Annotated in this window: 53 protein-coding genes, 2 tRNA genes and 1 pseudogene (2 of these 56 cut by a window edge); 24 read left to right on the plus strand and 32 right to left on the minus strand. The window is 67.4% G+C overall.

The window, feature by feature from the left end; translation table 11 throughout:
• From AC3A5T_RS15865 to AC3A5T_RS15875, 3 genes are all read right to left on the minus strand, one after another.
• Nucleotides 1–782 carry the 5' portion of an MBL fold metallo-hydrolase gene (locus tag AC3A5T_RS15865; RefSeq protein WP_487629371.1) on the minus strand. Its footprint begins 154 nt before the window's first position, so the window shows 782 of its 936 coding nt (coding positions 1–782); the start codon lies at nt 780–782; its stop codon lies beyond the left edge, outside the window.
• A 77-nt stretch (nt 783–859) separates the two neighbouring features.
• Nucleotides 860–1,171: a hypothetical protein gene (locus tag AC3A5T_RS15870; protein WP_487629372.1), complete on the minus strand. Its 312-nt coding sequence runs from the start codon at nt 1,169–1,171 to the stop codon at nt 860–862.
• Entirely contained in the window at nt 1,168–2,487 is a 1,320-nt protein-coding gene (locus tag AC3A5T_RS15875; protein WP_487629373.1) for a tryptophan--tRNA ligase, read from the minus strand. Before AC3A5T_RS15875 ends, AC3A5T_RS15870 begins: the two co-directional genes overlap by 4 nt.
• 118 nt (nt 2,488–2,605) lie before the next feature.
• On the opposite strand from AC3A5T_RS15875, the gene AC3A5T_RS15880 reads away from it, so the two are divergent.
• The gene (locus AC3A5T_RS15880; protein ID WP_487629374.1) at nt 2,606–3,436 is read left to right on the plus strand and encodes a hypothetical protein; all 831 of its coding nucleotides are present in this window, start codon (nt 2,606–2,608) and stop codon (nt 3,434–3,436) included.
• A 101-nt stretch (nt 3,437–3,537) separates the two neighbouring features.
• Here AC3A5T_RS15880 and AC3A5T_RS15885 read toward each other — a convergent pair whose 3' ends face one another.
• The 7 genes from AC3A5T_RS15885 to birA all read right to left on the minus strand — a co-directional run bounded on the left by AC3A5T_RS15885 (nt 3,538) and on the right by birA (nt 7,940).
• Entirely contained in the window at nt 3,538–3,741 is a 204-nt protein-coding gene (locus AC3A5T_RS15885) for a CsbD family protein (protein WP_487629375.1), read from the minus strand.
• A gap of 216 nt (nt 3,742–3,957) precedes the next feature.
• Nucleotides 3,958–4,116: an entericidin A/B family lipoprotein gene (locus AC3A5T_RS15890; protein WP_232115549.1), complete on the minus strand. Its 159-nt coding sequence runs from the start codon at nt 4,114–4,116 to the stop codon at nt 3,958–3,960.
• Nucleotides 4,117–4,272: 156 nt separating this feature from the next.
• Nucleotides 4,273–5,196 carry an arginase gene (gene rocF / locus AC3A5T_RS15895; RefSeq protein WP_487629376.1) on the minus strand — a complete coding sequence of 308 codons (924 nt, stop codon included), beginning with the start codon at nt 5,194–5,196 and terminating at the stop codon, nt 4,273–4,275.
• A 120-nt stretch (nt 5,197–5,316) separates the two neighbouring features.
• Nucleotides 5,317–5,392: transfer RNA gene (locus AC3A5T_RS15900), tRNA-Thr, on the minus strand.
• 41 nt (nt 5,393–5,433) lie between these two features.
• On the minus strand, nt 5,434–6,153 hold the full coding sequence (locus tag AC3A5T_RS15905; RefSeq protein ID WP_487629377.1) for an SPOR domain-containing protein: 720 nt from the start codon (nt 6,151–6,153) through the stop codon (nt 5,434–5,436).
• A gap of 9 nt (nt 6,154–6,162) precedes the next feature.
• A complete protein-coding gene (locus tag AC3A5T_RS15910; protein WP_487629378.1) occupies nt 6,163–6,915 on the minus strand; it encodes a type III pantothenate kinase in 753 nt (250 codons plus the stop codon).
• Nucleotides 6,912–7,940 carry a bifunctional biotin--[acetyl-CoA-carboxylase] ligase/biotin operon repressor BirA gene (gene birA / locus AC3A5T_RS15915; protein ID WP_487629379.1) on the minus strand — a complete coding sequence of 343 codons (1,029 nt, stop codon included), beginning with the start codon at nt 7,938–7,940 and terminating at the stop codon, nt 6,912–6,914. Before birA ends, AC3A5T_RS15910 begins: the two co-directional genes overlap by 4 nt.
• Nucleotides 7,941–8,061: 121 nt before the next feature.
• On the opposite strand from birA, the gene AC3A5T_RS15920 reads away from it, so the two are divergent.
• Together AC3A5T_RS15920 and AC3A5T_RS15925 are read left to right on the plus strand one after the other, a co-directional pair.
• Nucleotides 8,062–8,337 carry a hypothetical protein gene (locus tag AC3A5T_RS15920; RefSeq protein ID WP_487629380.1) on the plus strand — a complete coding sequence of 92 codons (276 nt, stop codon included), beginning with the start codon at nt 8,062–8,064 and terminating at the stop codon, nt 8,335–8,337.
• 97 nt (nt 8,338–8,434) lie between these two features.
• The gene (locus AC3A5T_RS15925) at nt 8,435–9,115 is read left to right on the plus strand and encodes a M90 family metallopeptidase (RefSeq protein WP_487629424.1); all 681 of its coding nucleotides are present in this window, start codon (nt 8,435–8,437) and stop codon (nt 9,113–9,115) included.
• A 74-nt stretch (nt 9,116–9,189) separates the two neighbouring features.
• On the opposite strand, the gene AC3A5T_RS15930 is transcribed toward AC3A5T_RS15925, so the two are convergent.
• The 4 genes from AC3A5T_RS15930 to dusA all read right to left on the minus strand — a co-directional run bounded on the left by AC3A5T_RS15930 (nt 9,190) and on the right by dusA (nt 12,985).
• Nucleotides 9,190–10,605 (minus strand): ATP-binding protein, encoded by a 1,416-nt coding sequence (locus tag AC3A5T_RS15930; RefSeq protein WP_487629381.1) that lies wholly within the window; start codon nt 10,603–10,605, stop codon nt 9,190–9,192.
• A gap of 89 nt (nt 10,606–10,694) precedes the next feature.
• Nucleotides 10,695–11,381: a response regulator transcription factor gene (locus AC3A5T_RS15935; protein ID WP_232138017.1), complete on the minus strand. Its 687-nt coding sequence runs from the start codon at nt 11,379–11,381 to the stop codon at nt 10,695–10,697.
• Nucleotides 11,382–11,437: 56 nt separating this feature from the next.
• Nucleotides 11,438–11,803 (minus strand): hypothetical protein, encoded by a 366-nt coding sequence (locus tag AC3A5T_RS15940; protein WP_332078188.1) that lies wholly within the window; start codon nt 11,801–11,803, stop codon nt 11,438–11,440.
• Between the two features lie 153 nt (nt 11,804–11,956).
• Nucleotides 11,957–12,985, minus strand: coding sequence for a tRNA dihydrouridine(20/20a) synthase DusA (gene dusA / locus AC3A5T_RS15945; RefSeq protein WP_487629382.1), 1,029 nt, complete (start codon nt 12,983–12,985; stop codon nt 11,957–11,959).
• A 173-nt stretch (nt 12,986–13,158) separates the two neighbouring features.
• Between dusA and AC3A5T_RS15950 the strand changes: the two genes are divergently transcribed.
• Complete coding sequence (locus AC3A5T_RS15950; RefSeq protein ID WP_487629383.1) at nt 13,159–13,569, plus strand: hypothetical protein; 411 nt, start codon at nt 13,159–13,161, stop codon at nt 13,567–13,569.
• A 6-nt stretch (nt 13,570–13,575) separates the two neighbouring features.
• Here the strand turns inward: AC3A5T_RS15950 and AC3A5T_RS15955 are convergent, their stop codons facing one another.
• Entirely contained in the window at nt 13,576–14,010 is a 435-nt protein-coding gene (locus AC3A5T_RS15955; protein WP_487629384.1) for a hypothetical protein, read from the minus strand.
• Entirely contained in the window at nt 14,007–14,978 is a 972-nt protein-coding gene (locus AC3A5T_RS15960) for a hypothetical protein (RefSeq protein ID WP_487629385.1), read from the minus strand. Before AC3A5T_RS15960 ends, AC3A5T_RS15955 begins: the two co-directional genes overlap by 4 nt.
• 286 nt (nt 14,979–15,264) lie before the next feature.
• On the opposite strand from AC3A5T_RS15960, the gene prmA reads away from it, so the two are divergent.
• The 5 genes from prmA to AC3A5T_RS15985 all read left to right on the plus strand — a co-directional run bounded on the left by prmA (nt 15,265) and on the right by AC3A5T_RS15985 (nt 20,381).
• Nucleotides 15,265–16,185 (plus strand): 50S ribosomal protein L11 methyltransferase, encoded by a 921-nt coding sequence (prmA, locus tag AC3A5T_RS15965; protein ID WP_487629386.1) that lies wholly within the window; start codon nt 15,265–15,267, stop codon nt 16,183–16,185.
• A 42-nt stretch (nt 16,186–16,227) separates the two neighbouring features.
• On the plus strand, nt 16,228–17,172 hold the full coding sequence (locus tag AC3A5T_RS15970; protein ID WP_487629387.1) for a DUF3426 domain-containing protein: 945 nt from the start codon (nt 16,228–16,230) through the stop codon (nt 17,170–17,172).
• A 117-nt stretch (nt 17,173–17,289) separates the two neighbouring features.
• The gene (gene fis / locus AC3A5T_RS15975) at nt 17,290–17,559 is read left to right on the plus strand and encodes a DNA-binding transcriptional regulator Fis (protein WP_232150486.1); all 270 of its coding nucleotides are present in this window, start codon (nt 17,290–17,292) and stop codon (nt 17,557–17,559) included.
• Between the two features lie 212 nt (nt 17,560–17,771).
• Nucleotides 17,772–19,397 (plus strand): bifunctional phosphoribosylaminoimidazolecarboxamide formyltransferase/IMP cyclohydrolase, encoded by a 1,626-nt coding sequence (gene purH, locus AC3A5T_RS15980; protein WP_487629388.1) that lies wholly within the window; start codon nt 17,772–17,774, stop codon nt 19,395–19,397.
• 90 nt (nt 19,398–19,487) lie between these two features.
• Entirely contained in the window at nt 19,488–20,381 is an 894-nt protein-coding gene (locus AC3A5T_RS15985; RefSeq protein WP_487629389.1) for a hypothetical protein, read from the plus strand.
• A 90-nt stretch (nt 20,382–20,471) separates the two neighbouring features.
• On the opposite strand, the gene AC3A5T_RS15990 is transcribed toward AC3A5T_RS15985, so the two are convergent.
• Nucleotides 20,472–21,947 (minus strand): alanine/glycine:cation symporter family protein, encoded by a 1,476-nt coding sequence (locus AC3A5T_RS15990; protein ID WP_487629390.1) that lies wholly within the window; start codon nt 21,945–21,947, stop codon nt 20,472–20,474.
• 154 nt (nt 21,948–22,101) lie between these two features.
• Between AC3A5T_RS15990 and purD the strand changes: the two genes are divergently transcribed.
• From purD to AC3A5T_RS16015, 5 genes are all read left to right on the plus strand, one after another.
• On the plus strand, nt 22,102–23,400 hold the full coding sequence (gene purD / locus AC3A5T_RS15995) for a phosphoribosylamine--glycine ligase (protein WP_487629391.1): 1,299 nt from the start codon (nt 22,102–22,104) through the stop codon (nt 23,398–23,400).
• A 55-nt stretch (nt 23,401–23,455) separates the two neighbouring features.
• On the plus strand, nt 23,456–23,926 hold the full coding sequence (locus AC3A5T_RS16000; protein ID WP_487629425.1) for an acyl-CoA thioesterase: 471 nt from the start codon (nt 23,456–23,458) through the stop codon (nt 23,924–23,926).
• A gap of 59 nt (nt 23,927–23,985) precedes the next feature.
• The gene (locus AC3A5T_RS16005) at nt 23,986–25,950 is read left to right on the plus strand and encodes an MFS transporter (RefSeq protein ID WP_487629392.1); all 1,965 of its coding nucleotides are present in this window, start codon (nt 23,986–23,988) and stop codon (nt 25,948–25,950) included.
• A 112-nt stretch (nt 25,951–26,062) separates the two neighbouring features.
• A complete protein-coding gene (locus AC3A5T_RS16010; protein ID WP_332078177.1) occupies nt 26,063–26,458 on the plus strand; it encodes a CD225/dispanin family protein in 396 nt (131 codons plus the stop codon).
• On the plus strand, nt 26,458–26,895 hold the full coding sequence (locus AC3A5T_RS16015) for a DUF2752 domain-containing protein (protein ID WP_487629393.1): 438 nt from the start codon (nt 26,458–26,460) through the stop codon (nt 26,893–26,895). Before AC3A5T_RS16010 ends, AC3A5T_RS16015 begins: the two co-directional genes overlap by 1 nt.
• Before the next feature lie 9 nt (nt 26,896–26,904).
• Here AC3A5T_RS16015 and nudC read toward each other — a convergent pair whose 3' ends face one another.
• The 3 genes from nudC to AC3A5T_RS16030 are packed head-to-tail and all read right to left on the minus strand — an operon-like array spanning nt 26,905 to nt 28,955.
• Nucleotides 26,905–27,792 (minus strand): NAD(+) diphosphatase, encoded by an 888-nt coding sequence (gene nudC / locus AC3A5T_RS16020; RefSeq protein WP_487629394.1) that lies wholly within the window; start codon nt 27,790–27,792, stop codon nt 26,905–26,907.
• Nucleotides 27,793–27,846: 54 nt separating this feature from the next.
• Nucleotides 27,847–28,221 (minus strand): iron-sulfur cluster insertion protein ErpA, encoded by a 375-nt coding sequence (gene erpA / locus AC3A5T_RS16025; protein ID WP_332078174.1) that lies wholly within the window; start codon nt 28,219–28,221, stop codon nt 27,847–27,849.
• Between the two features lie 32 nt (nt 28,222–28,253).
• Nucleotides 28,254–28,955, minus strand: a complete 702-nt coding sequence (locus AC3A5T_RS16030) for a DUF6776 family protein (protein ID WP_332078173.1) — start codon at nt 28,953–28,955, stop codon at nt 28,254–28,256.
• A gap of 121 nt (nt 28,956–29,076) precedes the next feature.
• Between AC3A5T_RS16030 and AC3A5T_RS16035 the strand changes: the two genes are divergently transcribed.
• The 3 genes from AC3A5T_RS16035 to AC3A5T_RS16045 all read left to right on the plus strand — a co-directional run bounded on the left by AC3A5T_RS16035 (nt 29,077) and on the right by AC3A5T_RS16045 (nt 34,123).
• Nucleotides 29,077–29,658, plus strand: coding sequence for a DUF4126 domain-containing protein (locus AC3A5T_RS16035; protein ID WP_487629395.1), 582 nt, complete (start codon nt 29,077–29,079; stop codon nt 29,656–29,658).
• Nucleotides 29,659–29,764: 106 nt separating this feature from the next.
• Complete coding sequence (locus AC3A5T_RS16040) at nt 29,765–31,579, plus strand: EAL domain-containing protein (protein WP_487629396.1); 1,815 nt, start codon at nt 29,765–29,767, stop codon at nt 31,577–31,579.
• A 12-nt stretch (nt 31,580–31,591) separates the two neighbouring features.
• Nucleotides 31,592–34,123: an ATP-binding protein gene (locus AC3A5T_RS16045; RefSeq protein ID WP_487629397.1), complete on the plus strand. Its 2,532-nt coding sequence runs from the start codon at nt 31,592–31,594 to the stop codon at nt 34,121–34,123.
• A gap of 42 nt (nt 34,124–34,165) precedes the next feature.
• Here AC3A5T_RS16045 and bfr read toward each other — a convergent pair whose 3' ends face one another.
• From bfr to AC3A5T_RS16060, 3 genes are all read right to left on the minus strand, one after another.
• Entirely contained in the window at nt 34,166–34,639 is a 474-nt protein-coding gene (gene bfr / locus AC3A5T_RS16050; protein ID WP_332078169.1) for a bacterioferritin, read from the minus strand.
• A 116-nt stretch (nt 34,640–34,755) separates the two neighbouring features.
• Nucleotides 34,756–34,968: a (2Fe-2S)-binding protein gene (locus tag AC3A5T_RS16055; RefSeq protein WP_232138046.1), complete on the minus strand. Its 213-nt coding sequence runs from the start codon at nt 34,966–34,968 to the stop codon at nt 34,756–34,758.
• A gap of 72 nt (nt 34,969–35,040) precedes the next feature.
• Entirely contained in the window at nt 35,041–35,640 is a 600-nt protein-coding gene (locus AC3A5T_RS16060) for an RNA pyrophosphohydrolase (RefSeq protein ID WP_487629398.1), read from the minus strand.
• A gap of 1,308 nt (nt 35,641–36,948) precedes the next feature.
• Here AC3A5T_RS16060 and AC3A5T_RS16065 point away from each other — a divergent pair.
• From AC3A5T_RS16065 to AC3A5T_RS16080, 4 genes are all read left to right on the plus strand, one after another.
• Complete coding sequence (locus AC3A5T_RS16065; RefSeq protein ID WP_487629399.1) at nt 36,949–37,248, plus strand: hypothetical protein; 300 nt, start codon at nt 36,949–36,951, stop codon at nt 37,246–37,248.
• A gap of 2,297 nt (nt 37,249–39,545) precedes the next feature.
• Nucleotides 39,546–40,226 carry a recombinase family protein gene (locus AC3A5T_RS16070; protein ID WP_487629400.1) on the plus strand — a complete coding sequence of 227 codons (681 nt, stop codon included), beginning with the start codon at nt 39,546–39,548 and terminating at the stop codon, nt 40,224–40,226.
• A 133-nt stretch (nt 40,227–40,359) separates the two neighbouring features.
• On the plus strand, nt 40,360–42,399 hold the full coding sequence (locus AC3A5T_RS16075) for an ATP-binding protein (RefSeq protein WP_487629401.1): 2,040 nt from the start codon (nt 40,360–40,362) through the stop codon (nt 42,397–42,399).
• Complete coding sequence (locus AC3A5T_RS16080; protein WP_487629402.1) at nt 42,392–43,111, plus strand: hypothetical protein; 720 nt, start codon at nt 42,392–42,394, stop codon at nt 43,109–43,111. The genes AC3A5T_RS16075 and AC3A5T_RS16080 overlap by 8 nt, the downstream gene beginning before the upstream one ends.
• Nucleotides 43,112–43,130: 19 nt before the next feature.
• Here the strand turns inward: AC3A5T_RS16080 and AC3A5T_RS16085 are convergent, their stop codons facing one another.
• The 3 genes and pseudogenes from AC3A5T_RS16085 to AC3A5T_RS16095 form a co-directional block, all read right to left on the minus strand.
• Nucleotides 43,131–44,525 (minus strand): site-specific integrase, encoded by a 1,395-nt coding sequence (locus AC3A5T_RS16085; RefSeq protein WP_487629426.1) that lies wholly within the window; start codon nt 44,523–44,525, stop codon nt 43,131–43,133.
• 63 nt (nt 44,526–44,588) lie between these two features.
• A pseudogene (locus tag AC3A5T_RS16090) lies at nt 44,589–44,717 on the minus strand (DUF6538 domain-containing protein); the annotation flags it as partial.
• Between the two features lie 83 nt (nt 44,718–44,800).
• Nucleotides 44,801–44,877: transfer RNA gene (locus tag AC3A5T_RS16095), tRNA-Met, on the minus strand.
• Nucleotides 44,878–45,013: 136 nt separating this feature from the next.
• On the opposite strand from AC3A5T_RS16095, the gene AC3A5T_RS16100 reads away from it, so the two are divergent.
• Nucleotides 45,014–46,270, plus strand: coding sequence for a serine hydrolase domain-containing protein (locus tag AC3A5T_RS16100; protein ID WP_487629403.1), 1,257 nt, complete (start codon nt 45,014–45,016; stop codon nt 46,268–46,270).
• A 99-nt stretch (nt 46,271–46,369) separates the two neighbouring features.
• Here the strand turns inward: AC3A5T_RS16100 and AC3A5T_RS16105 are convergent, their stop codons facing one another.
• The 5 genes from AC3A5T_RS16105 to AC3A5T_RS16125 all read right to left on the minus strand — a co-directional run bounded on the left by AC3A5T_RS16105 (nt 46,370) and on the right by AC3A5T_RS16125 (nt 53,215).
• Nucleotides 46,370–48,502, minus strand: a complete 2,133-nt coding sequence (locus AC3A5T_RS16105; protein WP_487629404.1) for a S9 family peptidase — start codon at nt 48,500–48,502, stop codon at nt 46,370–46,372.
• Nucleotides 48,503–48,641: 139 nt separating this feature from the next.
• Nucleotides 48,642–50,750 (minus strand): prolyl oligopeptidase family serine peptidase, encoded by a 2,109-nt coding sequence (locus tag AC3A5T_RS16110; RefSeq protein ID WP_487629405.1) that lies wholly within the window; start codon nt 50,748–50,750, stop codon nt 48,642–48,644.
• Nucleotides 50,751–50,861: 111 nt separating this feature from the next.
• Nucleotides 50,862–51,224 (minus strand): hypothetical protein, encoded by a 363-nt coding sequence (locus AC3A5T_RS16115; protein ID WP_487629406.1) that lies wholly within the window; start codon nt 51,222–51,224, stop codon nt 50,862–50,864.
• Between the two features lie 190 nt (nt 51,225–51,414).
• Nucleotides 51,415–52,236 (minus strand): patatin-like phospholipase family protein, encoded by an 822-nt coding sequence (locus AC3A5T_RS16120; protein ID WP_487629407.1) that lies wholly within the window; start codon nt 52,234–52,236, stop codon nt 51,415–51,417.
• 10 nt (nt 52,237–52,246) lie between these two features.
• Nucleotides 52,247–53,215, minus strand: a complete 969-nt coding sequence (locus AC3A5T_RS16125; RefSeq protein ID WP_487629408.1) for a helix-turn-helix transcriptional regulator — start codon at nt 53,213–53,215, stop codon at nt 52,247–52,249.
• Nucleotides 53,216–53,346: 131 nt separating this feature from the next.
• On the opposite strand from AC3A5T_RS16125, the gene AC3A5T_RS16130 reads away from it, so the two are divergent.
• Nucleotides 53,347–53,934, plus strand: a complete 588-nt coding sequence (locus AC3A5T_RS16130) for a hypothetical protein (protein WP_487629409.1) — start codon at nt 53,347–53,349, stop codon at nt 53,932–53,934.
• A gap of 3 nt (nt 53,935–53,937) precedes the next feature.
• On the opposite strand, the gene AC3A5T_RS16135 is transcribed toward AC3A5T_RS16130, so the two are convergent.
• Entirely contained in the window at nt 53,938–55,323 is a 1,386-nt protein-coding gene (locus AC3A5T_RS16135) for an FAD/NAD(P)-binding protein (protein ID WP_487629410.1), read from the minus strand.
• 167 nt (nt 55,324–55,490) lie between these two features.
• Between AC3A5T_RS16135 and AC3A5T_RS16140 the strand changes: the two genes are divergently transcribed.
• Nucleotides 55,491–55,925, plus strand: partial view of an SLC13 family permease gene (locus AC3A5T_RS16140; RefSeq protein ID WP_487629411.1) — the beginning only. 1,320 nt of this gene lie beyond the right edge of the window; only the first 435 of its 1,755 coding nucleotides appear in the window; it begins with the start codon at nt 55,491–55,493; its stop codon lies beyond the right edge, outside the window.

The following is a 55,925-nucleotide window of genomic DNA, read 5'->3' on the forward strand; positions in this document are numbered from 1 at the left end:
ATCCGCGCGTGGCGATCGGCATGTCCGTCCGCATCGCGCGCGATCGCGACCATCGCATCGATCTGCGTGTGCAGATCGGCGGCGAGCCGCACGCATTCGGTGACTTCGCCGTAATGCGCGATGCGGATCGAGACCGGCGATTTCGCAATCAATTTGTCGATCGAGGCGTGCATCTGCGCCGGATCGAACTGCACCGGCGAGGTCGTCGGCAGGACGAAGGCACCGTTCGCGGTATCGAGTTCGCGATACGACAGGCCGAACGTGTCGCCGGCGAACCAGCTGCGCGTCGCGGCGTCCCAGACGCTGTAGTGATGCAGTGCGTGGCCGGGCGTGTCGATGCACAGCAGCGGGCGCCCGGCGAGTTCGACGACGTGACCATCGTCGGCGATGACCACGCGGTCCTCGGCGACCGGCAGCATGCCGGCGTGGTCGCGTTCGAACATTTCATCGCCATAGACGGCTCTCGCGCCGGCGATGAGTTTCGTGGGATCGATCATGTGCGGCGCGCCGCGCGGATGGACGACGAGCTGCGCGTTCGGCAACGCGCGGATCAGCGGACCGGCAGCGCCGGCGTGATCGAGATGCACGTGGGTGACCATCAGCCAGTCGACCGCATCGCGCGGCACGCCGGCGGCGTCGATCGCATCGAGCACGGTCTGCGCGCAGGTCGCGGTGCCGCAGTCGATCAGTGCCGCGCGGCCCTGTGATTGCACCAGATAGGCCGCGCACAGCCCGGGGCGCACGTAGCCGGTGTCGATGATCGTGATCGCGTGATCGTGCATCGGACGTTCCCGTTGGACAGAACCGACAGTCTAGGCCGCGCGGCGCCCGCGCCCGATACGGCCTTGGTCGAAGCCGCTCAGCCGCGGCGGCGCAAGACGCGCCTACGTACTGCGAATGCAGTGCCGAGCACCGCGAGAAACACGCCGTAGCCCAGCGCCGTCGCCAGGATCTGCGCCCACATCGAACCGTGGCCGCGGTCGGCGACCGCGTGCGCCCAGTGGATCGACATCAGGAATGCGACGACGGACGCCGCGAGACTGACGAGATCGAACACCACGCGTCGCGCGCCGCGCGGCTGGCGCGGGTACACCCAGAACAGCACGCCCAGAATCAGGAACCACGGCAGGAACAGCAGCAGCGCGAGATTCTGGGCGACGGTCGGGTTCACGAGGCGGCCTTCTCGGCATCGGCGGCGGCCAGCGCATCGAACGCGGCCTGCACGGTGGCCGCATCGACGCCGTCACCGAAGGTGGCCGGTGCGTCGGCGAGCGCGAGTTCACCGCGGCGCAGGCGCGCGATGGTCTGGCCCGCATCGCGCGGCGCGTCGAAGGCCGCGCTCTGCAGCAGCACACGCTCGCCGTCGACGAGCTTGAAATAGAACTTGCCGTCGGCTTCGCGGTACTGCTTGAACGCAGGCGGCGCCGCCCTGACGGCCCCAGGCGCATCGGACGGAATCGACGCCGCGCTGCCGAGGTTGCGCAGGCCGACCGCGTCGCGCAGCTCGCGCAGCAGCGGAATCGCGTAGCGCTCGCGCAGGCGCTGACCGCCATCGCGCAGGATGTCCTCGATGTCACCCGGCTTCGCGATCAGGGCCTCGTAGCGTTCGCGCATCGGTGCGATCTCGCGCTCGACGACATCGAACAGCTGCTGTTTCGCATCGCCCCAGCCGATGCCGTCGGCGAATGCCGCCGAGAAACCCGCGGTTTCGTCCGGCGTCGCGAACGCCTGGTAGAGCTGGAACAGCGCCGAGCCCTCGGTCGACTTCGCCTCGCCCGGCATCTTCGAATCGGTGAGGATCGAGAACACCAGCTTCTTCAGCTGCGCCTGCGGCACGAACAGCGGAATGGTGTTGTCGTAGCTCTTGCTCATCTTGCGGCCGTCGAGACCCGGCAGCGTCGCCACGTTGTCGTCGATCGCCGCTTCCGGCAGGTTGAACCAGTCGCGGCCGTAGACGTGGTTGAAGCGCTGGGCGAAATCGCGCGCCATCTCGATGTGCTGGATCTGGTCGCGGCCCACCGGCACGCGGTCGGCATTGAAGATCAGGATGTCGGCAGCCATCAGCACCGGATACATGAAGAGGCCGGCCGTCACCGCCGCATCGTCGTCTTCGCCGTCGGCGCGATTCTTGTCGACTGCCGCCTTGTAGGCGTGCGCGCGGTTGAGGATGCCCTTGCCGGCCACGCAGGTCAGCAGCCACATCAGTTCCGTGGTTTCCGGCACGTCGCTCTGGCGGTAGAACCACACCTTCGACGGATCCAGCCCCGCCGCGAGCCACGTCGCCGCGATCTCCAGCGTCGAGCGCTGGGTGCGCGCCGGGTCCTGCGCCTTGATCAGGCTGTGCAGGTCGGCGAGGAAATAGAAGCTCTCGGTGTTGGGCGCGCGGCTGGCGGTGATCGCCGGACGCACGGCACCGACGTAGTTGCCGAGGTGCGGCGTGCCGGACGTGGTGATGCCGGTGAGGACGCGCTGGGGACGCTGGGACATGGGCTGCAGGCTGCGGAAAACAGGTTCCCAGTCTAACCGCTGGCCGGCGTGCGACCGGCCGTAACCCCGTTCGCGATGCTGGGCCGTTCGCCAGTACACCACCCCGCGAGACACCGCCATGCACGCATCTCGTTCCGTTCGATCCGCCGCCGTCTGGCTGCTGCTGGGCAGCCTGCTGATGATGCCCGCCGCGCACGCAGCCCGCGCCTGGAAGGCCCAGGAGCGTGTCCGCATCGAAGTCGTCGACCGCGACACCGGCAGCACGGCCCAGCCCGTGTCGTATCGCGGCGACAGCTGGATCGCCGGCACGCCGGGCGCGCCCTATGCGATCCGCCTGACCAACACGACCGGCGCGCGCGTCCTCGTCGTGCTGTCGGTCGACGGCGTCAATGCGATCAGCGGCGAGACCGCGGCGCCCTCGCAGACCGGCTACGTGCTCGCGCCCTGGCAGACGACCGAGATCACCGGGTGGCGGAAGTCGCACGACGATGTCGCGCGTTTCGAATTCGCAGCGCTCGGCGACAGCTACGCGGCACGCACCGGCCGCCCGGACAACGTCGGCACGATCGGCATCGCGGTGTTCGGCGAACGCGCATCGCCGCCCGTCGCGGTGTCCCGGGCGCCCTACCCGGCACCGCCCTCGCCGCTCGCGCCCGTCGCACGCGAGCGCGCGGCGTCAGCGGCCTCCGATTCGGCTGCGGCCGAATCGAACGCGTCGAACATGCGCGCCGAGCGCCAGAGCATCGGCACCGGCCATGGCGCACGCGAATGGGCGCCGGTGTCGTCGACCGCATTCGAGCGCGCCACGCGCACGCCCGTGCAGGTCACCACGCTGCGATACGACAGCGTCGATGCACTGATCGCACGTGGTGTCCTGCCCCGCCATCGCGCCTGGGCGCAGGCGCGTCGACCCGAAGCGTTTCCGGGCGGCTTCGTACCGGATCCCTGAGCCTTTCCGTGTATTCGACCCCGCACATGCAAACGGACCGGCGCGAGCCGGTCCGTTCGTCTTTCGATTGCACTGTGCGTCGCAACGCACGTAGGACGGCATCAGCTGTCGAGCGTCTTCTCGAAGTCCTTGACCTCGCGCTCGGCGCGGTCGCGCTCCCATCCGTATTTCTCCTGCAGCTTGCCCGCAAGGTACTTGCTGTCACCGGCCGCGACATCGAATACGTCGTCGGTCAGGTCGCCCCACTTGGCTTGCGCCTTGCCCTTCACCTGGGTCCACTTGCCGGCAATGATTTCTTTGTTCATGGCGATCGATCCTGTCTTCGGGTGGATGCGGCACGGACGCATTGGCGCATGCGTGTTCCGTACTGCGACCCCAACATCGCATTGCGGCCATCAACCCCGGGTCGCGAATTCGTAAGTCGTGCCGTCACGTCGCTGAGCAGGCGCGCGTCGGTCCTGGAGTGCACGCATAAAAAAAGGCCGGCAATGCCGGCCTTTTCGTGCGATGGACTGCGTGGATCAGGGACGCGTGGTGGTGCCGCCGGTCTTGTTGGCGCTGTCTTCCACCTTCTCGCCAACCTTCTGCACGTCCTGGCCGGCACCCTTCATGGTGTTGCAGGCGGTCAGGGTGCCAACGGTGAACATGGCGAGCAGCATCAGTGCGGTCAAACGCTTCATGGGATTCTCCAGGGATTCCGGTTTCGTTGCGAACAGCTGCGGACCTCCGCAACCATGGCGCGACTATAGAAACCTGCCTTGTGAAAGCCGTGTGCACCGGCTGGAGCGCCCGCATCGCGCGTTCAACGATGCGCGCGTGGCGTGAAGACGTTGGATTCAGTCGCGCATCAAGGTGGATTTGCCGAACAGGCTTTCGACCAGATCCACCGCCAGTTCCGCGGTCGCGTTGCCCTGGTCGAGCGCAGTGTTGACCTCGACGATGTCCAGCGAGCCCAGACGCCCGCTGTCGGCGATCATCTCCATCACCAGCTGCGCCTCGCGGTAGTTGATGCCGCCCGGCACCGGCGTGCCCGTACCGGGTGCGATGGTCGGGTCGAGCACGTCGACGTCGAAGCTCACATGCAGATGCGTGTCGTCGTCCAGGCCTTCCAGCGCTTCCTCGACCACCCGGCGCATGCCGACCTCGTCGATGTAGCGCATGTCGTAGATGTCGAGGCCGTGTTCCTTGACCAGGCGCTTCTCGTCGGGATCGACCGAGCGGATGCCGATCTGGCGGAACTGTGCGACCTGCATCGACGGCGACACGCCGCCCAGACCGGTCAGTTCGTCCGGGCCGATGCCGCACAGGCAGGCCACGGGCATGCCGTGCACGTTGCCCGACGGGGTGATCTGCGAGGTGTTGAAGTCGGTATGTGCGTCCAGCCACAGCACGCGCAGCTTGCGGCCCGTCGCACGACAGTGGTTGGCGACCGCCGCGATCGAACCGATCGCCAGGCAATGGTCGCCGCCGAGCATGATCGGCATGCGCCCGCGTGCGAGTTCGGCGCTGGACGCCTCGAGCACCGCACGGTTCCAGGCGACCACCTCGTCGAGATGGCGGTAGCCCTCGCGCGGGCCGGTCCAGGGATTCTTCGGTCCCTTGAGATCGCCGAGGTCGTCGACGTCGACGCCGCGTGCGATCAGCGCCTCGACCAGGCCTGCGACGCGCAGGCCCTCGGGGCCCATCGATGCACCGCGGCGACCGGCGCCCACATCGGTGGGCACGCCGAAGATCGACACCTGGGAATTCGTCTGCTGCATGACCTCTCCTGAGCGAATGCGCGGCCATCGCGCGCAGGGCGACGGCGGTGTGGCATCGACGCCGGGGTGGCCGTGGGGAGGCGCCGGAAGGCGCGGGCGCACGCAGAACGACATCGCAACTGGTGCCGGCACCCGGATTCGAACTGGGGACCTACCGCTTACAAGGCGGTTGCTCTACCAACTGAGCTATGCCGGCATGGCATGCGGCGGGGCCGCGGCGGAATTCTAACCTGCAACCTACTGCGCGTTGCAGTCGCGCGTTTCGACGCGGGCCGCGCCGACGCGCGCGCGCAGGGCATCGCCGGTGTCGCCGTCGGCCAGCGTCGCGTCGATCCAGTGGCGCGTGAGCGTGCTGCCGAGCGGCGCGGCATCGGCCTGGAAACCGGCGTCGCGCAGCGCCTGCGCGCGCGCGTTGGCGGCAGGCTCGCTGCCGAACCGGCCCAGCGCGATGCCGTTGGCTTCGGCGCCGTCGGCGATCACGTAATAGTCGTTGAAGCCGGCCGCGAGCAGGCGCGCGACCATCGCATCGGCCGCGGCGCGATCGGGCAACGGCGCCATCCAGACGCGCCAGCCACGCGGGGTCTCGCCGACGTCACGCGCGGCGACCGCCACGGCCACCGGCGACAGCTGCGCCAGAGCCGCGTCGCGGGTCGGCGCATCGGCGAACGGTCCCAACGCGACGCATTGCGCGGGATTTGCCGCACTCAGTGCGGTGTCGACGGGACGTTCCGCCTCTGCCCCGGCGGATGCCGCCGTCGCTTCGGATTCGACCGAACCGGGCGCGCCGGCTGCAGGCGCTTCCGCGCCCTCCGCTGCCGGCTCGCCGACCAGCCGCAGCGTCGATGGTCCCGTGTCGACCAGCGCGGCCGCATCGCCCGGCGCGCCGCGCACGGCCCACCACACCGCAACGCCGAAGTTGAGGATCACCAGCAGGACGACGGTCGCGCGGAGCAGCATGGCGCGATCCTACCCTTCCGGCGACGCGATGCCCGAACTCGCACGGTGCCAGCGCGCGAGTCCGTGCAGGACCAGGTCGGCGCGCCAGTACGCGTCGGGCAGGCGGCCGCGCAAGGCCTCGCCCCCGCCGCCGTGCAGCAGCAGACGCGGCCGCGCGCCGAGCCGTGTCGTCGCCTCCGACAGGCTGCGCTCGACGAGGCCCAGCGCGGCGCCCTCGCAGCCGGACACCAGCGCATCGTCGGTGTCGTCGGCGAATTCCGCATACGCGCCGCCGGTCGGTGCGAGCTGGGCCACGCGCCTGTGCAGGGCCTCGCGCATCAGCGTCGGCGACGGCGCGATGCGACCGCCGAGGTGGCGTCCTGCGCCATCGATCAGATCGACGGTCAGCGCGGTGCCGACACCGACGACCAGTGCGGGCGCGCCGTCGGCATGCGCGGACAGCAGCGCGAGGAACCGGTCGACGCCGAAGCGCGTGGGATCGGCGTAGGCGATCGTCAGACCGTCGAGCGTGGGCAGCGTGTGCGCCAGCTGCACCTGCGCGCCGCGGGCGGCCAGCGCATCAAGCAGGATCATCCGCAGCGCCGGCGACGCGACGCTGGCGACGATCGCGACGTCGATGCGCGCCGGCAGTTCCTCGAGCCACTCGGGATCGAACCCGCCTTCCACGTGCGCGGTGCCCTGCACTGCGCCGATGCGGCCGTCGCCGTCGAGCGGTGCGAATTTCAGCCGTGTGTTGCCCAGATCGAACAGCCAGGTACTCACGCGATGCCCTCCCTGCGCACGCTGACCTCGCCCGCGTGGAAGACGCGCAACGCGCCGTCCACGTGGACGCGCAGCGCGCCGTCGTCCTCGATGCCCGCGGCGATGCCGCGCAGCGTGCCGGTGCCGGTGTGGATGTCCACCGCCGCGCCGTCGAGCGCGTCGATGCGTGCGTAGCGCGCGCGGAACGGGGCCAGGCCTTCGCGATCGAACAGGTCCAGCGCCTGCAGCCAGGCGCCGAGCACCGCGGCGGCAAGCACGTCACGCGTCGGCGGCGCGTCCGCGCAGCAGGTCGCCAGATCGGTCCAAGGCTGGTCGATCGCCGCGGCCTGCGCCTCGGGCATCCGCACGTTGATGCCGATGCCCAGTACCGCGCGGACCGGTCCGGCGTGTTCGCCGCCGCCTTCGACCAGGATGCCGCCGAGCTTGCGCAGCCCGTCCGCATCGACGACGACCAGATCGTTCGGCCATTTCAGCCGCACGGCCTCGATGCCGAGCGCGCGCAGGGCCTCGACCGCAGCGACGCCCGCGACCAGACTCAGCCCGCCGAGACGTGCGAGGCCACCGTCGAACCCGCGCTGCAGCGACAGATACAGATGTGCCGCGAGCGGCGACTGCCAGCTGCGCCCGCGACGGCCGCGGCCGCCGGTCTGGCGTTCGGCCAGCAGCACTTCGGCGTTGTCACCCGGCATCGGCCGGCGCAGCAGTTCGGCATTCGTCGAATCGATGCTCCATGCGATGTCCAGCGATGCCAGGCGCGCACGGTCCGCCGGCCCAAGCCCATCGAGGATCGCGTCGGCGTCGAGCAAGGTGAGCGGCTGCGCGAGTGCATAGCCGACACCGGCGCGGGCGACGATCGGCACGCCGGCCTCGCGCAGCAGTTCGATCCGCTTCCACACCGCGGCCCGGGTGTGTCCCGACGCCTCGGCCAGCGCATCGCCCGACACCGGACCTTCGATCAGGCGTTGCAGCAGGGCGCGCTCGGGCGACTGCGCCACGGCGCGCGGGGAAGCTGGAGACGAAGACATCGCCCGATTATCGGCGACGCCGGCGCCGGGTGTCGCCCATTGCCGCGACGCAGCGTCGCCGCAGCGGAACGTGCGCTATGATCGGCAGGCTGTGCGTCCTGCTTCCTTCCAGGGTGATCCGATGTCCGCACGTCTGATGGTCTGCTTGCTGTTGCTGGGCGCGAGCCTGCCCGTCTTCGCGCGCGACGCGCTCACGGACACGGCTGCCGACACGCCCTGCCCGCCTGCGGCCAATGCGCCCCAGAGCGAGCCGTCGCTGGACACCGCCAACGTGCGCCGTGCACCTGCCGCGGGCAGCGCCTCCAAGGTCCGCCCGGCCGTCACCGGCGGTGGCGAGACCGAGAGTCCGGTCCGCGGCCCGCGCTGGCACAGCTTCCTGCCGGGCATGTTCCGCTGACGGAATCGCCAGGCACGTGCGTTCGCTGATCCGCCGCCTGTTCGCAGGCGCGCCGCCACAGATTCCCGATGCCGACTGGTCGGCCACCGTCGACCGGCTGCCTTGGGTGCGCGCGCTCGATGCGCCGGCGCAGTCGAAGCTGCGCACGCTGGCCGCGCTGTTCCTGCAGCGCAAGACGATCACGCCGGTCGCCGGCCTGGACCTCGACGACCGGGCGCGGCTCGTCCTCGCCGCGCTGTGCTGCCTGCCGCTGCTCGCATTCGGCGAGCAAGGCCTGCACGGCTGGTCGCAACTGATCGTCTATCCCGACGCGTTCCGCGTGAACCGCAGTCACGTCGATGCGGCGGGCGTGATGCACGAATGGGACGACGAACTGATCGGCGAATCCTGGGACAGCGGCCCGCTGGTGCTGTCCTGGGCGGACGTCGAAGCCGACATCGCCGAGCCCGATGCCGGCTTCTGCGTCGCGGTGCACGAGATGGCGCACAAGATCGACGCACTCGACGGGCTGCTCGACGGCACGCCGCCACTGCCACGCGACTGGCAGCGCGCGTGGGCGGCGGATTTCCAGCGCAGCTTCGATGCGTTTGTCGAACGCGTGGATGCCGGCGAAGCGATGTCGATCGATCCGTACGCGGCCGAAGCACCGGAAGAATTCTTCGCGGTCTGCAGCGAGTACCACTTCAGCGCGCCGGCGCTGCTGCGTGAGGTGCTGCCGGATGTCGCCGCGCATCTGGCGCGGTTCTACGGTCCGTCACCGTTCGACGTATCGGCGTAGGCGCGCGCGCGAAAACCCGGCAGTGCGGCGTCGTCGAATCGCGCGCAAGCGCGCTCCCAAGGGCGATGCGGCACTCAGAAGCCCGGCGGCAGGCGCACCGAGAAGCAGGCGCCGCCGAGTTCTTCGGAACGGCCCACGTGCAGCTCGCCGCGATAGCTGTGCACGATGTCCTGCACGATCGACAGACCGATGCCGTGACCCTGCACGCGCTCGTCGCCGCGCACGCCGCGCTGCAGGATCGAGGCGACGCGATCGGCCGGAATGCCAGGGCCGTCGTCCTCGACGATCAGCACGAGCCCCGGACGGCGGTTGGGCGCGGTCTCGCCCGGCCGCACGGTTAGCAGTACGCGCGACTTCGCCCACTTGAATGCGTTCTCGAGCAGGTTGCCCAGCAGTTCCTGCAGATCGCCCTGCTCGCCGTGGAAGCGCGCGCTCGGATCGATCTCGAATTCGCAGACCGCGCCCTTGGCCGCGTAGATCTTCTCCAGTCCGCGCACGATCTGCTCGGCGCTGGGTTCGATCTCGATCGCGGCGGAAAACAGCTGATGGCCACTCGATGCGGCGCGCGCGAGCTGGTAGGTCACCAGATCGTTCATGCGTTGCAGTTGCGTTTCCACTTCCTCGCGCAGCTCGGCGTCGCCACTGCCCGCATCCAGACGCGACCGCAGCACCGCGAGCGGCGTCTTCAGACTGTGGGCGAGATCGGACATCGTGTTGCGCTGGCGCGCGAGATGCTCGCGCTCGCTCTCGATCAGCGCATTGATGCTTTCGGTCAGCGGCTGCAGTTCGTGCGGATGCTGCACGCCCATGCGCTCGGACTGACCGCGCTGCACGCGCACGAGTTCCTGCTCCACGCGGCGCAACGGCCACAGGCTCCAGCGCACGATCAGTCCCTGCAGCAGCAGCAGGATCACGCCGGCGACGCCGAGATTCACCCACAGCGCGGCACGGAACACGCGCACCTGGCGCGGCACGATGCCAGCGTCCTCGACCACGTAGATCGTGTACGGGAATTCCTCTTCGCTGCGCCCGTCGGGCGCCCACACCAGGCCCAGACCGTAGCGATAGACCTCGCCGCGCGTGCCGTTGCTCTGCACCATCGGCAGCGGACCTTCGAACTTTTCCTCGCGCGCCGACAGCATCGCCGCTTCCGGGAGCTGTGGGCCGGACGCCGAGCGCGATGACCACGAACCCGATGGCAACACGACCTCGGCGTACAGCCCGCTGCCGGGCCTCAGGAACCGTTCGTCAGGCGGTGATTCGGACGGATAGATCTCGCCGCCGCGCAGGAACTCGATGTCGCCCGCGTAGGCATACACGTAGCTGCGCAGCCGCTCGCGCTGGCCTTCGCTGGCGACATCGATGAAGGCGCGATCGAGCGCGTAACCGGCAAGCGCCAGAAACGCGAGCAGACCGATACTCGCGGCCAGCAGCTGGCGCGCCCGCAACGATCGCGGACGCAGACGGGCAGTGAGTCGGGTATCAGCCATCGATCAAACCGGACACGCAGTCCGTCGGCGCTGCGGCACGACGGACGAACGCGGCGCCAGCGCGGAAATCCGCGGCCGGCGTCGCCAACTCATCCCTCGCCGTTGCGGGGGATCGCGAAGCGGTAACCACGGCCGCGGACGGTCTCGATCGGCTTGAGCGCGCCTTCCGGATCGAGCTTCTTGCGCAGGCGGCCGATGAAGACCTCCAGCACGTTCGAATCGCGGTCGAAATCCTGCTGGTAGATGTGCTCGGTCAGATCGGCCTTCGAGACCAGTTCACCGGCGTGCATCATCAGGTACTCGAGCACCTTGTACTCGTAGCTGGTCAGATCGACATTCTTGCCGTCGACGCTGACGGTCTGCGCGGCGAGATCCAGGGTCACCGTGCCGCACTCGAGCGTCGGCTTGCTCCAGCCCGCAGCGCGGCGGACCAACGCGTTGATGCGCGCGAGCAGCTCTTCGACGTGGAAGGGCTTGACCAGATAGTCGTCGGCGCCCTGCTTGAGGCCGTCGACCTTGTCCTGCCAGCTCGAACGCGCGGTCAGGATCAGCACCGGGAACTGCTTGCCTTCTTCGCGCAGGGCCTTGATAAGCTCCATGCCCGACATCTTGGGCAGGCCCAGATCGATGATGCCGACGTCGAACGGCACTTCGCGCCCCATGTACAGGCCTTCCTCGCCATCCTGTGCAGCATCGACGGCGAAGCCTTCGCGCTTCAGGCGCGCGGCGAGGGTCTCACGCAGGGGAGCTTCGTCTTCGACGAGCAGGATTCGCATGGGTCAACTCCGGTCTGACGGCCGGCCCGGCCGTGAATGGGGGCGAGGATGCAGGATCAATCGTCGTCGCCGCGTGCACGGGATGCCCGGGCGCGCTGACCGGGGTCGTCGACGTAGATGCGCACCCGGCCGCTGTCGTCCATCACCTTGACGCGGTTGAGGTCGCGGCCGTCGGAGTGCATCTGCTCGATGCTGAGCACACGGCCGCGGGTGTTGCGTTCGATCCGGCGCACCGACTCGGTCATCGAATCCTGGGCACGCTGGCGACCGTTCTCCGGCCGCTGCACCGACGCCCGCATGTCGGGCCCGCGGGCAGCAGGCCCCTGCGGCGGCGGATCCTGCGCGGCCACGACCGATGCCGCCGCGCAGAGCAGCAGGGCGATCGGGGCGCAGATCAGACGGCGGAACGACGGGACGGGCACAGCCACTCCTGGCGGAAACGGGCGATCGGGTAGACGTTGGATGGTCGGTCCGAGGCGGTGAATCCGTCCTTAACTTTTCGTTGACAACGCTGCATCTGTTCAGCTTCGACCCCGCCACCACGCCATTCGCGTGATGCGGCGTGGCAAATCCATCTAGGCCGCGTAGCGCGCTGCCGATGCCTCGGTCGCCGCCAGCGCCTGCTCTACCAGAGACCAGTCGGCGCCGGGCAGGTGCGCACCTTCGCTGAGCACCTGCCGGTACAGGCGACCACCGGGCTGACCGTGGAACAGGCCGAGCACATGGCGGACGATGTGCTTGAGCGAAACGCCCTCGGCCATGCGCGCCTCGACATAGGGCCGCAGCGTACGCAGCAGATCGGCGCGGGGCCGCAGCGCTGCGCCCGACAGCGCCGCGTCGAGCGTGTGCAACAGGTAGGGATCGTGATACGCCGCGCGCCCCAGCATCACGCCATCGACGTGCGCCAGCTGCTCCAGCGCGAGCGCCTGCGTGGCGATACCGCCGTTGAGCACCACCGGCAGCGCCGGCCGCTCGCGCTTGAGCCGGTGCGCCCAGTCGTAGCGCAATGGCGGGATGTCGCGGTTCTCCTTCGGCGACAGACCATTGAGCCAGGCGTTGCGCGCATGCACGACGATCATCGACGCGCCCGCGGCCACCGCGCCGTCGACGAAACGCGCGAACGCGTCGTAATCGTCGTCGTCGTCCACGCCGAGCCGGCATTTCACCGTCACCGGCACGTCGCTGGCCTGCGCCATCGCCGCGACACAATCGGCGACCAGCGCCGGCTCGCGCATCAGGCAGGCGCCGAAGCGCCCGGCCTGCACGCGATCGGACGGGCAACCGCAGTTGAGATTGATCTCGTCGAAGCCGTGCTCGGCGGCGATGCGCGCGGCCTGCGCGAGTGCGTCGGGCTCGCTGCCGCCGAGCTGCAGCGCCAGCGGCGACTGCAGTGGCGTCTTCGCCAGCAGCCGCGCGCGATCGCCGTGGATCACCGCCTTGGCGTGGACCATTTCCGTGTACAGCCGCACGCCCGGCGCCAGCAGCCGGTGGAACTCGCGGCAGTGCGCGTCGGTCCAGTCCATCATCGGTGCGACGGACAGGCGCAGCGACGCCGCATAGGCATCGGCATGCGCGTCGTAGGACGGAGGCGTGGATCCGGTCATGGGTCTGCGGGGCAAAAAAGGCGCGCGTGGCGCGGGTCGCGTCGGGGCCGGCGGGGCGTGGGCGGCCCGCCACGACGGGGCGTCAGGATACACGCCGCACCGCGGCTTCATGCCGCAGCCGGCGCCCGCCGGTCATCCTGTGGCGCCCTACCGGTGTGCGCAGGAAGCCGTCGATGGTGTTTCTCCAGGTCTCCGCATTGCTGCTGCTGGCGTGGTGCTTCGGCGCGGTCCAGCTGTCGCAACGTGTCCGTGGATTGCACAGCGCGCCGATGTGGTTGGCAGTCGCCTGGGCACTGGGCGTGGTGGCGTGCATCGGTCTCGGCGCGTCCGGCCTGCTGCGCCATGGCGACTGGCAGTCGCTGTCGACCGGCCAGGCGCTGCACCGGCTGTTCGGCGAAGGCAACCTGGCGATGCGCCGTTCGGAATGGGCTGCGCTGAACCGCGCGGCCGGCGTGTATCTCAATCTCGATGTCGTCTGGACCCTGCTCGCGCTGTGCGTCGCGCAGTTCCACTCGGCGATGTTCTGGGCCGGCGTCGCCGAGCGGCGGCGCCATGCGCGGGTGTTGCGACGGCGCGCGGGCTGAGTGTCCTTACTCGGCGACGCGGACCGCCTGGCGCGGTGCGACCGACACCGGCACCACCTGAAGTTCGGCCTGCGCGCCATCGAGCAGCGGCGCGGCCTCGATCTGGCTGCCATCGACCGGAACGGCGCCATGCGGACTCGACTGGCTGACGATGCGCACCAGTTCGGTCGAGCCGTCCGGCCACACGACACGGAAGGTGTTGCCGGGTGGCAGCGCCAGGAACGGTGTGGCGCTCTGCGCGCGATACAGCGCGGCGATCTGCGCGGCGCCGAGCTGGCGCTGTTCGAGTGGCGCGGCGGTCGTGGTCTGCGCGACCTGGGTCAGGCGCCGGTAGTTCTCGCCGACCGCGTCGACGACGACACCGGCGACGGCCACCGAGTAGCCGACGAACAGCGTCGCCCAGAGCCAGAAGCGGAGCTTGCGGGGGAGCATGCGTTTCATCGTGTCACCATTCCGAGCAGTTGGCGGGACGCGGGGGCGTCCTCGACCAGGGTCTTCTTCATTCGATCGAGTTCTTCCGCGCCCTGGCGTGGCACCGCCGCGTCACGCACGAAAGCGGAAAAATCCTGTCGTGCATCGCGTGCACAGACGCCGCCGTTGGCGCAGTACTCGGTCATCAGCGCGCCACTGGCGCTGCAGTCCAGGCCGAGATCGCACGCGGCCAGTTGCCAGGCCAGTTCATGGGCCTGGGTGCCGGCGACCGTATCGGCGAGCGCCACGTCGCCGCTCGCCGCGACGCCCATCGCCGGCGACAGCGCGACGAAGGCGTCCGGATCACGCGAGGCCTGTACGCGCTCGACGAGCCCGCGCCGGTAGTCCATGTCGTCCTGCAAGGGCGCGCCCATCGCCAGCAGCGCGGCTTCGGCGGCGAGGCTGCCGGCCTCGGCCGCATCCTGTCGGCGCTCGACCAGTTGCACGAACGTCGGCGCATCGCCGGGCACGAAACGTCCGCAGCGCGTGCCGATGCGGCCCCGGGCCGCGCCGAGCGCGCGCGCCGCGTCGAACTGCAGACCGTCGATCAGCGCGCTGTCGCGGGCGAAGCCGGCCGGATCGCGCGCATAGCTCGCGCAGTATTCGTCGACGCGGCTGAGCACCCAGCGCGCGTCGGCATCGCCGGCGTCAGCCAGCGGCTGCAGGTCCTGGCGGAACGCGAACAGATCCTCGGCCTGCTCGAACGCGCGCTGCAAGGGGCGCACGGCGGCGGTGGGCCACGCGCTGCCGAGACCTGGAGCGGGCAATGTCGCCACATCGGGCGAGAACGCATCGACGACGCCGCGCGTGTCCACGCCGGCAGTCCATGTCGCACCGGCGTCGCCGACGTCCGCGCGGGGCACAGCAGGGCGCCACATCGCCACGGCGGCGACGAGGGCTCCCAACAGCGCGATGGCGGCGAACACTCGGACGGTCACGTCGGATCCTGCGGCATCCGGCCACGCGATCGGTGGGCCGGCAGGCGCCGTCGCGGTGGCGATGGCGCGTTCTGAAGCGCGGATTCTAGCCGACCGCGGCGGCCGCCAGTGCCGTCCTCCCGCGCCCGGCCCGGACTGTGCGCGCCTGCGCGGCAGCCGCGCGACGGTGCGCACATCCTGCCCGGCCCGCGCCGGCCGCAGGCGACGCGCCACGCCGTTCGCCCCTTTACGCGCCCCGACCGGGGCACCAAGATGCCCGGCCCCACCGCCCCACCCGGACCACCCGATGCCCTTCCTCGAACTGAGCCTGCGCTGCACCGAAGCCGAGCAGCCGCGCTACGCCCATGCCCTCGAGGACGTCGGCGCGCTGGCGGTGACGATGATCGACGCCGATGCCGACACCACGGACGAACAGGCGATCCTCGAACCCGGCGTCGGCGAGACCCCGCTGTGGCACGCGATCGTGCTCACCGCACTGTTCGAGGACGACACCGACGCGCTGCTGGTGCTCTCCGCGCTGGAAGCCTTCGACGCCGGGCTCGACTGGAGCCGCGCGAGCTTCCGCAAGGTCGAGGACCAGGACTGGGAACGCGCGTGGATGGACCAGTACGCGCCGCTGCAGTTCGGCGCGCGCACCTGGATCGTGCCGTGGAACGCCGAGCTGCCCGAGGCCGCCGGCGACGACGCGGTGGTGATCCGGCTCGATCCGGGCCTGGCATTCGGGTCCGGCACGCACCCGACCACGTCGCTGTGCCTGCAGTGGCTGGATGCACTATCGGCCGAAGGCGTGCTCACCGGTGCCGAGGTCCTCGATTACGGCTGCGGCAGCGGCATTCTCGCGCTGGCGGCGCTCAAGCTCGGCGCCGCGCGTGCGGTCGGGATCGACAACGATCCGCAGGCACTGATCGCCTCGCGCGACAACGCGGACCGCAACGACGTCGGCGCCGCGCTCGATGTGTATCTGCCGACCGAAGCGCCGCAGGGCACGTATCCCGTGGTCCTCGCCAATATCCTCGCCACCGCGCTCGACGCGCTGGCCGAAACGCTGGCCGAGCGTGTCGCGATCGGTGGCCGCATCGCGCTGTCGGGCATTCTCGACGGTCAGGAAGAAGAGCTGCTGCGTCGCTACCGGCCGTGGTTCGAGCAGCTGGCGGTGACCCGCGAAGGCGACTGGGTGCGCATCGACGGCGTCCGCAAGCAGGCCTGAGGCGCGGCATCCGCTGGCGCGGCGGCGTGATTCAATAGCCGCATGTTCATCAACTGCAAGCACTGCGGTTCGCTGGTCGCCACCGACCCCGCGACCGACCAGCCGCCGGAACGCTGCCCGCGTTGCCGCGGTGTGCTGCGCAGTGCGTCGCCGCCGATGTCGGTGGCCTCGCTGCTGAAGACGCCGACGCAGGTCGCGGCGGCGGATGCGGCTCCGGACAACCCTGCCGCCGCAGCGCCGCCCACACCCGAGACCGGCACGCCGGCAGCGCAGCCGGCACCACGCGAAACGCCTGCGTCACCTGTGGTGCAGGACGACGGCATCGCACCGCCCTCGTCTGAGGACGGACCTGTCGACGTCATCGACGCCGCCGCTCCGGACGTGACCGGAACCGCGCCCGACCGTCCGCCCGCGGCTGCACACGTGCCGCTCCCGGCGCCTGCACCCAGACCCGCTGTCACGCGCGCATCCCCGAGCTTCGCGCGGCGCGGTGCGCCGGGTCCGCTGGATGCGCGCATGCGTCGCCAGCATCGCGTCCTCTACGGCGCCGTCGTCGCGCTGACGCTGCTGCTCGGTCTGCAGGTGCTGCTCGCCGATCGCGCACGGCTCGCATCCGATCCGGGTTGGCGCCCGACACTCGCGCGGCTGTGCGGCGTGTTGCGTTGCAGTCTGCCGCCGTGGCGCGAGCCCGCCGCGCTGACCGTACTCGCGCGTGACGTGCGGCCCGACGGCACGCGCGCAGGGCAGCTGCTCGCCACCGCGACCTTCCGCAACGATGCGCGCTGGGCGCAGGCCTGGCCGCGGTTGCGGCTGACGCTGTCGGACATCGACGGACGCGCGGTCGGCACCCGCGTGTTCACCGCGCAGGAGTATCTGCAAGGGTCAGCGGCGCAGCCGACACTCGCCGCCGGCGACAGCGCCGAAGCCCGTCTGCAGCTCGTCGAACCGGACGCGCGCGCGGTCTCCTTCGCCTTCGATTTTCTCTGAAACCACGCTGGCAGCCGCCATGGGGCCGCGCTAGACTGGCCTGCCGCTCCGCCGTCCGCACAGCCGTCGTCCTCGACTTCCGGCCGCGACAGCGACGCCGCCATTCCGAGACTCGACTTGAACGCAGACCGCACCGACAGCAGCACGCGCGAAGCACCGCGCACGCCCCTGCGCGAACACGTCGCGACTTCGATCCAGCGCTATCTCGGCGATCTCAATGGCAACGACACCGACAATCTCTACGAGGTCGCGCTGCGCGAACTCGAGATTCCACTGTTCGTCGAAGTCCTGAATTTCTGCGACGGCAACCAGAGCCGCGCCTCGGCGATGCTGGGCATCCACCGCGCCACGCTGCGCAAGAAACTGCGCGAGTACGGGCTGGCCTGAGGACCGGCTCGAAGCCCGTCGCGCGCGCAGCCGGATGGCGCGTGGCGGTGCGCAGGACGCGCAGCGTTCGAGCAGGACGTGCGCATTGTGTCCGCCATCCATGGCGTCCACCGTTCGGGCCAGCGGCAAGCACAGCAGGGCGTAGAACCGGTTCGGAGCCGCCGACCCACGGCCGTTATAATTCCCGGCTCCCTCGCCCGCAGTCGACTTCCATGACCGTCTCCGTTCCGTCCGGCGCGCCTACCGCGATCCGCCGTGCTCTGCTGTCCGTGTCCGACAAGACCGGCCTGCTCGATCTGGCCCGCGCGCTCGCCGCGCGCAACGTCGAACTGCTGTCGACCGGCGGTACCGCGAAGGCGTTGCGCGAGGCTGGCCTGCCCGTGCGCGACGTCAGCGACGTGACCGGCTTCCCCGAGATCATGGATGGCCGTGTCAAGACCCTGCACCCGAAGGTGCACGGCGGTCTGCTCGGGCGCCGCGGCACCGACGATGCGGTGATGGCCGAACACGGCATCGACGCGATCGATCTGCTGGTGCTCAACCTCTATCCGTTCGAGCGCGTGGCCTACGCGCCCGACGCGAAGTTCGACGACATCGTCGAGAACATCGACATCGGCGGCCCGGCGATGCTGCGCGCGGCGGCGAAGAACTTCGCCCACGTCGCGGTCGCCACCGATCCGGCGCAGTACGACGCGCTGCTGGGCGAACTCGACGCCAACGATGGTGCGCTGTCGGCGCAGACGCGCTTCGCGTTGTCGGTCGCCGCGTTCAACCGCGTCGCGCAGTACGACGCGCGCATCAGCGACGTGCTGTCGTCGATCGCAGAACCCTCCGATGCCGGGGCCGCGCAGCGCGCGCCGTTCGGCGGCCAGAGCAACGGCAACTTCGTCAAGGTGATGGACTTGCGGTACGGCGAGAATCCGCACCAGCAGGCGGCGTTCTACCGCGACCTGCATCCAGCGCCGGGCACGCTCGCGACGTTCGAACAGCTGCAGGGCAAGGAGCTGTCGTACAACAACATCGCCGACGCGGATTCCGCCTGGGAATGCGTGCGCCAGTTCGATGCGCCGGCCTGCGTGATCGTCAAGCACGCCAATCCCTGCGGCGTGGCCGTTGGTGCGGCCTGCGGCGATGCCTACGAACTCGCGTACGCGACCGATCCGACCTCGGCGTTCGGCGGCATCATCGCCTTCAACCGCACGCTCGATGCGGCGACGGCGAAGGTGATTCTCGACCGCCAGTTCGTCGAGGTGCTGATCGCGCCCGACTACGAGCCCGGCGCGCTTGACTACGCGACGAAGAAGGCGAACGTGCGCGTGCTGCGCATTCCGCACGGCGACCCCGGATCAAGTCCGGGGCAGGGGGCGGGAAACAGTATCGACATCAAGCGCGTCGGCTCGGGCCTGCTGATGCAGACCGCGGACATCCGCGCGGTCACCGTCGACGAACTCAAGGTCGTGACGAAGATCGCGCCGACCGACGCCCAGCTGCGCGACCTGCTGTTCGCCTGGCAGGTGGCGAAGTTCGTGAAGTCGAACGCGATCGTCTACGCGAAGGACCACCGCACGATCGGTGTCGGCGCCGGCCAGATGAGCCGCGTGTATTCGGCGCGCATCGCTGGCATCAAGGCGGGCGATGCGGGCCTGGTCGTGCCCGGTTCGGTGATGGCATCCGATGCGTTCTTCCCGTTCCGCGACGGCATCGATGCCGCGGCGGAAGCCGGCATCCAGGCAGTGATCCAGCCCGGTGGTTCGATGCGCGACGGCGAGGTGATCGCCGCCGCCGACGCACACGGCATCGCGATGGTCTTCACCGGCGTGCGTCACTTCCGCCACTGATCGCCGCGCATCGCGGATGCACGCCGGCGTGAATGGTGCACGCCGACGCCGCTGCTAGAGTCCGGCGCATCTTCTCCGCAGGATGCGCCGATGTTGTACGCCCGCTCGACGCCGTCGCGTGCCGCCCTCTTCGCCTGCCTGCTGCTCGCGCTCGGCGCCTGCGGCCAGACGCCCGCGCCACCGGCCGCTGCCGCGATGCCGGCGTCGACACCGGAGGTCGTCGCCACGCGCACACGCGAAACGCAGCACGACGATGCGATGCCCGTCACCGGTCTCGATGGCGGCGCCGTCCGCAACTTCCTCGTGACCCAGTACGGCGACCTGGCGCAACTGTCGGGCGACTGGCCGGGCACGCCCGTCGTCGCAGAACTCGGCAGCGACGCCGCCTCGCGCGAAGTCTGTGCACGCGAGGCGATCGGCACGCCGGACGCGCCGGCCGAACTCGTCGCGGTCTGCGGCGTGCCCGACGACGCCGGGCATGCGACCACCGCGCGCATCGATTTCTTTCTGCTGCGGGCCGAGGCCGACGCCGTCTCGGCGGTTGCACGCGCGCACATGGACGGCTTCGGCAGCGCCGGCGATGTCGCCGATGTCGACGTGCGCCGCTTCGGTCCGCGGCTGTACGGGTTCGTCGTCGAGGATGGCTTCACCGCCCAGGGCATCACGATCGGCAACAGCAGCCTCGTGCTGCCCGACGGCGCCGGCTTCAAGGTCGCCGCGACGCTGCGCAGCAGTCTCGACAATCTGGGCGCGATAGCGGGCTGCGCCGAACGCGACGATTGTGCGCCGGATGCGGCCTACGACCTGTCGTTCGAATTCGACATCGACGATCGCGATGCCAGCGCGGCCGTCTGGCCGCTGCGCGTACGCGAACAGGGCGAGGCCTGCGGACGTCGCGTCGAGCGCACGCACCAGGTGCCGTTCGACGTGGCGAGCGGCACGTGGACCGTGCCTGCTTCGCTGCAGCGCGAAGGCTGCGACTGAGCCGGGCCAACGGATCGCAGGATGGGTACAGCGCAGCAACACCCGTTTTCGCCCGCGAGACCGTATCGACACGCGCACACCGTGCAGCGCTTACTTGACGTTCGACACCGGCGCCACCGTCTTCTCCGCCGTCCAGATGCTGCGGTCGATCGCATCGCCCAGCTCCGGGAAATCCGCCGCATCCAGTCTCGGTGACGCATCACCGGCGCGGATCTTGCGGTCGTAGTCGCGGGTCAGTTTGATCGCCACGCCCGACAGCAGCACGACCGCGATCAGGTTCACCGTCGCCATCATGCCCATCGCCGCATCGGCGGTCTCCCAGACGATGTCGAGTTTCGCGAACGCGCCCCAGGCCACCATCGCCAGACTGCCCAGCCGCAGCAGCAGGATCGACACGCGCCCGCCGCGCAGATACATCACCGCGCTCTCGGCGTAGGCGTAATTGCCGAAGATCGACGTGCCGGCGAAGAAGAACAGCACCACCGCGATGAAGGTCGGGCCCCAGTCGCCGAAGTGGACCGCCATCGCCTGCTGGGTCAGCACCGCGCCGTCGCCGCCGGCGGTATCGAGCGCGCCCGACATCAGGATCATCAGCGCAGTCGCGGTGCAGATCACCAGCGTGTCGACGAACACGCCGAAGGACTGCACGAGGCCCTGGCTAGCCGGATGGTGCGGCACCGGCGTCGCGGACGCGGCGATGTTCGGCGCGCTGCCCATGCCGGCTTCATTCGAGAACAAACCACGCTTCACGCCGTTGAGCAGCGCGACCGCAAGCCCGCCGAGCACACCGCCGGCCGCCTGGTCGAGACCGAAGGCGCTGCGCACGATCAGCGACAGCATCGCCGGCACTTCGGTGATGTTGCTGACGATCACCCAGGCCGCGAGCGCGAGGTAGGCCAGTGCCATGGCCGGAATGATCAGCTCGGACATCTTCGCCACGCGGCGCAGTCCGCCGAAGATCACCGGCGCCGCCAGCGCCACGAGCACCGCGGCCGTCCAGCCAGGATGGATGCCCCAGGCGCCGGTCACCGCTTCGGAAATCGAGTTCGCCTGCACCGCGCTGAACACGAAACCGAAGGCGAGAATCAGGCACACCGAGAAGATCGCGCCGAGCCACGGCTTGCCCAGGCCATGGGCCATGTACAGCGCCGGTCCGCCGCGATAGTGGCCCACCGCATCGCGGCGCTTGTAAAGCTGCGCCAGCGCGCTTTCCACATACGCCGTCGCCATGCCGAAGAACGCGACCACCCACATCCAGAACATCGCGCCCGGACCGCCCACCGTCAGCGCGATCGCCACGCCGACCAGATTGCCGGTCCCCACGCGCGACGCGAGGCTCGTGCACAGCGACTGCAGCGGCGAGATGCCGGCGTGGTCGTCGCCGGTGCCGCGCACGAGGCCGGAGATCATCTTCGGAAACCGCCGGAACTGGATGAAGCCGAGGCGCACGCTGAACCAGATGCCGACCAGCGGCAGCACGCCGGCCAGCAGGTAGTTCCACAACACGCCGTTGATGCCGCCGACGATGGGTGACAGGACGTTCTCGATCAGCTGGACCAGATCCATCGGCGGTCACGACTCCGTTGCGGCGAAACGATCAAGTCTAGCAACCGGGTCCCGGACGACCCGTCGCCGTCGCGACCCTGTCGATGACCCGCGCGCAGCGTGGCCCGTCGCGACGCCGTAAACTGGCGGCCCCTTTGCATCCGGTCTGTTGCGCATGAAGAAGGTCCTCGTCATCGGTGCCGGCGGTCGCGAACATGCGCTGGCGTGGAAGCTCGCGCAGTCGCCGCAGGTCGGCGAGGTCCTGGTCGCGCCGGGCAATGCCGGTACCGCGAAGGAAGCCGGCTGCCGCAACGTCGACGTGTCGGCGACCGATCTCGATGCGCTGCTGGCCTTGGCGAAGTCGGAACACGTCGACGTGACCGTCGTCGGTCCCGAGGCGCCGCTGGTCGCCGGGGTCGTCGATCGCTTCCGCGACGCCGGCCTGCGCATCTTCGGACCCACCGCGGCCGCCGCGCAGCTCGAAGGCAGCAAGGCCTTCGCCAAGGATTTTCTCGCGCGACATGCGATTCCGACCGCGGGCTATTCGGTGTTCACCGATGCCGACACCGCGATCGAGTACGTGCGCCAGCACGGCGCGCCGATCGTCATCAAGGCCGACGGTCTCGCTGCGGGCAAGGGCGTGATCGTCGCGATGTCGCTGGACGAAGCCGAAGCCGCGATCACCGACATGCTGTCGGGCAATGCGTTCGGCGCGGCCGGTGCGCGCGTGGTGATCGAGGAATTCCTCGACGGTGAGGAAGCCAGCTTCATCTCGATCGTCGACGGCGCGACCGCGCTGCCAATGGCGACCAGCCAGGATCACAAGCGCGTCGGCGACGGCGACACCGGCCCCAACACCGGCGGCATGGGCGCGTACTCGCCGGCGCCGGTGGTCACGCCCGAGGTGCATGCGCGCGTGATGCGCGAAGTCGTCGAACCGACCGTGCGCGGCATGATCGCCGACGGTGTGCCGTTCACCGGCTTCCTCTACGCAGGCCTGATGATCGACACGAGTGGCGCACCGAAGGTCATCGAGTTCAACGTGCGCTTCGGCGATCCGGAAACCCAGCCGGTGATGCTGCGCCTGCAGTCCGATCTGCTGGACCTGGTCGAAGCCGCGATCGACGGCCGGCTCGACGGCATCGAGGCGCAGTGGGATCCCCGTCCGTCGCTCGGCGTGGTGATGGCCGCCGAACACTATCCCGACACGCCGCGCACCGGCGATGTCATCAATACCTGGGACACGCCGCCGCTGGCCGACACCAAGGTCTTCCATGCCGGCACGAAACTCGATGCGCATGGCCAGGCCGTGACTGCCGGCGGCCGCGTGCTGTGCGTGGCCGCGCTCGGCGAGACCGTCGCCGATGCGCAGACGCGCGCCTATGGCGAGCTTGCCGGCATTTCATGGCCGGGCGAGTTCCACCGCCACGACATCGGCTGGCGCGCGATCGCACGCGAACGCGGCGACGCCTGATCCCTCCCCTCCCGCCAAGGCCACACTCGTGATCCCAGGCAACGCCCAGCTCAGCATGACCGTGCTGATGACGCCGGACATGGCGAACTTCTCCGGCAACGTGCACGGCGGCACGCTGCTGAAGTATCTCGATGAAGTGGCCTACGCCTGCGCCAGCCGGTACGCCGGCCGCTACGTGGTGACGCTGTCGGTCGACCAGGTGACGTTCCGCGAACCGATCCACGTCGGCGAGCTGGTGACCTTCCTCGCCTCGGTGAACTACACCGGCCGCACGTCGATGGAAGTCGGCATCAAGGTCATCACCGAGGACATCCGCAACCGCGCGGTGCGCCACACCAACAGCTGCTTCTTCACCATGGTGGCGATGGACGAGGACGGCCGCTCGACGCCGGTGCCGCCGCGCGAACCGCAGAGTTCCGAAGAGCGCCGCCGCTTCGAGCAGGGCCGCCAGCGCCGCGAGATCCGGCAGGAACTCGAAGCGCGCTATCGCGCGGTGCGCGAGACGTTCCCCGACACGCCGGACTGATCGCAGCCCGCAACGCCATGCGGCTTTGCTAGGCTCCGCGCATTCGTCGAGGAGCCCGCATGTCCGGCCAGTCCCAGTTCGCGCTGCTCAAGCAACGCCGCTTCCTGCCCTACTTCACGGTCCAGGCGCTGGGCGCGTTCAACGACAACGTCTACCGGCAGTCGATCATCGCGCTGCTGTTCTTCCTGGGCGTCAGCACCGCCGAGCGCACGCTCTACACCAACCTCGCGCCGGCGCTCTTCATCCTGCCGTACTTCCTGTTCTCCGCGATCGCCGGGCAGATCGCGGAGAAGGTCGAGAAACAGAAGCTCATCGTCATCACCACGATGATGGAGATCGTGATCATGTCGGTCGCGGCCGCGGGCTTTCTGCTCGAGAGCATGCCGGTGCTGCTGGTCGCGCTGTTCCTGACCGGCACGCAGTCCACGTTGTTCGGCCCGGTGAAGTACTCGATCCTGCCGTCGGTGCTGCGCCCCGAGGAACTCACCGGCGGCAACGGTCTGGTCGAGATGGGCACGTCGATCTCGATCCTCGTCGGCATGATCTACGGCGGCCTGGTGTTCAAGCTCGCCGGCAGCTACGGGCCGGAAGCCGCGGCGGTGTCGGTGATCGTGCTGGCGGTCGCTGGCAACGTCGTCGCGCGGATGATTCCCAAGGTCGATGCCGGCGCGCCCGAGCTCAAGGTCAACTGGAATCCGATTCCCGAATCGCGCGCGATCATGCGTCTGGCCAAGCGCCAGCTCGCCGTGCGCAACGCGATCCTCGGCGTGTCGTGGTTCTGGTTCGTCGGCACGGTGCTGACCGCGCAGTTGCCGACCTACGCCGAACTGCATCTGGGCGGCATCGCCAACGACACCGCGCTCTACATCTTCGCGCTGGCGCTGTTCTCGATCGGCGTCGGCGTCGGTTCGCTGCTGTGCGAGAAGCTGTCGGGCCGCTCGGTCGAGATCGGCCTGGTGCCGATCGGCGCGTTCGGCATCACCGCGTTCCTGCTGGACCTGTACTTCGCGCGTCCCGGCGCGCCGCCGGCCACCGGCCTGACCATCGCGCAGTTCCTCGGCGACTGGGCCGGCTGGCGCATCGTCATCGACCTGACCGGCATCGGCATGTTCACCGGCTTCTTCGTCGTACCGCTGTTCGCGCTGATCCAGAGCCGCACGCCGAAGTCGGAACTCTCGCGCGTGATCGCCGGGCTCAACATCCAGAACTCGCTCTTCATCGTCACCGCCGCGATCCTCGGCGTATTGCTGCAGATGGACGAGCTCGCATTTGGCGGCGTGCGCGTTCCGCTGCCGGGGCTGAGCATTCCGCAGGTGTTCCTGGCGCTGGCGATCGCGAACGGCCTCGTCGCGCTGTGGATCTTCACGATCGTGCCCGAGTTCCTGATGCGCTTTGCCAGCATGCTGCTGGTGCGCGTGCTCTACCGGCTGCGCCTGCGCGACATCGAATCCGCGGTGCCGGCCGACGGCGCGGCGCTGATCGTCTGTAATCACGTCAGCTACATGGACGCGCTGATCCTCTCGGCGGCGATTCCGCGGCCGGTGCGCTTCGTGATGTATCACCGCATCTACAACGTGCCGGGCATGCACTGGATCTTCCGCCACGCGAAGGCGATTCCGATTGCCGGTGCCAAGGAGGATCCCGAACTGATGCAGCGCGCGTTCGATGCGGTGGATGCGGCACTGGCCGAAGGCGAACTGGTCGGCATCTTCCCCGAAGGCAAGTTGACCCGCGACGGCGAGATCGCCGCGTTCAAGTCGGGTGTCGAACGCATCCTCGAACGCGCCGCCGCACGCGGGCAGCGCGTGCCGGTGGTGCCGATGGCGTTGCGTGGCATGTGGTCGAGCATGTGGAGCCATCGCAGCGCGTCGTCCGAAGGCGGGCGCATGGCCCGCATGCGCGTGCCGCGCCGCGCGCGTGCGCAGATCGATGTCGTCGCCGGGCCGCGGATCGAGGACGGCGCGTCGATCGACGCCGGCACGCTCGAGGCGCAGGTGCGGATGCTGCGCGGCGACGCCGCCTGAGGCCCGTCGTGACATCGCTTTGTGCGGCTCTGGCGCTACAGTACGGCGTCCCCGTCGACCGACGGCGGTCATCGACCTTTCCCAACCGCAGCAGCACCCAGGAGCATTCTCGATGAGTTCGATTCCGCCGCCGCCACCCGGCTCGTACGGCACCCCGGAACCGTCGCCCTACGGCGCACCGCCGCCCGGCACGCCGCTCGCGCCCGGCACCGTGCCCAACTATCTCGCGTGGTCCATCGTGGTCACCGTGCTGTCGCTGTGCCTGTGCTGCATCATCGGCACGATTCCCGGCATCGTCGCCATCGTGTTCTCGGCGAAGGTCAATACGCTGCTCGGCCAGGGCGATCTCGCCGGCGCCCAGCGCGCGTCGAACACTGCCAAGACTTGGTGCTGGGTCACCACGGGCCTGTGCGTCATCGGCCTGCTGTGGACGATCTACTCGCTGACCCTCGGCGGCGGCATGGCGCAGTACCAGATGATCCTCGACCAGATGCAGGCCGGCAGCTGATGTCGCTGGCCGGCAGTCACGCGCCGCGCCGCATCCGGTCTTCGACCCTCGCCCTCGCGGGCGGCGGCGTTGCACTGGCGGCGGGCGGCGCGTGGCTGCTGCGCACTTTCGATCCGAACGCGCCCGGCAATCCGTTTCCGCCGTGCATGTTCTACAGCGCCACGGGCTGGCACTGCCCGGCCTGTGGCCTGACCCGCTGTCTGCACGCGCTCGCCCACGGCGATCTGCCGCGTGCGTTCTCGATGAACCCGTTGCTGTTCGTGCTGCTCGCACTGGTGCCGCTGTTCGCCGGCTGGCACCTCGGCTGGCGACCCCCGTGGCTGCAGCGGCTCGCCCGCGTCGCCGCGGACTGGAAGCCCTGGGTCGCACTGCTGCTGGTGTACTGGGTCGCCCGCAATCTGCCGTGGTTTCCGTTCACCCTGCTCGCGCCGGGCTGATCGAGACACTCAGCCGGCTGTCCCGCCGTTCTGCTGCGCATGCCAGTACGCGATCAGCCAGCGCGAGATCGACGACTTCGGCGACAGCTTCAACTCCGGATGCGCATCGCGCAGCGCGGCGCCGATGGTGTCGGCGTCGAACCAGCGCGCGTCTTCCAGCTCGTCGGTGACCTGCGGCGCATCCGGGCCTGCATCGGCGATGAAGCCGAGCATCAGAGAGGCCGGGAACGGCCAAGGCTGCGAAGCGAGATAGCGACACGCGGTCACGCGCACCGCGCTCTCTTCGAACACTTCGCGCACGACGGTCTGCTCGAGCGTCTCGCCCGGTTCGACGAAGCCGGCCAGCGTCGAATAGCGGCCGGGCGGCCATGCGGGCTGGCGTCCCAGCAGCAGACGCGACCCGTCGGTGACCGCGACGATCACGGCAGGATCGGTGCGCGGGTAATGCTCGATGCCGCACCCGGTGCAGCGCCCCAGCCAGCCGGCCCGCGCGTATTCGAGCGGCGCGCTACAGGCGCCGCAGAAGCGATGCCGGTCGCGCCAGTGCAGCACGGCGCGCGCCTGCGCGAACGCGGTCGCCTCGCGGACCGGCCACTGCGCGGCCGCGGTACGCAGATCGATCGTCGCCGGCGCGTCCAGCGTGGCCGGCGCATCGACGGCCGGCACGGCGAACCAGCCTTGCGCATCGTGCAGACCGAGGAACACCGCGGACCCGGGGCGTGTGCCGACCACGGTACCGTCGAGCGCGGGCGGCATGCCGTGCGCATCGACGCGGGCATCGCCTTTCGCATCGAGCACCAGCACGCGCGCTTCCGGCCACAAACGGGCCAACGCATCGGAATCGGTCCGGAGATGTTCTGCGCGATCGAGCGGCGCGTCGACGAAACTGAAGTCCATGCGCCGATTATCGCCCCGGGCGGTGTCGCGATGGCGACACGCGCGCGTTGCGGCTCAGACGGTGAAGCTGCTGCCGCAGCCGCAGGTCGACTTGGCGTTCGGGTTGCGGATCGTGAACTGCGCGCCGTGCAGGCTTTCGACGTAATCGACCGAAGCGCCCATCAGGTATTGCAGGCTCAGCGGATCGACCACGAGGGTCACGTCGTCGGTCACCACCGCCAGATCGTCGTCCGTGCGCTGCTCGTCGAACTCGAAGCCGTACTGGAAGCCCGAGCACCCGCCGCCCTGGATGTAGACCCGAAGATTGAGCGCGGCATTGCCTTCGCCCTCGATCAGCTCGCGCACCTTGGCCGCGGCCGCGGGGGTGAAATCGAGCGGGCGTTCCAGCGACTGGTAACCGGGGCCTTCGATGGTGAGCACGTCATTCATGGCACACAGGATGGGGCTGCGTGCCGCCCGCTTCAAGCGCCCGGTGCGGAACGCGGCGTCACGTCGGCCCAGCTGAACGGACGCTCGACCGCGCTGCCGCGCTCCGGCTCGAGCCGCACGACCACGCGCAGCGGCTGGAAGCCAGGCGGCAGCACGATGTCGCCCTCGACCTGCTGGAAATACTTGAACGAGTACGCCACGCGCGCGGCATCGTCGCGCTGGCGCAGCTGATCCCACTCCAGCGTCTCCAGACGCCCGTCGCGGGTGCCTTCGACCGACAGCCGCATCGTGCCGACGCTCGCGGCCTCGCGGCTGAGGCTCTGGGTCAGCGTCGCGGTGTAGTGCCAGCCCTGGTCGGTGCGCGGCTGCATGCGCAACTCGTGCACCGTCAGGCCCTTGCGTTGTTCGGTCGCACCGACGAACCGTTCGTAGAACGCGACGTCGGCACGCAGCGCGGCGATCTCCTCGTCGCGCTCGGCCAGCGTGCCCTGCAGTTCGCGGTTCGCATCGCGGCTGATCTGGTCGGAGCGGGTCAGGGTCGACACCTGCTGCTGCAGGCCTTCGAGCTCGGCCTGCTGGGTGGCCAGCTGGCGCTGCGGATTGCCGGAGGTCGGTGCGAACGCCTGCCAGGCGCCCCACAGCCCGAACAGCAACGCGAGTACGACGACCACCGCGAGTGCGATGACGATGCGCGGACCACGCGCGCGGCGGGTGGCCGAGGGCGGCTTGGTCACGGGAGGCGGCGTGTCGTTCATCGTCACGGTATAGCCAGCGCCGTCGCGCCGCGTCAAGGCGAAGCCGGTCCTATACTCGCCGGCGTTGTGCACCCGTTGTCGTTCGCCCCGGAGCATCGCGATGTCCGAAGCCCATCTGTTCGCCGCTGGTGTGCTGCTCGCGTGGTTGGCCGGCGTGCGCGCGTATCTGACGGTATTCGGTGTCGGATTGGCGGGCGTGTTCGGCTGGCTGGACCTGCCGCCGGCGCTCGAGGCCGCAGCGTCGCCGTGGGTGCTGGGCGTATCGGGCGTGCTGGCGCTGGTGGAATTCTTCGCCGACAAGATTCCCGGCGTCGACTCGGGCTGGGATCTGCTGCAGACCCTGGCACGCGTGCCGGCGGGTGCATTCCTCGCCGCGGCCACCTTGTCGCCCGATGGCGATCTGGGCGCCGGCATGCTCGCGACCGGCGCAGGCGTGGCGCTCACCAGTCACGCGCTCAAGGCCGGCAGCCGCTTGCTGCTCAATGCCTCGCCCGAGCCGGTCAGCAACCTCACCGTATCGACCACGGAAGATGTCGTCACCGTCGGTGCGCTGTCGCTGGCGCTGGTATCGCCATGGCTCGCACTCGCGCTGGTGGCCGTGTGCGTGCTGCCCTGCGCGGTCGCGGTGTGGTGGCTGTGGCGGCGCCTGTCGCGTCGCGCGCCGAAGGCCGCGCGCGGCTGATCCCAGCGGGCGCGGCACGCGTGACGTGACACTGCCGGCGACGCGATCTAAAGGGGTACCGGTTAAAGTTGCCTGATCCCCCACATCGCGTCACAGTGCCGCACCTATGTCTGATGCCGACAGCAAGCAACGCGCCGAGTTTCCGCCCGCAGCCTATTGGCGGCGCTGGGCGGCGGACGCCGGTCAACCCACGCTGCCCGGTGATCCCGCCGACGCCGTCGATACCGACGCACAGCCGGCGAAAGCGCAGGCGAGCGAATCGGTCGAGGCGCCGTATCGCGTGCTCATCGTCGAGGACGATCCCAGCCAGGCCCTGTTCGCCGAGAGCGTCCTCAACGGTGCCGGTCTGCAGGCGCGCGTGGTCGCCGTAGCGAGCGAGTTCATGGCGACGCTGGGCGAGTTCCAGCCCGACCTGGTGCTGATGGATCTGCATATGCCCGGCATGGACGGCTCGGAACTCACCGCGCAGCTGCGCGGGCAGCCGACGTTCGCGCACATTCCGGTGGTGTTCCTCACCGGCGATGCCGATCCCGAACGCCAGTTCGAGATGCTCGAAGTCGGCGCCGACGATTTCCTGACCAAGCCGGTGCGTCCGCGCCATCTGATCGCCGCGGTGCAGAACCGCATCCGTCGCGCCCGCGCGCTGCAGCAGATGCCCGACCCCGGCCGCAACCCGCTGACCGGGCTCAACAGCCGTCTGCAGCTGCTGCAGCATCTGGCCGAAGCGATTCCCGCCGTACCGCGCGGCGCGCTCGGTTTCATCGAGGTCGAAGGCATCACAGCCTTGCGCGACCGCTATGGCTACGCGGGCCTGGAAACCATCCTCACCGATGCCGGGCGCCACCTGCGCACGCTGGTGGGCGATGCCTCGGCAACGCGTCTCAACGACAACACCTTCCTGGTGTTCGCGCCGGACGTGGCACGCATCGATCTCGATGCCTGGGCGCGCAGCCTGCGCGACGGCATCGGCAGCCATCCCTTCCCGCTCGCCGACCAGACCATCCGCCTGCGGGCACTGGTCGGGTACGCCGATCTCGTCCACGGCTACGACGATCCCGGCAGTGCACTCGCTGCCGCCGAACAGGCCTTGCGCGAATCGCGCGGCACGCCGGTCGGCATCGCCGTGCACATGCCCGCGCCGACCGTCGCACCCGGCGAAGCCCAGGGCGGTCTGGCCGACGATCTGCGCGATGCCCTCGCCGAGCAGCGCATCGAACTCGCCTTCCAGCCGATCGTCGCCGTCGCCGGTGGCGACGAGGCGCAGTACCAGACCCTGCTGCGCCTGCGCGGTCGCGACGGCGAACTGCATTCCGCCGCGCGCGTGCTGCCGGCCGCCGAACTCGCCGGCCTGCTGCTGGAGATCGACCGCCGCGTGATCGAACTCGCGATCGCGACGCTGATCGAACGCCAGCGCGTCGGCAGCGCGATGCGGCTGTTCGTGTCGCAGTCCTCGCGCAGCCTGATCCAGGGCGGCTATGCGGACTGGTTGCTCCAGCAGATCGAATCGTCGGGCGTGCCGGGCGCATCGCTGGTCATCGACGTGCGGCAGGACGATGCGCTGATCCACGCGCTGTCGCTGCAGGATTTCTGCGCGCGCATGGTGCCGGCCGGCGTGCAGCTGTGTCTGGGCCAGTACAGCGCCAGCGAGGAAGCCGACGCGTTGCTCGCACAGCTGCCGCTCGGCTTCGTGCGCCTCGCCGCGCGCTACTCGCGCCAGCTCGACGAACCGCGCGTGCGCGACGAGATGCGTGTCGCCGTCGAGCGCGCGCACCGGCTCGGACTGCAGGTGATCGGCCAGCAGGTCGAAGATCCGCAGGCGGCGGCGACGCTGTGGATGAGCGGCATCGATTTCATCCAGGGCAATCTGGTCCAGCGCGTGGCGAACGTGCTCGACTTCGACTTCCACCACTCCGTGCTCTAGGTCCGCTGACGCATGATCGCGCGCCGTCGCCCGTCCGCTCTCGTGTTGCGCTGGCTCGCACTCGGCGCAGCCGGCGGCGCGGCGCTGACGATGGTGCTGGCCGCGCTCGCGGTGCCCGGTCCCTGGCAGGTGATCGCGCTGGTGCTCGCCCTGGTCGCAGTGGTCGCGTCGATCGGCGTCAGCGTGCACATGCACCAGGGCGTACGCGAACTCGAAGCCGCGGACGAGCGTCTGCGCCAGGACGAGCTCGCACTGGGCGAGTTGCAGCGCGAGCTCGAAGAGCGCACCGAACTGGAAAAGGAACTCCGCCAGGCCAAGAACGCGGCCGAGTCCGCGGTCATGGCCAAGGGCGAATTCCTCGCCACGATGAGCCACGAGATCCGCACGCCGCTCAACGGCATCACGCCGATGCTCGATCTGCTGATGCACGCCAGGCTCGCGCCCGATCACGCCGAACTCGTGCGCACCGCCTACATGTCGGCGCAGCAGATGCAGCGCATCGTCGACGACATCCTCGACTACTCCAAGCTCGAATCCGACAAGCTCGACCTGGAAGTCACCGGTTTCAACCTGCGCGAGCTGATGGACGGCGTGATCCAGGTGATGGAGCGCGCCGCGCAGACTAAGGGCCTGCGCCTGGGCCTGCAGCTCGATCCGTCCGTGCGCCTGTCGGTGCGCGGCGATCCGGTCCGCCTGCGCCAGGTCCTGGGCAATCTGATCAGCAACGCGGTGAAGTTCACCGAGCGCGGCAGCGTGTCGGTGCAGGTGCGCCGGCTCGGCGAAACCGCGGCCCAGCACCAGTTGCGCTTCGAAGTCCGCGACACCGGCATCGGCATCAGTACCGAAGGCCGGTCGCGCCTGTTCCAGGCCTTCAGCCAGGCCGACGCGTCGACGACGCGCCTGTATGGCGGCACCGGTCTGGGGCTGGCGATCTCGCGCCGCATCGTCGAACTGATGGACGGACGCATCGGCGTGGACTCCGAGCCCGGCGCCGGTTCGACGTTCTGGTTCGAAATTCCGCTGCGCAAGGCGCAGGGCGACATGCCGGTCGAAGACGCAAGCCCGCGCGACGGCCGCGCGTTGCTGCTCAGTGCCGATCCGCGCCTGCGGCTGCGTCTGAGCATGCTGCTGCCGAACTGGGGCCTGCGCGTGAGCTCGGTGGAGACCACGCAGGAAGCACTCGACCGTCTGCGCACCGCCGCGAACCAGGGGCCGCCGTGGGCCTATTCGGTCGTCGTCGCGGATCTGGCCGGCATGCGCAACACGGCGGTCGCGCTGTATCGCAACGTGACCCGGCAGGCGGCCTATGGCGATCTGCGCCTGGTGTGCCTGTATGGCGACGAGACGGTGTCCGAGGAACTGCGCCAGGGTGCGACGCTGCTGAGCCGCCAGTCGCCCGACGCCGATCTGCGCGAGGCCGTGCTCGGTACCGACAGCGCGCCGCAGGTGCCGGCCGAACCGCCGTACGCGCCGCCGCCCGACGTCTACGCCGCCGCACCCGCACCGCAGCCCACCTACGAGACCGCGCCGGCGCCCCTCCATGCGGCGCCGCCACCCGCCTTCGCGCCTGCGCCCGTAACCACACCGGTCGGCGACGTCGCCGGTGATGCCGCGCGCAGCAGTGGCCCGCGCAAGCCGCGCGTGCTGCTGGTCGAAGACAATCCGGTCAATCTGATGGTCGGCCAGCGCCTGCTGTCGGTGCTGGGTATCACCTGCGACACCGCCAGCAATGGCGAAGCCGCGCTGCTGCGGATCGCGGCGTCGCGCTACGACATCGTGCTGATGGACTGCCAGATGCCGGTCATGGACGGCTACACCGCGACGCGTCGCTGGCGCGAGCACGAAGCCGCCGAGCGCAGCGCGCGTCGTCTGCCGATCATCGCGATGACCGCCAACGCGATGGCCGGCGACCGCCAGAAATGCCTCGATGCGGGCATGGACGATTACCTCGCCAAGCCGGTCACGCGCAGCGAGCTCGAACGTTGCATCTATCGCTGGTGGGATCCGGACACCGCACCCGCGGTCGTCGAACCCGCGACGCCGGCGCCTGCTCCGGTCAGCGAGCCGATGTCGGCCGCGGAGTGGACCGCGCCGACGCAGCCTCGTCCGCAGTCTCCGGACGAGGCCCAGGCCGAAGCCGAACAGATGGCCATCGCGATTCCGGCACCGTCACCGGCCGTGGACCGCGGCCCGCTGCCGCCGGTCATCGACCACGAGGTGCTCGACGACCTGCGCACCGTGCTCGGCGACGAGGTCGACCGCTTGATCGACGTGTTCCTCGACGACACGCCGCGCCTGCTGTCGGCACTGGAGAACGCGGTCGACGGTCCGGACTACGACGGTCTGCGCGATGCCGCGCATTCGCTGAAGTCGTCGAGTGCGAATCTCGGTGCGATGTCGCTGTCGGCGGCCGCGCGCCGCATCGAAGCCGGCGCCCGTGAGCGCAATCTCGAACGCCCGGCCGTGGCCGTGGCGTTGGTGTCGAACGAATTCGCGCGTGCGCGGCGGATGCTGCGCGAAGGCCGGGTCTCGGGCCTCACCTGAGGCCGACGCCCGCCGTGCGCGGGCGTGCGAACCGCGTCGGGCTCAGTCTTCTTCGAGCTGGCTCTGCAGATAGTTCTCGACGCCGATGCGCGAGACGAGGTCGAGCTGGGTTTCCAGCCAGTCGACGTGTTCCTCTTCCGATTCGAGGATGTCTACCAGCAGCTTGCGGCTGACGAAATCGCCGGCGTTCTCGCAGTGGGCGATGCCCTCGCGCAGCGTCGGCAGACCGTCCATCTCGAGCGCGAGATCGCATTCGAGCGTCTCGACCGGCGCCTCGCCGATGCGCAGCTTGCCCAGCGCCTGGAAATTCGGCAGCCCTTCGAGGAACAGGATCCGCTCCGACAGTTTGTCGGCATGCTTCATCTCGTCGATCGAGGCCTTGTAGGCGCGCTTGCCGAGCTCGTCGAGGCCCCAGTTCTTCAGCATCTTGGCGTGCAGGAAGTACTGGTTGATCGCGGTCAGCTCGTTGTAGAGCGCCTGGTTGAGAAAACGGATGACCTGCGCGTCGCCCTTCATCGAGGGATGCTCCTGATATCGCGGAATGCGCACACTCTAGCGAGCCGTCGCTGGCGATGACGGAACGCGAATCGTGATCATTAGTCGGCGCGGACCGGCGCCGCGCGGATACCGCCTCAGGCGGCCGATGCGATCAGCGGCAGATCGATGACCGGCGCGCGACGCGCGGCATGGAAATCGTCGAGCAGGCCCGAGGCCATGTCCAGGCAGCTGCCGCAGGTCGCACCGCAGCCGGTGCGCATCGTCAGTTCACTGACTTCCCGGCAGCCATTGGCCGCGGCCTGGCGGATCTGGGAGTCGGTGACGCCGTTGCAGATGCACACGTACAAGGCTGTGGTCCTGGCGGAAGACTGGAGTGCCCATTCCGCCATAAACGAGAATCAGTGTCAAATAAGAACTGTTCAGCCCGCACCATCATCGCGCCCGCGCACGACGGCGTCGGACGTGCGACGCGCGCCCCGGCGCTGCGGCCGACGGCTGCGCGGCCGGGTCTCGATCGCAGGCTGCGGGATCGCCTGCGCGCCGGCGACCTGCCGGGCGTACTTGGCCAGATGGCTGAGCGCGCTGGTATAGACCCCGCGCTTGAACATCACCACGTGTTCGAGCGGATACCAGAAATCGACCCAGCGCCAGTGGTCGAACTCCGGCGTCTCGGTGAGATCGAGCTTCAGATGCGCTTCTTCGCCGACGAACTGCAGCAGGAACCAGACCTGCTTCTGGCCCACGCAGACGATGCGGTCGTTGCGGCGGATCGCCCGTTGCGGCAGGCGATAACGCAGCCAGCCGGGCGTGGCACCGAGCACGGCGACGTGTTCGGGCAGCAGCCCGGTTTCCTCGCGCAGCTCGCGATACATCGCCTCGAGCGGCGTCTCGTCGGTGTTCATCCCGCCCTGCGGGAACTGCCAGCCATCACGCCGGACCCGACGCGCCCAGAAGACGCGGCCGTCCGGGTGCATCAACACGATGCCGACATTGGGCCTGAACCCGTCCGGATCGATCACGATGCGGACTCCTAATGCGATTGACTTGCGTCACTGGCATCGACTCTGCCACGCGCCGCCCCGGGGAACAAGCCGGAACTGAACGCCGATACGCGGCCACAAAAAACCCGCCATCGGGCGGGTTTTCGGCGACGCTTTCGCGTTGGTGGCTATGGGTGGACTCGAACCAGAGCCACCGAGCTACCGTAGCACTTGGCGTTTTCGCACATCTCAGACGTGCCGCTGTGCGCAAACTGTAGCACTAGATGTAGCACCGGCATCGTTTGCGGATCAGCTCAAAAAGACAGATAAGGCCGGACGTGCAAGGGATATCCCGCGGGCCTCGCTGAGGCACCGTCGCTACGTAGGGCAACTAGGCTCCCCCGTCTACTGAGGGCTCTAACCACGGCTGCGGCTTTCGCCCGGCAGTAGACCTGAGGGCTTCCGCGCGCCCTGTATCGACCCTCATGAAGACGATGGCTCTCCTCGTGGTGCTCCGTGAAGAACCCCGGGAGGCGCTATACAACCTCCTCGGCCAATCCGTGACTGGATAGAAGACGTCGCGAGTTGAGCTACCGGAGGAGGAAAGAGGAACTGCCTAAGATGCGTGAGCAGCATCGCCTCGCCGACCGCATACTCTCTCAACGCGAGGACTTCATGAATCGAATGGACTTGCAATGAAGAAGACAGTGTTAGCTCTGGGGTTGCTAGTCTCCATGGGAGCATCCTCTGCACAGCAAACCTCTCCTCCCCCGGACGTCTACAGGTGTGAGGTGGACGGCGTCGTGCGTTACTCATCACGTCCTATCGATAACGCCGACTGCCGGCCGCTGCAGCTTGTGCCACCGCGCTTAGTCGCCAGCAGCATTTTGCCGCAGTGTGTCGACGCCCCTCAGGGCTCGCGCTTTGTCGGGCCTTCAGCTAGAGCGCGAGAGTGCACTAGACAGTACTGCGCGCAGCCGAGCTTCAAAGAAATCGTTGCGGCTTACGCCTTCAGCAGGCCGCTACCGATCTCTGACCAACAGACGGCACTTACCTGCATCAATCGTACAGAGCAGGACTTAAGGCGCTAGGGAAGCAACAGTGGATCTGAGCTTTTTTCAAGATAATTGGGTTTGGATCTCCGCAAACTACTGGGGAGCTCTAGGCCTCATCTTGCTAGGCATCACGCTCGGATGGTCCGCGGCAGGCCTCTATCATCGACGTCCGCGTGACCGGCAGCCGGTTGCTAATTCTGCAGCCTCGCCGTCATATCCGCAGTTCGGTCGACATGGAAAGAACATCCTTTGTAACTCTGTCGGGGATGTGGATGTTGGGGAGACCCTCTCCATGCGAGCAGTCATTACGCCCGGCTCTCGAATCACCGTCGAGATTCGCGGTGCTCCTCCTGAGCATCTGAGCGACAACGGCGGCTCATGGTTCATGACCCTTGGTCAATCGATCAACTGGACTTGGGACCAGTACAAGTTCGAGAACGGCGGGAAGCAGAGGTTCGTCGCGGAGGACGGCGTAGCAGATCTACAAATCAGCTTCGCGCGATGCGGCGAGATGCAGATCAAGGTCTATGAAGGCGATTCACGCACACCATCGTGGTCGAAAACCCTCAACGTTCACAGCGAAGGTAAGTAAGCCAGGGCGCAACGAAATGGGGCGCCATCTAGGCGCCCCGTTCTCTTTTGCCTAATCCTCGTCCGCGGCATCCATACCGCACTCCATCTCACATTCGGAGCCATAGTCGGAATCGTACGGTCCCTCTACGCTCACGATGATTCGATCCTCGCCTTGCTTAGCGTCGAGTGCGATGCAGTCTCCACACACATTACCCATCGGGTACTGCTCTGCCGTGCTGTCAGAACCCATGTTCCCTTCGATAGTGCAAAGTCGCCAATCCTTCGTATCCATCTCGTGCTCCCTAACCGTCCATCCGACGGCCTCTCGATTGTGCTCCGGCCAGTCGCCGTCGTCATCGCCTAAGTCTCTCGGGCACCGAATGAGGAGCTCCCGGACGTCCACGCAGGAGCCACCCTCTGGGTATGCGACCCTCCCCTTAGCCCACGTCAGCGCCCTCCATAGAGTCGACGCTCGGAGCCTTCTAATCTCCAGGAGCTATCGCTACGAGGCTACGACCGCGGCGGCGTGCAAATAATCTGACTCAATGGAAGCTTCGTGGTCCTGCTTGCCCTCACAGCGCAATTGAGCGTGTGGTCAACAGCGTGCGCTGACACTTGACCGGCGAAGCGGCGACATCCCGGGAGGGCCTCGGACCGCGGCGCACGCACGTGGTCTAGGTCAGTAGTCACTGGAGTTCATTGACCTCAGGATTAGGGTTCCCCCGCCCCGTGCTCAGTCTTCAGCTCCTTTAAGGCGACCACGACAATCGCGTGTAGAACATGGAGACACCCTGCATGCCTTGGCTCGAGCCTGCTCTATTAGAAGGGGTGGGAGCGTTACGCCCGCATCGTGAGTATCCCGAAGTTTGGATTACAGTGCTTCTATAAGAAGGGGTGGGAGCGTTACGGCTTGGGCTTGCGCGTCGCCCTCTCGTCACGCCAGCGTCGCTGCCTTTCTGCCGCCTTCTCACGCTTAATCGCTAACCTCCTCGCTGCAGCTGCCTCAGGGTCGGCAGCATCGACCTTCCGCTGCGCCGCAGTACGGACTTTCGTCTCAGCGTCTCTCTGTCGCTGAGCCTCGATCTGCCTGCCCCGGCGTAGATAGTCCTCGTGCTTGGAAGTCGCGTTGGCGAGCAACTGAAGCTCGTAAGCAGTGGGCATCCGACCGCTGGGCAACGTCGGCAGCAGCTCTGGAGGGATCTCAGGCCTCTCCTCACCCGGCTCGGCGAGCGCCTGCTCAAGAATTTCATCCCAACGCCGCGCGTCTGCTTCGATTCTTCCGGCGTCCGGTTGGCAATTGCGAGCCGGCGAGCAGCCTCCTTGGCCCTATCCGACTTGTAGACCAGCACTACGGGACCATCCGCGCCTGATCGGGCGAAGTGCCTCCAGGTTGCATCCCCCGGCAGCACGGTCTTCGACATTGGTTCATTGATGAGATCAAAACCCGCGACGTCATCCGTAGCGATCGCTTCGATTGTCCTCTCCGCCCTAGAGATGGCCCGCTGCTGCGCTACAGCAATCTCATGCTTGATCCGCTGCAGCCGGTCTCGTGGGACTGGGTGCCTGAGGTCACCCGACGGCTTTCTGCCCCGTTCATTTGAGTCCCACCGCTCCTGCTCAAGTTGCGCGTTGGCATAGGCACGCAGGACTTCTGGCTGCAGCCTGTAAGCAGCTTCAGTAATGGCGTGGTGCGCTTCCACCCATTCGCTCTGAATTACAGCGTGGTCGGGAGCATTCTCTGGGTAAGGCGGAGCTGGGGGAGCGGCAGGACGGGGGGGCGAGCGATGAGGAAACGCCGAAGGGCGAGCGCTGCTCTTGCGTGAGAGAGAGGGTGGGGCGTTGCCGGACAGTCGCTCTAGAGACTGTGCACAGGCCAGCCGCGCCGCTTCCCAGATCTCCTCAGGGAACTCCCGCAGGGCGGCTTCCTGCGCCTCCCTGATCTGCTCTTCCGATGGGCTGGCGTGCTTCTCAGGCACCTCGGATGCAGGCCTGTTGCCCACTTCCGGCGAAGCGGCTGAAGGGATCAGATTGCCTCCTGCACCACCTCGCCGGATCAGTCTGACCTGCTTGGGGATCGCCGATGCGAGCTGCGGTGACACGAGCGCCGACCGCGCTTTCATCATGGCTACGACGGCCGCAGTTACCTCGGTGGACTTGCCCGGAGGGCGTGAATTGCTGGACATCACGACTCACTTCTTGAACACAAACGGATTTCATCCTCGAACAGTCACGGCGATCGAGGGCGTTAAGCCAGATTGACATAGCCAAAAGCATCTGTACAGAATTGCCTAACGACCGTTAGCCAATTCTGTACAGATGAAGTTCGTCGCATATCTCAGAGTCTCCACCGCCCGCCAAGGTGAGTCGGGTCTAGGACTTGAAGCACAGCGCGGCGCCATCAACGCCTTCGTCGATCAGCGACGGGGATGCGTGATTGAGACTTTCACTGAGATCGAGAGTGGCTCACGGAAATCTCGGCCTCAGCTAGATAGGGCTTTGGAACTGGTGAAACTCACAGGGGCAACCCTCGTCATAGCGAAGCTCGATAGGTTGTCGCGCAATGCGGCGTTTCTTTTAACGCTGCAAGAGAGCGGCGCTCGCTTCGTTGCAGCAGATATGCCCGACGCCAATGACCTCACTGTTGGCATCATGGCCCTTGTCGCCCAGCAGGAGCGCAGGGCCATATCGATCCGTACACGCGAGGCGCTCGAAGCAGCAAAGCGCCGTGGCAAACGTCTTGGAAATCCGAACGGCGCTGCAGCTCTGCGACGTGCCGGCAAAGGGAATGTCGCCGCCATTGCTCAGGCTCGAGCAAATGCGGATGATCATGCGGAGCGTCTCCGGCCACTTATCGATGAGCTAAACGCCTCAGGACCACGTTCTCTAGGTGCCATGGCAACGGCATTGAACGCGCGCTCGATCCTGGCGCCTAGAGGAGGGACTTGGCATCGATCTTCCGTCGCGAGCCTGCTGAAGCGCCTGAAGGAGAGCGGCTAGTAGTCAAAGCCCCCCCCGGAGGGGGGAAGTCCGCTACACAGCAGATATGAGATAGGGCCTCAGAAATTTCCTTGAAAATTTTGGGCTGTCCGAGGCAAACCGACGTCTATTGAGTTGCAACGAGGAAGAGCGCATGGGAAGCGAAACCTACAAAGTCACTGTGCAGGCAGACCACCTCGCGCGCATGTCCCGCGCGAGGCCTGTATCGGCTTTGGCAGAGCTAATCTGGAACAGCTTGGACGCCGATGCCGGAACAGTCCGTGTGCTTTTCAGCGAAGGGCAACTCAGCGGCATCGAAGAGATTGTTGTTGACGACGACGGCCAGGGAATTCCACACCAAAACGCCCCGACGCTTTTCGCCCGGCTCGGCGGCTCATGGAAGCGAACAGGCGAGGCGACGCCAATCAACGCACGCCTGCTTCATGGGCAGGAAGGACGAGGGAGGCTGAAGGCACTCGCATTGGGGCGAATTGCAGAGTGGCGAGTCGTCTACCGCGACGATGCAGGCCTTTGGCGTTACACCATTACCCTCGACGCGAGCAAGCAAGACACGGTCATAATTTCTGAACGGTCGCCCGCGGAAGAACCTAATCGACCGGGAGTGACAGTACGGATTAGCGAGCTTGAAAAGAACTTAGCGGGCTTGAAGTCAGATGCTACGCGAGCGGAGCTTACCGAGATCTTCGCGCTCTACCTCACGGACTACGACACTGCCTCTGTCGAGATCGATGGCACACGGCTAGACCCAAGCTCACTGATCGCCCTGCGGAAGCCCAACCAGCTGAAAGATGTTGTGCACGAGGGCCGCACATTCAGCGCATCGCTGGAGCTTGTCGAATGGAAGTCTGGCGACAACAGGGCACTCTACATGTGCAACAAGCGCGGCGCTCCACTGCTGCGTGTGGCCAAGCGCTTTCATGTAGGCAACAACTCGTTCTCGGCATACCTCAAGTCATCTTTCTTCAGCGAACTTCAGGACCAAGGGATTCTGGAATTGGCTGACATGCACCCAGTCGCAGTTGACTTCATCGACCAGGCGCATGTGCTCATCAAGACATTCTTCGCGGACCGTGCCGCTGAAGCGGCTAGAGCTTTAGTAGACGAGTGGAAAACAGCACGCGTCTATCCCTACGAAGGCGATGCCGGCTCTGTAGTTGAAGAGACCGAAAGAAAAATGTTCGACATGATTGCCGTCAAGGTTGCTAAACATGTCCCTAAGTTCGAGTCCGTCCCAGCTCAAGCCTTGCATCTTCGGCTTCTTCGACATGCGATTGAGAAGAGCCCCGATGAGCTACAGAAGATCCTTGAAGAAGTCCTAAAGCTGCCCGCACGAGCGCAGAAAGATCTGGCTCAGCTTCTTCGCGACACGTCTCTCTCCTCCGTGATAAGTGCGGCGAAAATCGTCGCGGATCGCGTGAAGTTCATTCGCGGACTTGAAGCGATCCTATTTGACAGGGATTTCAAAGCACGCCTGAAGGAGCGGTCGCAGCTGCACCGAATTGTCGCGCTCAATGCGTGGCTTTTCGGAGAACAATTTTCTTTGTCGGTAGATGATCAGTCGCTAACCGAGGTGCTTCGCAAGCATCGAGCAGCGCTTGGGGACGATGCTGTTGTAGACGAGCCTGTTCGGCATGTCTCCAAAAGTAGAGGCATCGTGGATCTGATGCTATCGAAAGCCATCCGACGCCATAGCTCGCGAGACCTTACGCACCTAGTGGTCGAGCTAAAGGCTCCAAGCGTACGCGTCAAATCAAAAGAAGTGCTCCAGATCGAGGAGTACGCGCTGTCGGTTCGTAAGGATGAGCGCTTCAGGGGCCTCAATGTCCACTGGGACTTCTGGGTGATCAGCGATGACTACGACGACTACACAGAGGATCGCTTCCTCGATCCCTCGGAGCCGGGCTTGATCGCTAGGAAGGACAACCATCGAATTTTTGTAAAAACTTGGTCTGAAGTTATCGAAGAGAACCTTGGGCGACTGCAGTTTTTTCAAGAAAAACTTGAGTTCCAAGCTGACAGGGCCAGCGCACTAGCGCATCTTCAAGAAAACTACGAAGCGTTTCTTCATGGTGTTGTTATTGAAGAAGATGCTGATGGCGAAGAGGGGCCGCTCACCGGAGAATACGAGGCGAGCGCATTGAAAGAAGCAGTTTCCGGAGGCAGCGATGTCTGATGAGCGGCACTATGCGCTGATGGGACGCCTGTTGGCAGATGTTCCGAAGCTTGAGAGCGCCGCTGAAGCCGCTTCCGCTGAGACTCAGCAGTGGATTGGACGAGCCTACGCTGTGATGCAAGCAACGGGGCAAGTCTTGGATGCGGCCGCCGTGCGTGGCGCTCAAGGCTTTCTAGGCACGGCGGGCCGCGAGAGACATGCGAAAGACCTTCTCGCCGCCTGCTACCGGACGATGGCAGTTCTCGAACTAAGAGTGCCTACTTCGGTAGCCGGCACGTTTGTACCGGTAGGCAACGCCTTTGACGCACTTGCTGCTGTCTCTCGCATTTTGCAGACTGCCCGGGCCGATGTGCTCATCGTCGATCCTTATCTAGACGGCACCGTGTTGACCAAATTTGCTGGAGCAATACCAGCCGGAGTTCCTCTTCGCCTGCTCGCGGACGGTAACGACGTAAAGCCCACGTTGGCGCCCACACGCGATGCTTGGGTTCTTCAGTACGGGGATGATCGCCCTTTAGAAGCTCGTATAGCTTCGCCGAGAATGCTTCACGACCGCGCTATCTTTATTGACGGAAATGAGGCGTGGACGCTCACTCAATCTCTAAAAGACTTTGCGGTCAGAGCGCCTGCTGAAATCGTCCGTGCAAACGATACCGCCACGCTGAAGATCGCAGCCTACGAGCAGATCTGGCGAGACTCCAACCCTTTATAGCGTTCGACGAAGAACTCACTCAAACAGGTAGCACTAGCTTAGCTAAGGCTTCCTGCAGTGCAGGCAGGTCGGTAACAGAGCCATACCGGCCTGTCGACATGCTCTGGAACTCATGTCCAAGAATCTCGGAAATTTGGTAGTCCGGAACGCTCTTAGCCTTCAATCGAGCTGAGACGGTGTGGCGGAAGCTATGGGCCGCAGTCTTCCTCCGATCGCTAATGCCGGATGCACGTAACACGTAGGCGAGACGCTTCTGCAACTTATCGATCGCACTACCCTTCGCGGTACTTGCAGTTCGCATCTCTTCGGGCCAAAGGAAGCCCGGGGGAGCTGCCGCGGCAAATGCCGGCAGCCCAAGCTCAACCAAACGTGGATGCAATGGGACCTTCCGTCGACTACTTTCCGTCTTTAGGCGCTTTCCACTCTCCGTTTCGTTGATATCGAGCACCCAAATTCCGTTCACTGACTGGACGTCAGCGGCACACAGTTGCGCCGCCTCGCCAAGTCGGCACCCTGTGTAAGCCATGATGCGGGGTACCCAGTACTCGACTGGCAAGAGCCCAGGCTTCGATCCAAGTTGTTCAAAGTACCGACGGAGGTCGTCATCGGTGAAAGGAAGCCGATCCTCCGATGCTCTGCCAGTTCTAACGTCCTTGAGAATGGCCGCAGGATCTAACTTCAAGTGGTCGTGATCCACGGCCCAGCTAAAGAAGCTGCGTACGGCTTGGTAGTAAGCATTGACACTATTTGGAGCCAAGCGGGCGACAGTCGGATCGTCCTTCACAGCTTCAAGCACTTCCCGAGCTGACAGGCCGGGAAAGCGCTTCGTCATGTTGGATGGCAGCTGAGTGATCTCCAGCCCAAATCGCCGAACGCTGTCCTTAGTAATGTCTCCAACCGGGGCGTCCCCGAGAAGCTCTACAAGTAAGTGCAAATATCCAAGATATTGCGCTTCAGTTCGCGTAGACCAGCGCTGTCGTGCAACCCGCTCATCTCGGTACGCGGACACAAGCTCGGAAAGCTTCGGGGTGATGGGAGTGACTAATTTCGTAGACGCGGCCGGACTGTACCGAGCCGGCCTCATCTTCCGGAGGGCACTTCTATCCAGAGGGTCGCCGTTGATAGCTGCAAGCTCAGCTTTGATGCTGAGCACTTGAACCTCGATCAGCCGTCGGGCGAACTTCCGCAGTTCGTCCTCAGACGCCTCAGGAGCCATCTCGCGCGCAACATCAAGTACTGAACTGAAGTCCAAGTGCGCGAGCGCACCCGTCAGTTCGTGAGCGCGCTCGTTCTGCTGAAACCCGTACTCCTCAAGTCCGCCGCGAGTCCATTCCAGCGCGAGAGTGTCTTCGATCTGATCGAACGTCTTACAGAGGTACTCGTAGACCAATCGGTCAATCTCGTCGCGCGTCATCAAGGCCCCTACTCGACCAATCTTGTTCAGGAGACAGCGTACGTAACACTCCCACAACCTGAGGCGATGGGAGGCTTCCTTTCGGTCACGAGTGCGCAAACTGCGCGTAATCTCCGTCCGCCCGACCAGCGCTCGCAAACGTGCCGGGACGATGATCCGGGAAGCAAAGGTCTGACCTCGAAGCTGTAGCACTTGCTGTAGCAATCCCTGTAGCGCGGAGGCCGGGATGCTCGAAAACAAGCTAAGTGCATGTCCACGAAGGACTTCTTTACCGATGGTGGCTATGGGTGGACTCGAACCACCGACCCCGTCATTATGAGTGACGTGCTCTAACCGGCTGAGCTACATAGCCATCGGTCGTGCGGAACTTCCCGCGACGAGCCGCGCATTCTGCCCAGTCCCCGGGCCTGCGTCAATCCGCGCATGCGGTCTGTCGCCGCCATCACCCCCCTCTTGCCGCCCGGTCGCCGACGCAGTCCAATGCGGCGATGCCCTCCCTCGTCCATGCCGGTCGTCGTCGTTTCATCGGGTTCGCCGGCGCTGTCGGCCTGCTGCCCTGGCATCTGGCGTCGGGGTCGACGTCAGGGAACCGCGCGCGCAGTTGGACTCCCGATCCGGACCTGCTGGAGGATCTGCCGCGGGTCATGGCGGCCTTCGCGGTGCCCGGCCTGGCCATCGCGGTCGTCGAGGACGGCAAGGTGGCCTGGCAGCAGGGCTTCGGCGTGACGCACGTCGAGCGCGGCACGCCGGTGCAGGCCGACACCCTGTTCGAGGCGGCATCGCTGAGCAAACCGGTATTCGCCTACCTGGTGCTGCAGCTGGCCGATGCAGGTGTCGTCGATCTCGACAGGCCACTCGTCGCCTATCGACGCCCGGACCATCTCGGCCGGCATCCTTGGCTGGACCGCATCACCGCCCGCGATGTGCTGCGCCACACGACCGGCCTGCCGAACTGGCGGCCGCATCCGGCGACCGAACTGCTCGTGCCGCAGGCCGAACCCGGCACGCGGATCGACTATTCGGGCGAAGCTTTCTTCTGGTTGCAGCTGGTGATCGAAACGCTGACCGGCCAGAGCCTGGACGAGACGATGCAGGCGCGCCTGTTCAGCCCCGCCGGCATGCGCGACAGCAGTTACGCGTGGGACGACGCAATGGCCGCGCGATCGGTCCATGGTCACCGCGCCCATGACGCCGATGGCGCAGGCATGCCCACGCAGATGCTGCGCGAACAGTGGAGCGCGGCCCAGCGCATCGCCGGACGCGACGGCAGACCGCTGTCGGCCTGGACCTGGGACGATGCCACGCGTGCATTGCCGGAGGTCCAGGCCCACACGCCGCCGGGACTGGTCAACTGGGCGGGCGACATCCTCGCCAACGCTGCTGCGAGCCTGCGCACCACGATCCGGGATTACGCGACGTTCGTGTCGCTGGTGATGGCGCGCGGCGGGCAGCGCGCGTCGTGGGAACTCGACGAGTCCACGCGTGCGGCGATGCTGACGCCGCAGCCGATCGGCGCGACGCGATGGAGCGCGAAAGGTCTGGGCTGGAACGTGGAGCCGACGCCGGGCGGTCCGGTGTTCCACCATTCCGGCAGCAACGGCGGCATCTTCAAGACCTTCGCGATGGGCGATGTCGCGCGGCGCCGCGGCATTGTCGTGATGACCAACGGCGGCAGCGGCCAATACGTCTATCGGCGCATCGTGCGCGCCGCCACCGGGCACGATCTGCTGGCGTTCGATCGCTGACGCTACGGATGTTCGCGTCACGCGCGTGATGCACCCGGCGACTGCCCGACGAAAAACGCCCGCATCTCTGCGGGCGTTTTTCCGGACGCGACGCTGGAATCAGCGCGTCGCCGCGTCGAGCCCCAGCTGGTCGAGCATGAAGGCGTACATCTCCGCCGACTCGCGGTAGCGACGGAAGCGGCCCGACTTGCCACCGTGTCCGGCCTCCATGTTGGTGCGGAACACCACCGGATGCGCGCCGGTGTTGAGATCGCGCAGCTTGGCCACGTACTTCGCCGGCTCCCAGTACTGGACCTGCGAATCCCACAGGCCGGTGCCGACGAACATCGCCGGGTAGGCCTTGGCGTCGAGATTGTCGTAGGGCGAGTACTTCACGATGTAGTCGTAGTAGCGCTTCTCTTCCGGGTTGCCCCACTCGTCGTACTCGTTGGTGGTCAGCGGAATGCTCGGGTCGAGCATCGTCGTGACCACGTCGACGAACGGCACCTGCGACAGGATCACGCGGTACTTCTCCGGCGCCATGTTCGAGATCGCCCCCATCAGCAGGCCACCGGCACTGCCGCCGTATGCCGCGACGCGATCCGGTGCGGCGTAACCCTGCTTGACCAGATCGTCGGTCACGTCGATGAAGTCGGTGAAGGTGTTGATCTTGTTGAGCAGCTTGCCGTCGTCGTACCAGGCGCGGCCCATTTCCTCGCCGCCGCGGATGTGCGCGATGGCATAGACCATGCCGCGGTCGAGCAGGCTGACGTTGGTGACCGAGAAGCCTGGATCCATCGACGCGCCGTAGCTGCCGTAGCCGTACTGCAGCAGCGCCGCGGTGCCGTTCTTCTCGAACCCCTTGCGGTAGACCAGCGACACCGGAATGCGCTTGCCGTCGCGCGCCGTCGTCCACACGCGCTCGGTGACGTAGTTCGACGGCTCGTAGCCGATCACCACCTGCTGCTTGAGCTGGCGGCGCTCGCCGGTCCGCGTGTTGACCTCGAAGGTCGTCGCCGGCGTGGTCAGCGAGGTGTAGCCGTAACGCAGCCAGTCGGTGTCGGGCTCGGAGTTCACCGCCAGACCCATCGCATACGCCGGCTCGTCGGCCTGCACGAATTCGTCACTGCCGTCGGTCTTGAGCACACGCACGCGGGTCAGCGCCTGCGCGCGTTCCTCGATCGCGGTGAAGCCATCGAACAGTTCGTAGCCTTCGATGTAGACGTCATCGCGATGCGGCACGAAGTCGGTCCACTGGCGGCGCGAGGTCGCATCGCTGGGCGCGGTGACGAGCTTGAAGTTCGTCGCCTTGTCTGCATTCGTGCGGATCACCCAGCGGTCGCCGTAATGGTCGGCGTCGTACTCGACATCACGCGCGCGCGGCGCGAGCACGGCGAAGGTCTCGGGATTGTCGGCCGGCGCGTAGCGCGTTTCGCTCGACACCGTGCTGCCGACGCCGATGACGATGTACTTGTCGTCGCGCGTGCGGTCGATGCCCATGTAGAAGCTGTCGTCCTTCTCTTCGTAGACCAGCGCGTCATCGGCGACCGGCGTGCCGAGCACGTGCTTCTTCACGCGCACGGTCAGCAGGGTCTCGGGATCGTTCTCGACGTAGAACAGGGTCTTGTTGTCGTCGGCCCAGACGAGGTTCGCCGACACGCCGGTGATGACGTCCGGATAGATCTCACCGGTTTCGAGATTCTTGAAGCGCACCGTGTACTGGCGACGGCCGTTGGTGTCGTCGGCGTAGGCGAGGATGCGGTTGTCGCGGGTCACGTCCCAGTCGCCGACCGCGTAGTAATCCTTGCCGTCGGCCAGCTGGTTGACGTCGAGCATGACCTGCTCGCCGCTGAAGTCGCCTTTCGCGTTCGCGGCCTGGATCGACAGCGCATCGACACCGGCGCCATCGGCGCGGCGCGCGTGCACCGGATAGTCCTTGCCGGTTTCAAAGCGCGAGTAGTACCAGAAGCCGCGGTCGCGGTACGGCACCGAGCTGTCGTCCTGCTGGATGCGACCGACGATCTCGTCGTACAGCGTGTTCTCGACCGGCTTCAGCGACGCGAGCATCGCATCGGCGTAGGCGTTCTCGGCATTGAGATACGCCAGCATCGCCGGGTCTTCGCGCTTGTCGTCGCGCAGCCAGTAGTAGACGTCCTCGCGCGCCGCGCCGTGCGGCGCGGTGACGGTGTGCGGGCGCTGTTCGGCGTCGGGCGGGACCGGCGCGGCGGCGTGTGCAGCAGGAGAAACACTCATCAGGCTCAGGCTCGTCAGGAACGGCGCGGCCAGAAACAGGGCCGCGCGGGGGAAAGATGTCTTCATAGGTGGGTCCACTCGCTGCCGATGCAACGCCAGAAAGAACACCGGCCGCGAAAGCGGCCGGTGCGGGATCGAATCACTTGCCCAGTTGCTGCCACAGGAAGGTCAGGTACAGCGCATCCATGTGTGCGGCCTGGCGGTTGTTCGCCGCGCCGCCGTGCCCACCTTCGATATTTTCGTAGTACCGCACGTCCTTACCGGCTTCGGACATCTTCGCCATCATCTTGCGGGCGTGGCCGGGGTGGACGCGGTCATCTCGGGTCGAGGTCAGGATCAACGTCGGCGGATAGTCCTTCGCGGCATCGAACAGGTGGTAGGGCGAGAAGGTGCGGATGAACTCCCACTCTTCCGGCTTGTCCGGATTGCCGTACTCGGCCATCCACGACGCACCCGCCAGCAGCTGGTGATAGCGCTGCATGTCGAGCAGCGGCACCTGGATCACCACCGCGCCGAACAGTTCCGGATACTGGGTGAGCATGTTGCCGGTCAGCAGACCGCCGTTGCTGCCACCGCGGATGCCCAGATGCGCCGGGGATGTGATCTTGCGCTGGATCATGTCCTGCGCGACCGCGGCGAAGTCCTCGTAGGCCTTGTGGCGGTTCTGCTTGAGCGCCGCCTGGTGCCAGCGCGGGCCGTACTCGCCCCCACCGCGGATGTTGGCGACCGCGTACACGCCGCCCTTCTCCAGCCAGCCCTTGCCGACGCCGCCGGAGTAGCCGGGGGTCAGCGAGATCTCGAAGCCGCCGTAGCCGTAGAGCAGCGTCGGATTGCTGCCGTCGAGCTGCATGTCCTTCGGACGCACGAGGAAGTACGGCACGCGCGTGCCGTCCTTGGACGTGGCGAAGTGCTGCTCGACTTCGTGCGTGCTGGCGTCGAAGAACGCCGGCATCGTCTTGAGCGTTTCCGGCGCGGCATTGCCGCCCACCTCGGCCAGCATCAGCGTGCTCGGCGTCAGGTAGTCGGTGACCGTCATCCACACCGCGTCGGACTCGTCGCTGTCGACGGCGCTGACCGCGACGGTGCCGAGTTCCGGCACGCCGGCCAAGGCGCTGCGCGCCCAGCCATCCGCACCCGGCGTCAGCACGGTGAGCTTGTTCTTGACGTCCTCGAGCACGTTGATGACGAGGTGGTTCTTGGTCCACGTCGCGCCGGCGAGCGAGGTGGTCTCGCTCGGCTCGAACAGCACGTCGAACTCGCGCTTGCCGCCCATGAAGGCGTCGAAGTTCGCTGCGAGCAGCGAGCCGGCGGGATACGTGCGGCCGCCGACCTCCCAGGCTTCGCGCAGTTCCAGCATCAGCCAGTCGTGATGGACGGACTTGTTCGCCGAGTTCGGCGCGTCGATCTTGGTCAGCTGGCCATCGGCGCCGCGCAGGTAGAGCTCGTCGTTGTAGAAGGCCAGCGTGCGGCTGACGTAGTCACGCTCGAAGCCCGGCGTGTCGTCGTGCATCGCGGCGATGTACATGTCGTCCGGCTTGCCTTCGTAGACCAGCGTGGCCTGGTCCATCGACTGGCCGCGCGCGAGCTGCTTGACGATGCGCGGGTAGCCGGACGAGGTGAGCGAGCCGTCGCCGAAATCGGTGTAGACGTAGACGTTGTCCTGATCGATCCAGCCCAGCGCGCCCTTGGCTTCCTCGCGGAAGAAGCCGCCGTCGACCCAGGACTTGGATGCGACGTCGAACTCGCGGGTGACGTCGGCATCGGCGCCGCCGCGCGACAGCGCGATCAGGCAGCGCGTGTAGGCCGGACGCAGGCAGCTCGCGCCGTGCCACACCCAGTTCTCGCCTTCGGCGGTGTTGAGCGCGTCGAGGTCGAGCACGGTCTCCCACTTCGGCTGCGGCTTGCGGTATTCCTCGAGCGTGGTGCGGCGCCAGATGCCGCGCTCGTGGTTCCGGTCGCGCCAGAAGTTGTAGTACCACTCGCCCTGCTTGTAGACGGCCGGAATCTTGTCGTCGGAGTCGTAGATGCCCAGCAGATCGGATTCGAGCTGCTTGAACTCGGGCGTCGCCGCCAGCTCGGCTTCGGCCTTGGCGTTCTGCGCGCGGACCCAGTCCAGCGCCTTCTCGTCGGTGACGGCTTCGAGCCACTGGTGGGGATCGGACACGGCGGCCTCTTGGGCAGATGCGGCGCCCATCGACAGACCGGCGGCGATGCCGGCGGCGAGGCAGAGCTTGGACAGTTGGGACATGGCGACTCCGGTGGCGCATGGACGGATAACCGCCAACGCTAGCACGCAGCAGGGCCGCGAGCCGCATGACCAAAGTCACGATCCGGCGGCGCCGCAGGCCGCCGGCGTGGCTCAGCGCAGCAGCGGCAGCAGGCCGGCCGCAACCAGGGCCGCGCGGACCGAAATCCGCCCGCGACGACGCGGCGCCGGCCGGCGCCGGGCCTGGGCAAGGCCTGGCCGACGCCGCCGCAAGACCGCTGACGAGGCCAGCTTGCGGCGGCGCGGCAGGCGACGCAGGAACAGGGTGAGCCAGGCGACCGCCGGCATGCCGATCAGCCACAGCGGCGGCCAGCCGACCGCGGTGACGCCGGTCCGCAGACCGGGAAACGACAGCAGCGCGACCGCGCCGAGGAACAGCGCGCCAACCAAGAGCGTGCGCAGGCCGGCATCGGCGGGGACATCGGCATCGGGCGAGGCGTGGGCGATACGGGACATCTGCGCAGCTCCTGTGGACGCGGTGATCGATGGCCCGGTTGGGCATGGCCGCAGTCTGTGCGGCGCGCATCTCATGGGCTGCGACCGTTGGAGCGGTCCGAGGAAACGATTGGAGCGCCGATCGGGCGCCGGACCATGGCACCCCGTCGAAACCTGCCTGCATCCGACGCGCGATGCGCGGGGCCGCCGCTCAGTAGCCGGCGTCGTCCAGCGCGCGCGCGGCCTGATGGCGGCCGATGTCGATCAGTTCGGCGGCGCGCCAGAATTCGTAGAACTGGCAAACGTCACGCGGAATGCGGATGACCAGCTCGGGCGGATCGAGCGCCAGCTGCACGCGCGAGATCTGCGCCTGCATGGTGTCGAGCGAGCGCGACATGACTTCGATCAGGCCACGCGGCGCGGCGTCGGTGTCGACCTGCGCTTCGCCCTGCCGCGCCGGTGTGCCGGGCGGCTGCGTCGGCCAGCCGTGCATGTCGACCGCGATCAGGCGCGTCGCGTCCGAGAGCCGGGTCGCAGCGATCGGCAGCGGCGCCAGCAGGCCGCCATCGACCAGCGGCCGTCCGTTGACGACGTGCGGGGTGAACACGCCGGGGATCGCGAACGACGCGCGCAACGCATCCCACAGCGGGCCGTCCTGGATCCAGACTTCGCGCTGCCGCTGCAGATCGACCGCGACCGCGGTGAACTGCACAGACAAGGTTTCGATCGGCGGATCGCCCACCACCTCGCGCATCGTCTCGACCAGGCGCGTGCCAGCGAGCACGCCCGCACGGCGGAAACCGGGATCGAGCAGGCGGATGAAATCCCGGCGCGACATCGCACGGATGCGCGCATCGAATTCGCGCAGGCGACCGGCCGCATGGATGCCGCCGACCAGTGCGCCGCTGGACGCGCCCGAGATCGCGACGATCGGAAAACCGCGCTCCTCCAGGACTTCGATAACGCCGATCTGCGCCAGGCCACGCGCGCCGCCGGCCCCCAGCGCCAGGGCGACAGGCTCGCGTGTCGTCATCGTGCCGGTCTCAGCCTTCGTACTTCTGCAGGGCCATCATCAGCAGCGATCGCGCCTGTTCGCGCAGCGCGACCGGTTCGATCACTTCGGCATCGGCACCGTAATGCAGTACGTCCATCAACAGTTCGCGCGCGCCGCTGTAGGGCACCTTCAGCTCGAACCGGCCGTCAGGCAGGAAGCGGCCCTGCTGCTGCGAATGCCAGTGCTCGTCGGCGACCCAGCGCGCGGCCTTGGCGCTGAAGAGGATCGTCGCGATGCCCTTGGGCGGGCCGGAGAAGATGCCGTAGCTGCCGGCCAGATGCGTGTCGAGCTCCGCATCGTCGATGTCGCGCGCATCGGCGGCGAGCACGCGCGCGTTGGTGATGCGGTCGACGGAGAAGCTGCGCAGCGCATCGCGATCCTGGTCCCAGGCATCCAGATACCAGTTGTCGCGGTAATGGGTGATGCGCTGCGGGGAGACCGTGCGTTTGGTGCGCTCGTCGGTGGAGCGTGCGCGGTATTCGAACGAGAGCTGCTTGCGCTGCAGCACCGCCGAGCAGACGTTGCGGAACGCGTGCTCGTCCATGCGCCGGCCGCGATGCGGAATCACCCGCACGCGCTGCACCGGCCACTGCTTGCCGGCCGAATGTTCGTCGAGCAGCTTCTCGATGCGCGACTGCAGCGGCGCCAGTGCGCTCGACAGCACGCCGCCGCTGCTGCGCGACATCAGCTGCTGCGCCGCGAGCAGTGCATGCAGTTCTTCGGAACTCAGCCACAGCCCCGGCAGCTCGAAGCGACCGCCCTCGTCGCTGTCGTAGCGGAAGCCCGCGTCGCCGTCGCCGACGATCGGCGCCATCAATGCATCGCGCAGGAAGGCCAGATCGCGATAGACCGTCGCCCGCGAGCATTCCAGCTCGTCCTGCAGCTTGGCCACCGTCACCGGATAGCGCGAGGTCTTGAGGATGCGATGCAGCGAGAGAATGCGTTCGTATCGGTCCATGCGGCCGATTATGGCGCCAGTCGGCGGCGACGGCGTGACCGCGTGCGGATAACCGGTGGTTAACGCAGGCCGTCAGCCGCCGACCCTAGACTCCGCCATCGGAGTTCGACCGGATCGACATGGCGCAGGGAATGCGGAAGGGGGCTGTCGGCGTCGCGCTGGCCGCGACGGTGCTGGTGCACGGGGGCGTCGCGTGGTGGCTGCTGGGCCTGCGACAGCCGGCGCCTGCTCGCGTCGCGGATGCGTTGACGGTGATCTGGATCGAGCGGCAGCTGCCGGTCGTGCCGCCGCCTGCCCCGCAGCCCGCGCCTGCGCCCACGACGTCCGGGTTCACGACGCCACCACGGGCGCGTGCGCGACGCGACGACGCCTTGCAGGCCGTCGACGTAACGCGCCCGTCGATCGATGACGCTGCGCCGCTGCCGACCGCCGCTGCGCTGCTGGAACAGGCCGGTGACTGGGCGCGTCAGCAGGCGCCGGCCGCGGATTTTTCGCGCGATCCGCTGCGGCATCGGCCGATGCCCGCGGCGGACGGCCGGTTCGCGATGCGCGAGCCGGTGTCGGTCGAGGATGTCGTGATCGCGGTCGGCAAGCTGTTCGGTGGCGGCCCCAGCGATCCCTGCCCGCGGATCCGCCGCAACATCGCGAACCTCGGCACCGGCGGCGACGCGGAACTGATCAGCGAGGAAATCCGGCGCCTGCAGCAGGCCTGCCTGTAGCGCTCAGCGGCCGGCGAGTGCCTGTCGCACGCCGACCGCCACGCGCTCCGCCTGGCCGCGCAGTTCGGGCATCGCGATGGTTTCCCACAGGTCGCCGATGCGGGTCGCGCCGAGTGTCCACAGCCCCGGCACCACGTCACCGTTCAAGTCGAGCACCTCCCCGTCGCCGCGCGTCGCGAGCCCCAGATCGAGCGGCCCGGGCACAACCAGACCACGCGCGTGCAAGGCAGGTAGGAGCCGGCCCGGCGCGCGTGACGGACGCTTTTCCATACCGGTCGCATTGACCACGACATCGGCGACCGTGGTGGTCGGCGTGCCACCACGTGGCGTCCAGTCGATGGCGACCCGACCATCGCGTGCTTCGATCCGCGACAGCCGCCCGGCCTGCAGCGAGAACACGCCGGCCGCGGCCATGTCGTCGACGATCGCCGCGATGCCGGGCGCGATGCGATGCCGGTGGATGTCCCATTGCCGCACCGCGTGGCGCAGGAAGCGGCGGCGTTCGGTGTCGGGCCAGGCCTGCCAGAGCGCGCGCACGTGCGGACGCAAGCGCTCGACCGCGTCCTGCCATGGACGTCCCTGCGCCACCGCATCGGCCGCCCACTGCCGCAGCATCCGCATGCGGGCACGCACACCGAGCGGCATCAGCGCATCGACACCCCCGGGCTGCGGCACGGTGCCCGGCGCATGCGCCAGCGGCATCAGGCCGTTGCGCGAGATCGCCAGCACGCGCCCGCGATGACCGTTCGCCTGCAGCGTCAGCAGGACGTCGACCATGCTCAGGCCCGCACCGATGATGCCGACGTCCGCGTCCGGCGCGATCGCGGCGACCGCTTCGTAATCCCAGGCTTCGACCGATGCCAGCGCCGGCGCCCCGCCCGGCAATGCCGCCGGCGGGTTGCCGATGGCCAGCACGACGGCGCGTGCCTGCAGGCGCGCACCGGACGCGAAGGTCGCGATGAAGTCCGGACCTTCGCGTTCGAGATCCACGACCGCGTCCGCATGCAGGACCAGCGATGCGCGCGCGCCATGCGCGTCGAGCCGCGCCCGCAGATACCGCCCGTAGACACGCCGCGGCGCGAACTGCGCGGCCAGCGCCGCATCGTCGAGTCCGGCGGATTCCGGCTGCGTGCGCAACCAGACGAGGAAATCGTCCGGCACGCCCTCGAAGGCGCTCATGCGCGCGGCATTGACGTTGAGCAGGTGTTCGGCGCGGGGTGTCGAATACGCGACCCCGCGCGCGGGTGCGTGCCGGGGCTCGGCCAGCGCGACGCGCAGGCCGTCCTGATCAAGCAGATGCAGCGCCACAAGTGCACCACAGGCGCCACCACCGATCACGAGCACGTCGACCGATCCAGGCGAGTCGGGTGCGGGCACGGCTGCAGTCATGGAAGCTCCTGGCATGTCGGGATGCGCAGTATCCCATCCGCTTCCGTACCATGACGCGCCGCAGGTGGCCGCAAGGCGACTCACCCGACCTCCGCAGCAGCGCAGGCAGGCTTGGCCGGACTGTCTGGCGCGTGGCAGGCGCCACACTCGATGACGAAGGAGGCAGCGTGGATCTGTGGTTGACGCTGGCGGTGATGGCCGGCGCGGTGTTCCTGTTCGTGACCGAGAAGCTGCGCGTCGACGTGGTCGCGCTGCTGGTGGTCGCGTCGCTGCTGGTGCTGGGCGTGGTCAGCCTGCCCGAGGCGCTCTCGGGCTTCAGCAACCAGGCGACGGTGATGGTCGCGGCGATGTTCGTGCTCAGCGGCGCCCTGCAGCGCAACGGTGCGCTGATCGCGGTGGGCGACCTGCTCGCGCGGATCCGCTGGCCGTGGCTGTTCCTGCTGGTGATGATGGCGCTGGTCACCTGCGTAGCTGCGTTCGTCAACAACACCGCGACCGTGGCGGTCTTCCTGCCACTGGTGCTCGCGGCGACGACCGCCAACCGCTGGGCGCCGTCGAAATTCCTGATCCCGCTGTCCTACATGTCGCAGACCGCAGGCGTG

It is taken from the genome of Luteimonas sp. Soil_C_16, assembly GCF_057657295.1.

Excerpts from the sequence above, each read along its gene's own strand:
- AC3A5T_RS15875 (WP_487629373.1), bottom strand. The coding sequence starts at position 2,487 with ATGTCCCAGCGTCCCCAGCGCGTCCTCACCGGCATCACCACGTCCGGC.
- AC3A5T_RS15880 (WP_487629374.1), top strand. The coding sequence starts at position 2,606 with ATGCACGCATCTCGTTCCGTTCGATCCGCCGCCGTCTGGCTGCTGCTG.
- AC3A5T_RS15885 (WP_487629375.1), bottom strand. The coding sequence starts at position 3,741 with ATGAACAAAGAAATCATTGCCGGCAAGTGGACCCAGGTGAAGGGCAAG.
- AC3A5T_RS15890 (WP_232115549.1), bottom strand. The coding sequence starts at position 4,116 with ATGAAGCGTTTGACCGCACTGATGCTGCTCGCCATGTTCACCGTTGGC.
- rocF (WP_487629376.1), bottom strand. The coding sequence starts at position 5,196 with ATGCAGCAGACGAATTCCCAGGTGTCGATCTTCGGCGTGCCCACCGAT.
- AC3A5T_RS15905 (WP_487629377.1), bottom strand. The coding sequence starts at position 6,153 with ATGCTGCTCCGCGCGACCGTCGTCCTGCTGGTGATCCTCAACTTCGGC.
- birA (WP_487629379.1), bottom strand. The coding sequence starts at position 7,940 with ATGTCTTCGTCTCCAGCTTCCCCGCGCGCCGTGGCGCAGTCGCCCGAG.
- AC3A5T_RS15920 (WP_487629380.1), top strand. The coding sequence starts at position 8,062 with ATGTCCGCACGTCTGATGGTCTGCTTGCTGTTGCTGGGCGCGAGCCTG.
- AC3A5T_RS15930 (WP_487629381.1), bottom strand. The coding sequence starts at position 10,605 with ATGGCTGATACCCGACTCACTGCCCGTCTGCGTCCGCGATCGTTGCGG.
- AC3A5T_RS15935 (WP_232138017.1), bottom strand. The coding sequence starts at position 11,381 with ATGCGAATCCTGCTCGTCGAAGACGAAGCTCCCCTGCGTGAGACCCTC.
- dusA (WP_487629382.1), bottom strand. The coding sequence starts at position 12,985 with ATGACCGGATCCACGCCTCCGTCCTACGACGCGCATGCCGATGCCTAT.
- AC3A5T_RS15950 (WP_487629383.1), top strand. The coding sequence starts at position 13,159 with ATGGTGTTTCTCCAGGTCTCCGCATTGCTGCTGCTGGCGTGGTGCTTC.
- AC3A5T_RS15955 (WP_487629384.1), bottom strand. The coding sequence starts at position 14,010 with ATGAAACGCATGCTCCCCCGCAAGCTCCGCTTCTGGCTCTGGGCGACG.
- prmA (WP_487629386.1), top strand. The coding sequence starts at position 15,265 with ATGCCCTTCCTCGAACTGAGCCTGCGCTGCACCGAAGCCGAGCAGCCG.
- AC3A5T_RS15970 (WP_487629387.1), top strand. The coding sequence starts at position 16,228 with ATGTTCATCAACTGCAAGCACTGCGGTTCGCTGGTCGCCACCGACCCC.
- purH (WP_487629388.1), top strand. The coding sequence starts at position 17,772 with ATGACCGTCTCCGTTCCGTCCGGCGCGCCTACCGCGATCCGCCGTGCT.
- AC3A5T_RS15985 (WP_487629389.1), top strand. The coding sequence starts at position 19,488 with ATGTTGTACGCCCGCTCGACGCCGTCGCGTGCCGCCCTCTTCGCCTGC.
- AC3A5T_RS15990 (WP_487629390.1), bottom strand. The coding sequence starts at position 21,947 with ATGGATCTGGTCCAGCTGATCGAGAACGTCCTGTCACCCATCGTCGGC.
- purD (WP_487629391.1), top strand. The coding sequence starts at position 22,102 with ATGAAGAAGGTCCTCGTCATCGGTGCCGGCGGTCGCGAACATGCGCTG.
- AC3A5T_RS16000 (WP_487629425.1), top strand. The coding sequence starts at position 23,456 with ATGACCGTGCTGATGACGCCGGACATGGCGAACTTCTCCGGCAACGTG.
- AC3A5T_RS16005 (WP_487629392.1), top strand. The coding sequence starts at position 23,986 with ATGTCCGGCCAGTCCCAGTTCGCGCTGCTCAAGCAACGCCGCTTCCTG.
- AC3A5T_RS16010 (WP_332078177.1), top strand. The coding sequence starts at position 26,063 with ATGAGTTCGATTCCGCCGCCGCCACCCGGCTCGTACGGCACCCCGGAA.
- AC3A5T_RS16015 (WP_487629393.1), top strand. The coding sequence starts at position 26,458 with ATGTCGCTGGCCGGCAGTCACGCGCCGCGCCGCATCCGGTCTTCGACC.
- nudC (WP_487629394.1), bottom strand. The coding sequence starts at position 27,792 with ATGGACTTCAGTTTCGTCGACGCGCCGCTCGATCGCGCAGAACATCTC.
- erpA (WP_332078174.1), bottom strand. The coding sequence starts at position 28,221 with ATGAATGACGTGCTCACCATCGAAGGCCCCGGTTACCAGTCGCTGGAA.
- AC3A5T_RS16035 (WP_487629395.1), top strand. The coding sequence starts at position 29,077 with ATGTCCGAAGCCCATCTGTTCGCCGCTGGTGTGCTGCTCGCGTGGTTG.
- AC3A5T_RS16040 (WP_487629396.1), top strand. The coding sequence starts at position 29,765 with ATGTCTGATGCCGACAGCAAGCAACGCGCCGAGTTTCCGCCCGCAGCC.
- AC3A5T_RS16045 (WP_487629397.1), top strand. The coding sequence starts at position 31,592 with ATGATCGCGCGCCGTCGCCCGTCCGCTCTCGTGTTGCGCTGGCTCGCA.
- bfr (WP_332078169.1), bottom strand. The coding sequence starts at position 34,639 with ATGAAGGGCGACGCGCAGGTCATCCGTTTTCTCAACCAGGCGCTCTAC.
- AC3A5T_RS16065 (WP_487629399.1), top strand. The coding sequence starts at position 36,949 with ATGCGAGCAGTCATTACGCCCGGCTCTCGAATCACCGTCGAGATTCGC.
- AC3A5T_RS16070 (WP_487629400.1), top strand. The coding sequence starts at position 39,546 with ATGAAGTTCGTCGCATATCTCAGAGTCTCCACCGCCCGCCAAGGTGAG.
- AC3A5T_RS16075 (WP_487629401.1), top strand. The coding sequence starts at position 40,360 with ATGGGAAGCGAAACCTACAAAGTCACTGTGCAGGCAGACCACCTCGCG.
- AC3A5T_RS16080 (WP_487629402.1), top strand. The coding sequence starts at position 42,392 with ATGTCTGATGAGCGGCACTATGCGCTGATGGGACGCCTGTTGGCAGAT.
- AC3A5T_RS16085 (WP_487629426.1), bottom strand. The coding sequence starts at position 44,525 with ATGACGCGCGACGAGATTGACCGATTGGTCTACGAGTACCTCTGTAAG.
- AC3A5T_RS16100 (WP_487629403.1), top strand. The coding sequence starts at position 45,014 with ATGCCCTCCCTCGTCCATGCCGGTCGTCGTCGTTTCATCGGGTTCGCC.
- AC3A5T_RS16105 (WP_487629404.1), bottom strand. The coding sequence starts at position 48,502 with ATGAGTGTTTCTCCTGCTGCACACGCCGCCGCGCCGGTCCCGCCCGAC.
- AC3A5T_RS16110 (WP_487629405.1), bottom strand. The coding sequence starts at position 50,750 with ATGTCCCAACTGTCCAAGCTCTGCCTCGCCGCCGGCATCGCCGCCGGT.
- AC3A5T_RS16115 (WP_487629406.1), bottom strand. The coding sequence starts at position 51,224 with ATGTCCCGTATCGCCCACGCCTCGCCCGATGCCGATGTCCCCGCCGAT.
- AC3A5T_RS16120 (WP_487629407.1), bottom strand. The coding sequence starts at position 52,236 with ATGACGACACGCGAGCCTGTCGCCCTGGCGCTGGGGGCCGGCGGCGCG.
- AC3A5T_RS16125 (WP_487629408.1), bottom strand. The coding sequence starts at position 53,215 with ATGGACCGATACGAACGCATTCTCTCGCTGCATCGCATCCTCAAGACC.
- AC3A5T_RS16130 (WP_487629409.1), top strand. The coding sequence starts at position 53,347 with ATGCGGAAGGGGGCTGTCGGCGTCGCGCTGGCCGCGACGGTGCTGGTG.
- AC3A5T_RS16135 (WP_487629410.1), bottom strand. The coding sequence starts at position 55,323 with ATGACTGCAGCCGTGCCCGCACCCGACTCGCCTGGATCGGTCGACGTG.